The 56,416-nt window shown below is 46.3% G+C and carries 58 protein-coding genes (2 of these 58 only partly in view); 39 read left to right on the top strand and 19 right to left on the bottom strand.

Annotation, left to right across the window (positions count from 1 at the left end):
- The 3 genes in view from ACQQ6X_RS14400 to ACQQ6X_RS14390 are tightly spaced (at most 16 nt apart) and all read left to right on the top strand, a layout consistent with a single transcriptional unit that may run on beyond the window.
- Nucleotides 1–214 carry the end of an ABC transporter substrate-binding protein gene (locus ACQQ6X_RS14400; protein WP_305166130.1) on the top strand. The gene continues 1,019 nt to the left of window position 1, outside the view, so the window shows 214 of its 1,233 coding nt (coding positions 1,020–1,233); its start codon lies beyond the left edge, outside the window; the stop codon is at nucleotides 212–214.
- Nucleotides 215–230: 16 nt separating this feature from the next.
- Entirely contained in the window at nucleotides 231–1,097 is an 867-nt protein-coding gene (locus ACQQ6X_RS14395) for a carbohydrate ABC transporter permease (protein WP_149034673.1), read from the top strand.
- Nucleotides 1,097–1,921: a carbohydrate ABC transporter permease gene (locus tag ACQQ6X_RS14390; protein WP_305165887.1), complete on the top strand. Its 825-nt coding sequence runs from the start codon at nucleotides 1,097–1,099 to the stop codon at nucleotides 1,919–1,921. The genes ACQQ6X_RS14395 and ACQQ6X_RS14390 overlap by 1 nt, the downstream gene beginning before the upstream one ends.
- Before the next feature lie 111 nt (nucleotides 1,922–2,032).
- Here the strand turns inward: ACQQ6X_RS14390 and ACQQ6X_RS14385 are convergent, their stop codons facing one another.
- The 3 genes from ACQQ6X_RS14385 to ACQQ6X_RS14375 form a co-directional block, all read right to left on the bottom strand.
- Nucleotides 2,033–3,718, bottom strand: coding sequence for a DUF4179 domain-containing protein (locus ACQQ6X_RS14385; protein ID WP_305165886.1), 1,686 nt, complete (start codon nucleotides 3,716–3,718; stop codon nucleotides 2,033–2,035).
- Nucleotides 3,678–4,238, bottom strand: coding sequence for an RNA polymerase sigma factor (locus ACQQ6X_RS14380; RefSeq protein ID WP_305165885.1), 561 nt, complete (start codon nucleotides 4,236–4,238; stop codon nucleotides 3,678–3,680). Before ACQQ6X_RS14380 ends, ACQQ6X_RS14385 begins: the two co-directional genes overlap by 41 nt.
- A gap of 279 nt (nucleotides 4,239–4,517) precedes the next feature.
- On the bottom strand, nucleotides 4,518–5,525 hold the full coding sequence (locus ACQQ6X_RS14375; RefSeq protein WP_305165884.1) for an acryloyl-CoA reductase: 1,008 nt from the start codon (nucleotides 5,523–5,525) through the stop codon (nucleotides 4,518–4,520).
- 356 nt (nucleotides 5,526–5,881) lie between these two features.
- Between ACQQ6X_RS14375 and ACQQ6X_RS14370 the strand changes: the two genes are divergently transcribed.
- The 3 genes from ACQQ6X_RS14370 (at nucleotide 5,882) to ACQQ6X_RS14360 (ending at nucleotide 8,776) form a co-directional block, all read left to right on the top strand.
- Nucleotides 5,882–7,291 (top strand): MATE family efflux transporter, encoded by a 1,410-nt coding sequence (locus ACQQ6X_RS14370; RefSeq protein ID WP_305165883.1) that lies wholly within the window; start codon nucleotides 5,882–5,884, stop codon nucleotides 7,289–7,291.
- Nucleotides 7,292–7,576: 285 nt separating this feature from the next.
- Nucleotides 7,577–8,590 carry a LacI family DNA-binding transcriptional regulator gene (locus tag ACQQ6X_RS14365; protein ID WP_305165882.1) on the top strand — a complete coding sequence of 338 codons (1,014 nt, stop codon included), beginning with the start codon at nucleotides 7,577–7,579 and terminating at the stop codon, nucleotides 8,588–8,590.
- Complete coding sequence (locus ACQQ6X_RS14360) at nucleotides 8,591–8,776, top strand: hypothetical protein (protein WP_430493454.1); 186 nt, start codon at nucleotides 8,591–8,593, stop codon at nucleotides 8,774–8,776. It begins immediately after the preceding gene.
- Here ACQQ6X_RS14360 and ACQQ6X_RS14355 read toward each other — a convergent pair.
- The gene (locus ACQQ6X_RS14355; RefSeq protein ID WP_305165881.1) at nucleotides 8,773–9,729 is read right to left on the bottom strand and encodes a sugar kinase; all 957 of its coding nucleotides are present in this window, start codon (nucleotides 9,727–9,729) and stop codon (nucleotides 8,773–8,775) included. The two genes, ACQQ6X_RS14360 and ACQQ6X_RS14355, sit on opposite strands and share 4 nt — an antisense overlap.
- A 340-nt stretch (nucleotides 9,730–10,069) precedes the next feature.
- On the opposite strand from ACQQ6X_RS14355, the gene kduI reads away from it, so the two are divergent.
- From kduI to ACQQ6X_RS14315, 8 genes are all read left to right on the top strand, one after another.
- Nucleotides 10,070–10,900 (top strand): 5-dehydro-4-deoxy-D-glucuronate isomerase, encoded by an 831-nt coding sequence (kduI, locus tag ACQQ6X_RS14350; RefSeq protein ID WP_305165880.1) that lies wholly within the window; start codon nucleotides 10,070–10,072, stop codon nucleotides 10,898–10,900.
- A gap of 79 nt (nucleotides 10,901–10,979) precedes the next feature.
- Nucleotides 10,980–11,624, top strand: a complete 645-nt coding sequence (locus ACQQ6X_RS14345) for a bifunctional 2-keto-4-hydroxyglutarate aldolase/2-keto-3-deoxy-6-phosphogluconate aldolase (protein ID WP_305165879.1) — start codon at nucleotides 10,980–10,982, stop codon at nucleotides 11,622–11,624.
- A gap of 49 nt (nucleotides 11,625–11,673) precedes the next feature.
- Complete coding sequence (gene kduD / locus ACQQ6X_RS14340) at nucleotides 11,674–12,450, top strand: 2-dehydro-3-deoxy-D-gluconate 5-dehydrogenase KduD (protein ID WP_305165878.1); 777 nt, start codon at nucleotides 11,674–11,676, stop codon at nucleotides 12,448–12,450.
- 247 nt (nucleotides 12,451–12,697) lie between these two features.
- Nucleotides 12,698–13,936 (top strand): CynX/NimT family MFS transporter, encoded by a 1,239-nt coding sequence (locus ACQQ6X_RS14335; protein ID WP_305165877.1) that lies wholly within the window; start codon nucleotides 12,698–12,700, stop codon nucleotides 13,934–13,936.
- Complete coding sequence (locus ACQQ6X_RS14330; RefSeq protein ID WP_305165876.1) at nucleotides 13,917–15,068, top strand: winged helix-turn-helix domain-containing protein; 1,152 nt, start codon at nucleotides 13,917–13,919, stop codon at nucleotides 15,066–15,068. Before ACQQ6X_RS14335 ends, ACQQ6X_RS14330 begins: the two co-directional genes overlap by 20 nt.
- 91 nt (nucleotides 15,069–15,159) lie before the next feature.
- A complete protein-coding gene (locus tag ACQQ6X_RS14325) occupies nucleotides 15,160–16,521 on the top strand; it encodes an MFS transporter (RefSeq protein ID WP_305165875.1) in 1,362 nt (453 codons plus the stop codon).
- Nucleotides 16,522–16,579: 58 nt separating this feature from the next.
- On the top strand, nucleotides 16,580–17,167 hold the full coding sequence (locus ACQQ6X_RS14320; RefSeq protein WP_305165874.1) for a GNAT family N-acetyltransferase: 588 nt from the start codon (nucleotides 16,580–16,582) through the stop codon (nucleotides 17,165–17,167).
- 309 nt (nucleotides 17,168–17,476) lie between these two features.
- A complete protein-coding gene (locus ACQQ6X_RS14315) occupies nucleotides 17,477–18,637 on the top strand; it encodes a cation:proton antiporter (RefSeq protein WP_305165873.1) in 1,161 nt (386 codons plus the stop codon).
- A gap of 113 nt (nucleotides 18,638–18,750) precedes the next feature.
- Here ACQQ6X_RS14315 and ACQQ6X_RS14310 read toward each other — a convergent pair whose 3' ends face one another.
- Nucleotides 18,751–19,386 carry an NAD(P)-dependent oxidoreductase gene (locus ACQQ6X_RS14310; protein WP_305165872.1) on the bottom strand — a complete coding sequence of 212 codons (636 nt, stop codon included), beginning with the start codon at nucleotides 19,384–19,386 and terminating at the stop codon, nucleotides 18,751–18,753.
- A gap of 250 nt (nucleotides 19,387–19,636) precedes the next feature.
- Between ACQQ6X_RS14310 and ACQQ6X_RS14305 the strand changes: the two genes are divergently transcribed.
- The 3 genes from ACQQ6X_RS14305 to ACQQ6X_RS14295 all read left to right on the top strand — a co-directional run bounded on the left by ACQQ6X_RS14305 (nucleotide 19,637) and on the right by ACQQ6X_RS14295 (nucleotide 23,334).
- Complete coding sequence (locus ACQQ6X_RS14305; protein ID WP_305165871.1) at nucleotides 19,637–20,590, top strand: alpha/beta hydrolase; 954 nt, start codon at nucleotides 19,637–19,639, stop codon at nucleotides 20,588–20,590.
- A 205-nt stretch (nucleotides 20,591–20,795) separates the two neighbouring features.
- Nucleotides 20,796–21,353 carry a glycerol-3-phosphate responsive antiterminator gene (locus tag ACQQ6X_RS14300; RefSeq protein ID WP_305165870.1) on the top strand — a complete coding sequence of 186 codons (558 nt, stop codon included), beginning with the start codon at nucleotides 20,796–20,798 and terminating at the stop codon, nucleotides 21,351–21,353.
- Between the two features lie 277 nt (nucleotides 21,354–21,630).
- Nucleotides 21,631–23,334 (top strand): glycerol-3-phosphate dehydrogenase/oxidase, encoded by a 1,704-nt coding sequence (locus ACQQ6X_RS14295; protein WP_305166129.1) that lies wholly within the window; start codon nucleotides 21,631–21,633, stop codon nucleotides 23,332–23,334.
- 149 nt (nucleotides 23,335–23,483) lie between these two features.
- Here ACQQ6X_RS14295 and ACQQ6X_RS14290 read toward each other — a convergent pair whose 3' ends face one another.
- Both ACQQ6X_RS14290 and ACQQ6X_RS14285 read right to left on the bottom strand, forming a co-directional pair.
- Complete coding sequence (locus ACQQ6X_RS14290; protein WP_063207107.1) at nucleotides 23,484–24,161, bottom strand: CidB/LrgB family autolysis modulator; 678 nt, start codon at nucleotides 24,159–24,161, stop codon at nucleotides 23,484–23,486.
- Complete coding sequence (locus tag ACQQ6X_RS14285; RefSeq protein ID WP_063207104.1) at nucleotides 24,158–24,529, bottom strand: CidA/LrgA family protein; 372 nt, start codon at nucleotides 24,527–24,529, stop codon at nucleotides 24,158–24,160. The genes ACQQ6X_RS14290 and ACQQ6X_RS14285 overlap by 4 nt, the downstream gene beginning before the upstream one ends.
- Before the next feature lie 131 nt (nucleotides 24,530–24,660).
- On the opposite strand from ACQQ6X_RS14285, the gene cidR reads away from it, so the two are divergent.
- Nucleotides 24,661–25,566, top strand: coding sequence for a cidABC operon transcriptional activator CidR (gene cidR / locus ACQQ6X_RS14280; RefSeq protein WP_331709494.1), 906 nt, complete (start codon nucleotides 24,661–24,663; stop codon nucleotides 25,564–25,566).
- A gap of 63 nt (nucleotides 25,567–25,629) precedes the next feature.
- Here cidR and ACQQ6X_RS14275 read toward each other — a convergent pair whose 3' ends face one another.
- On the bottom strand, nucleotides 25,630–25,803 hold the full coding sequence (locus ACQQ6X_RS14275) for an aspartyl-phosphate phosphatase Spo0E family protein (RefSeq protein ID WP_013312483.1): 174 nt from the start codon (nucleotides 25,801–25,803) through the stop codon (nucleotides 25,630–25,632).
- 133 nt (nucleotides 25,804–25,936) lie between these two features.
- The gene (locus tag ACQQ6X_RS14270) at nucleotides 25,937–27,013 is read right to left on the bottom strand and encodes a diguanylate cyclase (protein ID WP_305165869.1); all 1,077 of its coding nucleotides are present in this window, start codon (nucleotides 27,011–27,013) and stop codon (nucleotides 25,937–25,939) included.
- Between the two features lie 168 nt (nucleotides 27,014–27,181).
- Between ACQQ6X_RS14270 and ACQQ6X_RS14265 the strand changes: the two genes are divergently transcribed.
- From ACQQ6X_RS14265 to ACQQ6X_RS14255, 3 genes are read left to right on the top strand one after another with little or no spacing between them, the layout of a single operon-like run.
- Nucleotides 27,182–29,554, top strand: a complete 2,373-nt coding sequence (locus ACQQ6X_RS14265; protein WP_305165868.1) for an ATP-dependent DNA helicase — start codon at nucleotides 27,182–27,184, stop codon at nucleotides 29,552–29,554.
- Nucleotides 29,544–30,053, top strand: coding sequence for a MarR family winged helix-turn-helix transcriptional regulator (locus ACQQ6X_RS14260; RefSeq protein WP_305165867.1), 510 nt, complete (start codon nucleotides 29,544–29,546; stop codon nucleotides 30,051–30,053). Before ACQQ6X_RS14265 ends, ACQQ6X_RS14260 begins: the two co-directional genes overlap by 11 nt.
- A 37-nt stretch (nucleotides 30,054–30,090) precedes the next feature.
- A complete protein-coding gene (locus ACQQ6X_RS14255) occupies nucleotides 30,091–30,699 on the top strand; it encodes a pentapeptide repeat-containing protein (protein ID WP_305165866.1) in 609 nt (202 codons plus the stop codon).
- A gap of 75 nt (nucleotides 30,700–30,774) precedes the next feature.
- Here ACQQ6X_RS14255 and ACQQ6X_RS14250 read toward each other — a convergent pair whose 3' ends face one another.
- Nucleotides 30,775–31,368, bottom strand: coding sequence for a hypothetical protein (locus ACQQ6X_RS14250; RefSeq protein ID WP_305165865.1), 594 nt, complete (start codon nucleotides 31,366–31,368; stop codon nucleotides 30,775–30,777).
- A gap of 212 nt (nucleotides 31,369–31,580) precedes the next feature.
- On the opposite strand from ACQQ6X_RS14250, the gene ACQQ6X_RS14245 reads away from it, so the two are divergent.
- Nucleotides 31,581–32,537, top strand: coding sequence for a nucleoside hydrolase (locus ACQQ6X_RS14245; protein WP_063207086.1), 957 nt, complete (start codon nucleotides 31,581–31,583; stop codon nucleotides 32,535–32,537).
- Between the two features lie 138 nt (nucleotides 32,538–32,675).
- Here ACQQ6X_RS14245 and ACQQ6X_RS14240 read toward each other — a convergent pair whose 3' ends face one another.
- Nucleotides 32,676–33,860: a sensor histidine kinase gene (locus ACQQ6X_RS14240; RefSeq protein WP_305165864.1), complete on the bottom strand. Its 1,185-nt coding sequence runs from the start codon at nucleotides 33,858–33,860 to the stop codon at nucleotides 32,676–32,678.
- A gap of 609 nt (nucleotides 33,861–34,469) precedes the next feature.
- On the opposite strand from ACQQ6X_RS14240, the gene ACQQ6X_RS14235 reads away from it, so the two are divergent.
- The 4 genes from ACQQ6X_RS14235 to ACQQ6X_RS14220 are packed head-to-tail and all read left to right on the top strand — an operon-like array spanning nucleotide 34,470 to nucleotide 39,095.
- The gene (locus ACQQ6X_RS14235) at nucleotides 34,470–35,663 is read left to right on the top strand and encodes a hypothetical protein (RefSeq protein WP_305165863.1); all 1,194 of its coding nucleotides are present in this window, start codon (nucleotides 34,470–34,472) and stop codon (nucleotides 35,661–35,663) included.
- A gap of 28 nt (nucleotides 35,664–35,691) precedes the next feature.
- Nucleotides 35,692–36,810 (top strand): hypothetical protein, encoded by a 1,119-nt coding sequence (locus ACQQ6X_RS14230; protein ID WP_305165862.1) that lies wholly within the window; start codon nucleotides 35,692–35,694, stop codon nucleotides 36,808–36,810.
- A gap of 17 nt (nucleotides 36,811–36,827) precedes the next feature.
- Nucleotides 36,828–38,846 (top strand): DUF4163 domain-containing protein, encoded by a 2,019-nt coding sequence (locus tag ACQQ6X_RS14225; RefSeq protein WP_326401188.1) that lies wholly within the window; start codon nucleotides 36,828–36,830, stop codon nucleotides 38,844–38,846.
- A gap of 21 nt (nucleotides 38,847–38,867) precedes the next feature.
- The gene (locus tag ACQQ6X_RS14220; protein ID WP_305165860.1) at nucleotides 38,868–39,095 is read left to right on the top strand and encodes a hypothetical protein; all 228 of its coding nucleotides are present in this window, start codon (nucleotides 38,868–38,870) and stop codon (nucleotides 39,093–39,095) included.
- A gap of 343 nt (nucleotides 39,096–39,438) precedes the next feature.
- Here ACQQ6X_RS14220 and ACQQ6X_RS14215 read toward each other — a convergent pair whose 3' ends face one another.
- On the bottom strand, nucleotides 39,439–39,786 hold the full coding sequence (locus ACQQ6X_RS14215; protein ID WP_305165859.1) for a hypothetical protein: 348 nt from the start codon (nucleotides 39,784–39,786) through the stop codon (nucleotides 39,439–39,441).
- An 80-nt stretch (nucleotides 39,787–39,866) separates the two neighbouring features.
- Here ACQQ6X_RS14215 and ACQQ6X_RS14210 point away from each other — a divergent pair, with 80 nt between their 5' ends.
- The 11 genes from ACQQ6X_RS14210 to ACQQ6X_RS14160 all read left to right on the top strand — a co-directional run bounded on the left by ACQQ6X_RS14210 (nucleotide 39,867) and on the right by ACQQ6X_RS14160 (nucleotide 51,269).
- Nucleotides 39,867–41,327 (top strand): lipase family protein, encoded by a 1,461-nt coding sequence (locus ACQQ6X_RS14210; protein WP_305165858.1) that lies wholly within the window; start codon nucleotides 39,867–39,869, stop codon nucleotides 41,325–41,327.
- 38 nt (nucleotides 41,328–41,365) lie between these two features.
- Nucleotides 41,366–41,662 carry a WXG100 family type VII secretion target gene (locus tag ACQQ6X_RS14205; RefSeq protein ID WP_063207044.1) on the top strand — a complete coding sequence of 99 codons (297 nt, stop codon included), beginning with the start codon at nucleotides 41,366–41,368 and terminating at the stop codon, nucleotides 41,660–41,662.
- 509 nt (nucleotides 41,663–42,171) lie between these two features.
- Complete coding sequence (locus ACQQ6X_RS14200; RefSeq protein WP_013373571.1) at nucleotides 42,172–42,516, top strand: hypothetical protein; 345 nt, start codon at nucleotides 42,172–42,174, stop codon at nucleotides 42,514–42,516.
- Between the two features lie 174 nt (nucleotides 42,517–42,690).
- Nucleotides 42,691–43,764 (top strand): ABC transporter substrate-binding protein, encoded by a 1,074-nt coding sequence (locus ACQQ6X_RS14195; RefSeq protein WP_149034642.1) that lies wholly within the window; start codon nucleotides 42,691–42,693, stop codon nucleotides 43,762–43,764.
- Complete coding sequence (locus tag ACQQ6X_RS14190; protein ID WP_305165857.1) at nucleotides 43,764–44,693, top strand: nucleoside hydrolase; 930 nt, start codon at nucleotides 43,764–43,766, stop codon at nucleotides 44,691–44,693. Before ACQQ6X_RS14195 ends, ACQQ6X_RS14190 begins: the two co-directional genes overlap by 1 nt.
- Before the next feature lie 27 nt (nucleotides 44,694–44,720).
- Nucleotides 44,721–45,542: an ABC transporter permease gene (locus tag ACQQ6X_RS14185; protein WP_305165856.1), complete on the top strand. Its 822-nt coding sequence runs from the start codon at nucleotides 44,721–44,723 to the stop codon at nucleotides 45,540–45,542.
- A 6-nt stretch (nucleotides 45,543–45,548) separates the two neighbouring features.
- Nucleotides 45,549–46,337 (top strand): ABC transporter permease, encoded by a 789-nt coding sequence (locus ACQQ6X_RS14180; RefSeq protein WP_013312456.1) that lies wholly within the window; start codon nucleotides 45,549–45,551, stop codon nucleotides 46,335–46,337.
- 16 nt (nucleotides 46,338–46,353) lie between these two features.
- Nucleotides 46,354–47,412 carry an ABC transporter ATP-binding protein gene (locus ACQQ6X_RS14175; RefSeq protein WP_305165855.1) on the top strand — a complete coding sequence of 353 codons (1,059 nt, stop codon included), beginning with the start codon at nucleotides 46,354–46,356 and terminating at the stop codon, nucleotides 47,410–47,412.
- A 28-nt stretch (nucleotides 47,413–47,440) separates the two neighbouring features.
- Entirely contained in the window at nucleotides 47,441–49,168 is a 1,728-nt protein-coding gene (locus ACQQ6X_RS14170) for an adenine deaminase C-terminal domain-containing protein (protein WP_305165854.1), read from the top strand.
- 310 nt (nucleotides 49,169–49,478) lie between these two features.
- Nucleotides 49,479–49,955, top strand: coding sequence for a Dps family protein (locus tag ACQQ6X_RS14165; protein ID WP_305165853.1), 477 nt, complete (start codon nucleotides 49,479–49,481; stop codon nucleotides 49,953–49,955).
- 150 nt (nucleotides 49,956–50,105) lie between these two features.
- Complete coding sequence (locus tag ACQQ6X_RS14160; RefSeq protein ID WP_305165852.1) at nucleotides 50,106–51,269, top strand: nitric oxide synthase oxygenase; 1,164 nt, start codon at nucleotides 50,106–50,108, stop codon at nucleotides 51,267–51,269.
- Between the two features lie 24 nt (nucleotides 51,270–51,293).
- On the opposite strand, the gene ACQQ6X_RS14155 is transcribed toward ACQQ6X_RS14160, so the two are convergent.
- A complete protein-coding gene (locus tag ACQQ6X_RS14155; RefSeq protein ID WP_167669717.1) occupies nucleotides 51,294–51,455 on the bottom strand; it encodes a hypothetical protein in 162 nt (53 codons plus the stop codon).
- 121 nt (nucleotides 51,456–51,576) lie between these two features.
- On the opposite strand from ACQQ6X_RS14155, the gene ACQQ6X_RS14150 reads away from it, so the two are divergent.
- On the top strand, nucleotides 51,577–52,035 hold the full coding sequence (locus tag ACQQ6X_RS14150; protein ID WP_305165851.1) for a hypothetical protein: 459 nt from the start codon (nucleotides 51,577–51,579) through the stop codon (nucleotides 52,033–52,035).
- A gap of 67 nt (nucleotides 52,036–52,102) precedes the next feature.
- Here ACQQ6X_RS14150 and ACQQ6X_RS14145 read toward each other — a convergent pair whose 3' ends face one another.
- The 5 genes from ACQQ6X_RS14145 to ACQQ6X_RS14125 form a co-directional block, all read right to left on the bottom strand.
- Complete coding sequence (locus ACQQ6X_RS14145; RefSeq protein ID WP_063213749.1) at nucleotides 52,103–52,540, bottom strand: AbrB/MazE/SpoVT family DNA-binding domain-containing protein; 438 nt, start codon at nucleotides 52,538–52,540, stop codon at nucleotides 52,103–52,105.
- Nucleotides 52,541–52,726: 186 nt separating this feature from the next.
- A complete protein-coding gene (locus ACQQ6X_RS14140; protein WP_305165850.1) occupies nucleotides 52,727–53,446 on the bottom strand; it encodes a 3-ketoacyl-ACP reductase in 720 nt (239 codons plus the stop codon).
- A gap of 117 nt (nucleotides 53,447–53,563) precedes the next feature.
- On the bottom strand, nucleotides 53,564–54,403 hold the full coding sequence (locus ACQQ6X_RS14135; RefSeq protein ID WP_305165849.1) for a DUF4097 family beta strand repeat-containing protein: 840 nt from the start codon (nucleotides 54,401–54,403) through the stop codon (nucleotides 53,564–53,566).
- 4 nt (nucleotides 54,404–54,407) lie between these two features.
- On the bottom strand, nucleotides 54,408–54,962 hold the full coding sequence (locus ACQQ6X_RS14130; RefSeq protein WP_305165848.1) for a DUF1700 domain-containing protein: 555 nt from the start codon (nucleotides 54,960–54,962) through the stop codon (nucleotides 54,408–54,410).
- Nucleotides 54,955–55,284, bottom strand: a complete 330-nt coding sequence (locus ACQQ6X_RS14125; protein ID WP_149034633.1) for a PadR family transcriptional regulator — start codon at nucleotides 55,282–55,284, stop codon at nucleotides 54,955–54,957. Before ACQQ6X_RS14125 ends, ACQQ6X_RS14130 begins: the two co-directional genes overlap by 8 nt.
- A 379-nt stretch (nucleotides 55,285–55,663) precedes the next feature.
- Between ACQQ6X_RS14125 and ACQQ6X_RS14120 the strand changes: the two genes are divergently transcribed.
- Nucleotides 55,664–56,197 carry a DUF6985 domain-containing protein gene (locus tag ACQQ6X_RS14120; protein WP_305165847.1) on the top strand — a complete coding sequence of 178 codons (534 nt, stop codon included), beginning with the start codon at nucleotides 55,664–55,666 and terminating at the stop codon, nucleotides 56,195–56,197.
- Nucleotides 56,198–56,288: 91 nt separating this feature from the next.
- Here the strand turns inward: ACQQ6X_RS14120 and metE are convergent, their stop codons facing one another.
- Nucleotides 56,289–56,416: the end of a 5-methyltetrahydropteroyltriglutamate--homocysteine S-methyltransferase gene (metE, locus tag ACQQ6X_RS14115; protein ID WP_305165846.1), read on the bottom strand. It continues 2,191 nt past the right edge of the window; 128 of the gene's 2,319 nt are visible here — the last part of the coding sequence; its start codon lies beyond the right edge, outside the window; its stop codon occupies nucleotides 56,289–56,291.

The following is a 56,416-nucleotide window of genomic DNA, read 5'->3' as shown; positions in this document are numbered from 1 at the left end:
TTCAGCGGTGAAGGGGGTCACGCAGGATGACCCGAGTGTGGCAGAGCTGTTGCCGTATTTTAAGTCAGGCCGTGTCATTGATTTCGCCGATCACTATATTCCCAAAGCGGTCCAATTGAATTCTATTGTGCAGGCCTTCCTGCAAAACGGAGACATCGACGCCTATCTGGCTAAGCTCGACCGGGAATGGAACAAGGTAGCTAACCGCCGATAGGGGAGGAGGATGAGACATGAATAAGCGACTAACGACTTTTTACTGGATGACGGTGCCGGCGGTGCTATTGTTTTTTCTGTTTTTAACCTTGCCTGCCCTGCAGGGATTGTATTATTCGCTCACTAATTGGAATGGGTTTGGCCATCAGTACCACTTTGTGGGGTTAAAGAACTACATTAATTTGTTTCAGGATGACAATGTGGGTAACGCATACTGGTTTACTTTCAAATTTGCGATTGTGGTTACCATTGCAATTAATATCCTCAGCTTGCTGATAGCCATGGGGCTGAACGCTAAAATACGTTTTCGTAATTTTTTTCGCGGGATTTATTTCTTGCCTAATATTTTGAGCGTGTTGATCGTAGGTTACATATTTAATTACCTGTTCTCGAACGTGTTTACGATTTGGGGACAGAATTTGGGCATTGGTTCATTATCGACAAACATCCTGGGAAGTGAGCAGTTGGCTTGGGTGGGGGTGGTCATCGTAGCCGTATGGCAGGGCATTGCCTTTAATACGATTCTCTATCTGGCAGGGCTGCAAACGATCCCGACCAGTTTGTATGAAGCATCCAATCTGGACGGTGCAGGTAAATGGCGTGAATTCTGGAGCATTACCTTTCCGTTGATTGCTCCGTTTTTTACGATCAATATGGTATTGGCGATGAAAAATTCCCTCATGGTATTCGACCAAATCGTGGCTTTGACGAACGGCGGACCGGGGCGGGCTACGCAGTCGATTTCCCATTTGATATACACTGGAGGCTTTAGAGGCGGAGAATTTGCCTATCAATCGGCTAACTCAGTGATTTACTTTATTGTGATCGCGATCATTTCCATCTTACAGCTGCGATTCCTCCAGAGAAGGGAGATGGATAACTGATGAAAACAAGCAGACGCACTAACTGGCCGGTGCTGATTCTGGTTGCGCTGGGGACAATATTTATCCTGTTTCCCCTCTATATGACGGTGACGATTGCACTTAAAAATCCTGAGCAGATGGCGCATTCCGCCTTTGCCTTTCCAACAAAGCTGCATTGGGAGAATTTTAGTCGTGCAGTGGAAATGACTCATTTCTTCAGCGCTTTTCAGAACAGTGTGATGGTGACGACATCGACGGTCGTACTCACTTTGCTCACCAATTCCATGGTTGCTTATGCCATTGCCCGCAATATGCAGCGGCGTTTCTTCAAGGGATTATATTTTTACTTTGTGAGCGCTATGTTTATTCCGTTTCCGATCATCATGCTGCCGATTGTGAAGCTGGCCTCGGGACTTCATATGACCAATCTGGTGGGCCTCATTGTGCTGCATACGGTATATGGCTTGGCGTTTAATGTCTTCGTGTATGTGGGTTATATTCGCTCCATTCCGGTAGCCTTGGAAGAGGCGGCCACGGTAGATGGTGCGACGACATGGGGGACATTTTGGCGCATTATATTCCCGCTGATGGCGCCGATTAGTGCTACGGTGGGGATTCTCACTTGTCTGTCCACCTATAATGACTTTTTACTGCCGCTCATTATTATTAGCGATGCGGAGCAATATACACTGCCGCTCGTTCAGTATGTATTTCAGGGCCAATTCAATACCGACTTTAATCTGGCCTTTGCCTCGTACCTGATGGCCCTGCTGCCGATGATTATTGTCTACCTGATTGCACAAAAATGGATTATCAATGGTGTTACGCAAGGCTCCGTGAAGTAGGCGGGGATATCACAGCTTCGCCGCAGACCGTGGTTCATTAGACCAATAAAAAGGGGTTCCCTATACCGCGAATCATACAGGTATAGAGAGCCCTCTTTTTTATAGTGTTGGCTATTTGGATACTTTGCTGTTGCTTGTCAGTGGCTGCAAGGATACGGTCGTCTCGGCTTCCGGGTCGTCCGTTGTATAGTAGAACATATAGATAGAAGCTTCCTTCCCTTTGAAGTTCTTGTAGACATCCACCGCCTTGTTATTGCCATCTCCGGCGAAATTGGCTGTGATCGGCTTGCCGATAATCCGTTCTTTACCCAGGCCAATATGTGTCTGGTTAATCCCTCCAAAGTGAGCGTCCTCACTTTCGGTTTCTACGAATAAGTCGGATCCCTGTTTGTAGTAGGTCCACTTCACAGGATAGCCACCGATTTGCGTCGTTAGCGTCTGCTTTTGCTCAGAAATATCAGTTAAATGCTGAGGTGCTTTGTCATCCGAATGGGTCGTGACCTTGTATTTGCCTGTAAAAGTAATGGGAGTATCCCGGGTAATCACAAGATTGGACGGCCTTTCAAAACGGATTGTGTACAGATCGCGTTCCTGATTAGGTGAAGACCAACGGTTACCCTCTAACGTTGTACTGTTCACAGAAAGAAAGTACTTTTGATAAGGTATCATGGCGAATTTCTCCTTGCTTCTGAGCGTGACACGGATTTGTGTAGGTGTGACAATCATTTGTTCTAGCAAAACATTCCGATTGCCTTTTTCCAGTGGGATATTCAGCACACTTTTAATCGTCCCGCTTTCCATCTTCTTCTTGCTTAGCTGCAGGTCAAATTTTATAGGTTCATTTATACTTTTCTCGGTTTGCGCATATTGAAGTTTGAAGGTAGTCTGTCCTTCCGGCATATCCGCTTTGGAAAAATATTGCTGTGCTGTATACTCCCCGTTATCACCGGGTTTACCAAAAGCCCCTCCAGGCTGCGACATCACAGGCTCGTCGCCTTTGTAGGCAATAATTTGTGGATTGTCCCATTTCTTTGGTATGGGCGAATCGAAGGTAATCGCTGAGGACAGCATTAGTTTATCCTTCCCTTGTTCGAATACCTGTACCTTCATATCTTGTAAGCCGCTACGATCCAGCTTGAACGTCTGTATTTGAGGCGACCGAATATCGAGCGGCAAATCCAGTTCCTGAACGCTGGTGAGCTCTATATGATCTATGGTCAGCTGCACGTTCTCTGTTTCTTGCTGCGGTGTCCAGTCACTTTCAAAGTACCCGTTGTACCGCTGATTTTTCGGGTCCCATTGCTGGAAGTTATATTCCCCTGCACTGCTTTCCCCCGCAGCACTTTTTAGCGATACGCCTTTGACATTCCAAAACTCGTTCTCTGCTCGTTTTCCGACCTCCAAGCTATACAGAATCACGGTCCGGTTCTCATCGACAATAGCGGTATGCAGCGTCAGCTTCACTCCGTCTCTGGTTACGGATTGCTCCAAGGTCTGTCCAAGGTCTTGATTTAGTGCCGTCTGAATGCCGCTTCTTCCGTGCAGCAGATTGTCCCAATTATAATGGATGGTGGCATAGACGGGAACGGCAACGAGAAGTGCACTCAGAGAGGCGGCGATAGCTATTTTGCGCCAATTTCTATGTCGGTGCGGAGTGAATGAATCGAAAGTGTCGGTTAGCGTAGGGGCAGTATGCCCTGTCTGTTCCATCTGGTTCCACATCTCATCGAAGTCAGGATAGGCCATTTCCGAATCATCATTTAACTTGCGCTTCAATGCCTTTTCTACGTTGTTCATAGTTCTCTCCTTCCATCGTGGGAATCTGTGCGCCAGCCTCCCGCAGTATTTGCTCCATTAACTTTAGCCCTTTGTGTGTCCTGGATTTGACGGTTCCCAGCGGAATTTCCAGCAATTTGGATATTTCCGCCAGTGTGAAATCGTGCATATAGCGAAGTGTCAGTACAGCGCGGATTTTGGCTGGAAGGCGATTCATATAAACGGCCCATTCCTCTGCCGATTCGCGTTCTTCCACCTGCCTGTCCACAGGCTTGCTTTCGGTTCCGGTAAAGAGATGGGGATTAGCCGATACCTTTAAATGTAGGCTTTTTCGGCGTTTAAGATAGTTCAGACAATGATTGACCGTAATTTTCATAATCCAGGCTTTCAGTTGCTCGATGTGCTCACGATTGCTGCGAAACAGGGTGATAAACACTTCCTGTGTTAAATCCTCTGCATCCGAGGCGTTATGGACCATGTAGTAGCAGGTTCGATATACATCCCGCTGATACAGATCAAACAGTTCTCGATTACTCTCCAAAGACGGTTCTCCTTTCTCGTGCAGTTTACCTATATAACAACTGGAGTCCCCAAAAGGTTCATTCGGCTGTGAAAAAGAGATCGCTCGCACCTGAATGTGTTTCACTTTTTCTCCAATGTACCACACGTAAAAAAGAAGCGTATCACACAAAAAAAGAAGCCTGTAAATCTCATAACTACAGATTTACAGGCTTCTTATAGGTTTTATTGCTAGATCCTATGGGGAGTACACTTCTTTGCGCAAACACACGTCAACGGATAGCTTGCGGACATACTCTCCCTAATCAGCTAGCCGTACAATCGTTCTACCCTGCGAACGGGCGGCGAGGATGTCTTCGAGCGCGCTTGGCAGATCAGCCAAGCCGATTTCGCGCTCAACGAGCCGCTCCAGCTGTTCCGGCTTCCAGTCACTGCCAAGGTGCTTCCAAATCGCTACGCGGGTGTCACGGGGGCAGAAGACGGAGTCTATACCCAGCAGATTTACGCCGCGCAAAATAAACGGCAGCACCGTCGTAGGCAGCTTGGTGCCTGCTGTCAGGCCGCTCACGGCAACCGAGCCATTGTAGGCGATCTGGCTGAGCAGCGAAGCGAGCGGCTTTCCGCCTACAGGATCAACAGCCGCTTGCCACAGCTGCTTGCCTAGCGGACGGATGCTCTCAGCACCGTCGTAAACCTCCTCACGCGAAATAACCTCGGCTGCCCCAAACGCCTTGAGGTAATCATGCGATTCGGCCTTGCCGCTGCTGGCCACGACATGATAGCCCCGCTTGTGCAGCAAAGCAATGGCTGCACCGCCTACGCCACCCGTCGCACCGGTGACGAGTACCTTGCCCTTATCCGGCGCAACGCCGTTTTGCTCCAGCCGATATAACGACAGGGCTGCGGTGAATCCGGCTGTCCCGAAAATCATCGCCTCTCTCAGCGTGAGTCCGTCTGGAAGCGGAACTACCCAGTCCGCAGGCACCCGAGCATATTGGCTGAATCCTCCGAATTGAGACACACCCAGCCCGTAGCCGGTAACGAGCACCGCTTGTCCCTCGCTAAAGCGGCTATCCTCCGAAGAGACGACGGTTCCCGAGCAATCTATGCCGGGTACAAATGGATAGGCTTTGACAATATTGCCATCCTTGCGGGCGGCAAGCCCGTCTTTATAATTGATGCTGGAATAAGCAACACGAATCAATACCTCTCCAGCAGGTAAACTGCCAGCTTCCAAAGAGCGTACCTCTGCTTGAACTTCACCGTCCTGCGTCTGATCGACGACAAGGGCTTGAAATGACTGAGTCATCTATAAAAGCCTCCTTTATTACCGTTTAAGCCTATGAATGGCCTATATGTTCCATCTCTAATTTACAAATGATGCTTAGAAAGCATACAACAATCTGCATAGCCTGTCAGCGGCAATGCTCACAAGCTCGTATTCTATTATAACCTTAAGCTCATCAAGACATCGAGCAGACCAGATTATGGCTATATTCTTGCAACAGCTTGTTTCAATAAAGTTCGATAATCAAATATAAAGAAGGTGATAAATGAATTCTTACGTATTTTTCAAATCATTTTACGTAAACAGGATGTATTTTCAGAATGACTGTGCTAACATACCCTTTGATCATTAAATAATCTATGAAGAAAGGTGAATGAATGACAACTAGAGCACTAAAAAATGGTTCGGTATTGTCCGAAGCCAAGGAACTCAATTTGTTCCGTTTGACATGGCCTATTTTCCTTGAATTGTTCCTGTTTATGCTAATGGGAAGCGTCGATACATTCATGCTCAGCTCTGTATCTGATAATGCAGTGTCGGGTGTGGGCGCATCCAATCAAATTATTTCAATTGCCATCCTTGTATTAGAGGTTATCGGCAACGGCGCTGCTATCGTCGTAGCTCAATATATCGGTTCTAAGAAACTAGTCGAAGCGGCCCAGGTGACGGGTACGGCCATTACTTTGAATTTAATGGTAGGTCTTTTGCTAAGTGTGATTTTCCTTGTGTTTGGTACTCATATGTTGCAATGGCTGAATGTCCAGGGGGATATTCTGACTTACGCAGAATCCTATATGAGTATCGTCGGGGGGGCCATTTTCCTTCAGGCATTGATTAACTCGCTGGCGGCGACCATTCGTACGCACGGTTTTACCAAAGAAACGATGTATGTATCGGTTTTTATGAACGTGATCCACGTGGTCGGCAACTATGTTTTGATTTTGGGGCATTGGGGCATGCCTGCACTTGGTGTAGAAGGTGCTGCTATTTCTACAGTCGGTAGCCGCTTTATTTGCCTCTTGATTTTCTTTTGGCTGATGTACCGGGTCACTGAAGTGCGTGTCGAGTGGAAATATTACGTTCACTTGTCCAAAAAGTTCATTTCCAAAATATTGCGCATCGGTGTACCATCCGCACTGGAGTCTATTATGTATCAGTCATGTCAGCTCATATTCACACTGTACGTGACTTATCTGGGTGCAGAAGCGATGGCAACACGCCAGTATGCGAATAATATTTCGAGCTATATCTACTTGTTCAGTATGGCCGTTGGTATGGGTACGGCTATTGTGGTAGGAAGGCTCGTGGGAGCCAGACAGAAGGATACTGCTTACAAACGTGTATTGACCAGTGTGAAATGGGCACTGCTCGTGACTGTGATTATTGATGCGGTGGTTATCTTTTTCCGTGTTCCCTTGCTCGGTTTGTTTACGGAGAACCCTGAAATTATTCGTTTGGGTGCACAGGTTATTTTACTTAGCATTCTGCTGGAAACTGGACGGACGACGAATATCGTCATCATTAACTCATTGCGTGCTGCTGGAGATGCCAAGTTCCCGGTCTTTATGGGGTTGATCTCCATGGTCTGCATGAGCTTGCCGCTGGGCTATCTGCTGGTGTTCAAGCTGGATATGGGACTCGCTGGCGTGTGGCTGGCGATTGCTGCTGATGAGTGGACTCGTGCTGTCATCATGTATGCCCGCTGGAGAAGCCGGTTATGGGAAAAGCATTCACTGGTCGAGCACGATACACCAGATCAGTCTGCAACACCTGTTCCGGCACACTAATCCAAGCAGTTATTTAGCGTTAGCTGGAACCTGGTCTTTCGATAGAGTTATATACGTGGAGGCAGTTCAAGAGAACATCTTGAGCTGCCTCTTTTTGCTGCATAGAGAGGAAATACAGAAAACCAAAAATGATATATGGAAAACGGAATAGGCGGAAATGTTGCTGTACAAGTAGCTCAGAACATATCATAATGGCATTCATAAATAGAAGTATGGTAAATTTACTAAAAAAAAGATATACTTTTGTTGCACTAACGCAGTACATGAAAGACAAGGAGTGTACCGATGAAGAAGCCGACGATTGAAGATGTTGCCCAGAGGGCGGGAGTGTCTAAAAGCACGGTCTCGCAATTTCTGAACAAACGATATAAATATATGAGTGACCAGACCAAAGACCGAATTGCCGAAGTTATTCAAGAGCTGAACTATCAGCCTAACGGGCTGGCCCGCAGCTTGAAGCAAAACCGGACATTTATGGTGGGAGTTATTGTAGCCAACATTGATTATACGCTGTCGATCCAATCTATCCGTGCGATTGAGGAGGAATTGCAGCGCTTTGGCATTCAGGTGATCATTTGCAACGCCGATGAAAATCCCGATAAGGAAAGCCAGTATATTGAGATGCTCAAGGCCCGTCAAGTGGACGGCTTGATCATCTTCCCGACAGGCAAGCATGCAGACATTTACAACCAGCTCATTCGTGAGAAATATCCATTGGTGTTTTTGGACCGTTTGGTGGACGGTGTCAATACGCGCAGTCTGCTGCTGGATAACGAAATGGCGGTTAAGCTGGCGATTCAGGAGCTTGTGGCTCACAAGCATGAGCGAATTGCGCTGATTACCTTGCCCCTTGGCCTGAATCGGATTACTCCCCGAGTGGAGCGGCTCAGCGGATACAAAAAGGTGCTGGAGGAGCATGGCTTGCCATCTCGCGAAGAATATATGCATAGTGTGCCGAGAGAAGAAATCCAGCAGACGCTGAAGGAGCTGTTCCAACTGCCAGAGCCGCCGACTGCGCTGTTGGCCGGGAATGATATCGTGTTGGCTGAGGTGTTGAAGTATGTGAATGCCCGCCGCATACGTATTCCAGCAGAGCTGTCCGTTATCGGGATTGACGACGCGGAGTTTGCCCATATTTACAATCCCCCGATTACGACCATTACACAACCGATTGCGGATATGGGGAGGCAGGCGGCAAAAACGCTGCTGTCCAGCATTGAGGAAGGCGGCGAATCGGTCCCGATTATTTATCGATTTGTGCCGGATATCCATCGGGGAGAATCCGTCAAGACGCTGTAGATGAGTATTCTGACATATACTACAAAAAATAGCCCGTATTCCATTGTGCGATCTGAGTATGCATATGCTGCTCAGGTACACAAATGCGAACACGGGCTATTGGAAGTTAAGGCTGACTTTGGATTCGGCCTTGTTGACCTTGCGCTAATAGCGGTGAAGGTTATGCGGGGAATAAACCCGGACTAATTCGTGCTGGCGCTGAGCAAAAAGGATTCCAGTTCGGCTCGCGTCGGATAGCCGTCCATATCTCCGGCTGACATGACAGCCAGCGCACCAAGTGCATTCCCGCGCTTGACCGCTTCAGCCAGAGGTAAGCCCTCCAGCAGCGCACTAATCACACCTGCGGCAAAGCCGTCACCTGCGCCAACGGTATCTACGACATGATCAACCCGGAAACGTTTGACATATCCCTCCGCATCTGCGGACTTGTAATAGGCGCCTTCAGTTCCCAGCTTGATGGTCACCAGCGAGGTGCCGCGATCGAGGTAGAACGAAGCGATATCTTCAGGCGAAGTATAGCCTGTTAATATTTTACCTTCATGGATGCCTGGCAGCAGCCAGTCACAACCCTCGGACGCTTCGTTAATTGCCTTCACCATCGTTTGCGTGTCAGCCCATAATTTAGGTCTGAGGTTAGGATCAAAGGATACGGTTTTGCCTGCCTTTTTCATAAACTGCTTTGCATGTCGGGCGAAGTCGCGGCATTCAGGGGAAAGTGCGACAGAAATACCTGTAAAGTGCAGGTGGCGAGCCTCGGCAAAGTAAGCTTCGTTAAAATCAGCGATGCTCAGTGTGGAGGCGGCGGAATGCTTGCGAAAATATTCGACCTCAGGATCGCCGCTGGTAACTTTAGACTTAATCAGCATTCCGGTAGAGCGGTCTTTGGTAAACATGACATTTTGAGTGTCAATCTTCTCCTGACGCAGTGCATCGGCAATGAACCTGCCGAATGTATCCTCCCCTAGTTTGGTCACGAGTCCTGCTCTTAGTCCCAAACGCGACAAACCAGCCGAAACATTCGTCTCCGCTCCAGCCAGCGCTTTGGTAAATGAACGCACCTCATCCAGAGAGCCTGCTTCATTGGCGTAAAACATGGCCATAGGTTCTCCAAAGGTAACAGCATCCAATGTTGCGGTCATTTGAATTCCTCCTTATGTTTAGTAAACTAAATCTGTAAGCGTATGCACCGCCTGAATAAAATGAAATTATCACATAAATCGGTTTTTCACAATGAGTAAGTTGATATATTTGCTAAAAACTTTTTGGGTAAAAAAGATAAAAAAATGTGTCCTTGTTTATCAAAAGGTAAAAAACATGTAAAAATTTGCGAATATTAAGGCTTTTTCTAGGAATGATGAAGTTTTGGGTTGACACCCTCTTAGATAATTATTACAATTCTAGCTAAGAAGTAGAGTTAGAAACCGCTTTTATAACAATTCCGTTGATAAAAAAGTTTATCTAAACAGGAGGAATGTTTTTATGGAAATGCGTTATTCAACTCACCCCGAACATGCCAAGCATTTTACAACTGAAGAGTTGCGTCAGCACTATCTGATCCAGGAGCTTTTTGTACCTGAGGAAGTAAAGCTGGTCTATACGCATGAAGATCGTGTTATTATCGGGGGCATTCATCCCGTGAATAAATCTGTTGCACTGGAAGGCAGCGATCAAATCAAAGCGGAAACTTTCTTGGAGCGCCGTGAACTGGGTGTTTTTAATGTCGGCGGCAGCGGTACGGTCAAGGTGGATGGTGAAACTTACGAGCTGGCCACAAAAGACTGTCTCTACGTAGGTAAAGGTGCCAAGGAGTTAATCTTTGAAAGCGATTCCAGCGGAAAGCCGGCGAAATTTTATATCGTTTCAGCCTTGGCCCATACCACGTATCCGACGACAAAGCAGTCTTTTGTTGATGTGCCGTCTGAAAGTCTGGGTTCGCAAGAAACAGCCAATAACCGTACGCTACGTCGCTTTATCCATGATGAAGGCATTCAAAGCTGCCAACTGGTTATGGGTATGACCACGCTAGAGAACGGCAGTGTGTGGAACTCCATGCCGACCCATGTTCATGACCGTCGCATGGAAGTGTATTTCTACTTTGAGCTGGATGAAAACGCCAGAATGTTCCACCTAATGGGTGAGCCGAACGAAACGCGCCATCTGGTCATGAAAAATGATGAAGCTGTTATTTCTCCGCCTTGGTCTATCCACTGCGGTGCGGCTACAGGCAGCTATACCTTCATTTGGGGCATGGCCGGTGAAAATAAAACATATAAAGACATGGATCAGGTAGCCATGAGCGAGCTGCGTTAATCCGATCCTTGCATTGGAACGTAGACCTGCAAGCGGCTGAGGAACCATGGTCATCCCATTCGTGGAAAGGATCAGGAACATGACGAAAAAGAAAGTTTTGGAGCATATCACTTCGGTTGGTGTTGTTGCAGTCATTCGGGGAAATACGGCAGAGGAAGCGTATCAAATGTCCAAAGCCTGTATTGAAGGCGGCTTGGATAATATTGAGCTTACGTTCACTACACCGGATGCGGATCAGGTCATTCGAAGATTGAAAGACGAATTTAAGGATCGGGCAGTTATTGGTGCAGGAACTGTACTGGAGGCACTGACGGCGAGAATTGCTATTCTGGCCGGAGCAGAGTTTGTTGTGAGTCCTTCTTTTGAAGAGGAAACAGCGAAGCTATGCAATTTGTACGCGATTCCTTATATGCCTGGCTGTATGACGCTGAACGAGATCAAGGAAGCCATGAAATTGGGTAGTGATGTCGTGAAGTTGTTCCCGGGCAATACGATGGGTGCGGACTTTGTTAAGGCAGTCAGAGGGCCAATGCCTCACGTACAGATTATGCCAACCGGTGGTGTTGATCTGGACAATATGGAAACCTGGCTGCGTAACGGATGTGTGGCCGTGGGAATTGGAGGCAATTTGACGGCTCCAGCCAAGGAAGGTCGCTACGACTTGATCACTGAAAATGCAGCCCGTTATGTAGCTAAATATAAAGAAGTACGTGCAGCGTTGTAGGCTTCAGAAAATATAGGTTTTTATACTAATGTGTGATGGAGGCGTAGGCATGGGTCTGGACCATTTTTCATTGGATTTTTTCAGTCTTAAAGGTAAAACGGCGATTGTAACAGGAGGCAACACTGGTTTGGGTCAAGGATACTCCGTAGCTTTGGCCAAAGCAGGTGCAAACCTGTTCATTGTAGCTAACAATGATGATTATGAAGAAACAAGACGTCTGCTGGAGCCGACGGGTGTGAAGTTTGTCTTTTACCAAGCAGATCTGACTGAAAAAGCATCCCTTAAAAAGCTTGTAGAAGAGTGCATCAAGGAATTTGGCAAAATTGATATCCTTGTCAATAATGCGGGCACGATTCGCCGTGCTCCTTTGCTGGAGTATAAGGACGAAGATTGGGACGCTGTTATGGAAATCAACCTGAATGCTGTATACCATTTGAGCCAGGAAGTGGCGAAGATAATGGTAGAGCAAAAAAGCGGGAAGATTATCAATGTCGCTTCTATGCTTGCTTTCCAGGGCGGCAAGTTCGTTCCGCCTTATACAGCAAGCAAGCATGCAGTAGCTGGCTTGACCAAGGCATTCGCAAACGAGCTGGCGGTTCATAACATTCAGATTAACGCGATTGCTCCTGGTTACATTGCTACGGCGAATACCGCTCCAATTCGTGCGGATGAAAATCGCAATCGAGAGATCCTGTCACGTATTCCTGCTGGCCGTTGGGGCGATCCGTCTGATCTGATGGGGGTTGTTGTTTTCCTAGCCAGTCAAGGCTCGGACTACATGAACGGTCATATCTTGGCGGTGGATGGCGGCTGGCTGGTACGTTAAGCAGCGCTGACCGCATATAAGTCATGAACTGAAAGCTGCCTGAACAGGAATCCGTCCTTTCAGCCAGCTTTTTTGCATGATGAAGCGATAAGCTGAACATGAAGATTTGGGACGCTGTATCGATTCCGTCCTATGCATATGGCACGAATGCCTTTATAATTTAATGAGATAAAAAAATGCCTAGGCTCCAGCCGTTCACTTGGTTGGAGCCTTTGAGCATAACACAGATAGATTGGAGAATGGAGAGATGAGTTCACAGCAACACCAACGAGCTTTGGTATACAAATCTTTGTGGCATGCCGGTCCTTGGGTGCTAGCCGTAGGGATCATCCTGGTAGGTGCCAATCTGCGCGCCTCGATTACTTCCGTAGGGCCTCTTATCGGTTTGATTAAGGATTCTTTGCATATTTCAAATACACTAAGTGGTCTGTTAACGACATTACCGCTGCTTGCTTTTGCGCTGTTGTCGCCTTTTGTAGCCCAACTGTCGCGGCGCTTCGGGTCGCCGCTTGTTATTTTTGCAGCCTTGCTGCTGTTGACCGCAGGTATTGTAGTGCGCTCGACGCTGGGGGTGACTGCATTATTTGTCGGGACTGCGATGCTGGGACTGGCTATTGCTGTATGCAATGTTTTGCTGCCTAGCCTGATCAAAGAGGAGTTCCCTCGCAACAGCGGACTGATGACCGGCGTATATTCCGTATCCATGAATGTGGTCGCTGCAACAGCATCCGGTCTGAGTATACCGCTGGCTCTGAATGGAGGAATGGGCTGGCGTGGTGCTTTAGGGATCTGGGCGATTATTGGCGTCGTAGGTATTTTACTCTGGGTGCCCCAGCTTCTTAAGGTGCGCCGAACGGCTAATCAAGCGGTAGTATCCGCCCGAACGGTGAATGTGTATAAATCGTCTTTGGCTTGGAAGGTGACGCTGTTCATGGGGCTGCAATCTGCCCTTTTCTATGTTCCTGCTGCCTGGTTTCCCGAAATGATGAGCGGACAGGGAATGGACTCAGAAACTGCGGGATGGATGCTGTCTGTGCTGCAATTTTCACAAATGCCATTTACTTTTATTGTGCCTATTTGGGCGGCGCGAGTGAAGGATCAGCGGCTATTGGTTCTGATTATGGCAGTACTCTATTTTATCGGTCTGGGTGGATTTCTGCTCGGGGCTACACAGTGGAGTGTGGTTTGGGTTATTTGTATTGGAATAGCAGGTGGTTTTGCTTTCCCGCTAGTCATGATGTTCTTTAATTTGCGGACCCGGACACCGCAGCAGGCAGCAGAGCTGTCAGGTATGGCGCAATCCTTTGGTTATTTGCTGGCAGCGACAGGACCGACACTATTCGGTTATTTGCATGATGCGACACAAGGCTGGACAATTCCGCTGCTTTTACTCTTGTGCCTGAGTGTGCTGCTCATGTTTACAGGCCTGGGTGCAGCCAAGAAACGATATGTCGGAGGCGAGGTGGATGATCAGACTGCAATTTGATGCAGATGGCTATAGCGTGGTCTATAATGCAAATCGTGTTATGTTGTTGGCTAAAGAGTTTGCGTTGCTGCGCTTCCTATACGATAACCGGAATCAGGTGTTCACCCGGGAACAACTGCTGGATCGTGTGTGGCTGCTGGAATATCCAGTGGAGCGTACAGTGGATGATCATATCTACAGATTGCGCAAAAAACTGAAGGCATGGACTGGACTTCGTATCCATACGGTTAGAGGGTATGGATACAGCTTGACCCTGACTGACATACAACCACGGAATCATCCTTCTTTGCACGATCAGGAAGTGCAGGACGCCGTTCATGGACTTTTCCGAAAGTATCACCTGCTGGGGCAGGGCGATTCCATCGTAGCACTGGCTGAACAGCAGGAGCAACTGGGTTTCCAAATGTCTGCCTATTATCAAATGTATATCCGTTTTGTGCAGGCGGATGTGTCTTGGTTCTTAAAGCGGGAGGATTTTGCACCCGCAGACCGTTTGTATTGGATGCTGCTGCTATATACAGGCACAGCAGGGGTGACGGATCACGGGCTTGCCCTATGTGAACGTGCGCTCGCCAGCGGATTGCTGTCCAGTGACCAAGAGCGGGAGTTACGCATCCTCAATATCATGGAGGCTTATGTGGAACTTGGACAACCAGAACGCGCACAGGAAGGCCTGCCATTGACCTTCATGATCATGGAGCGGGATGATCTCGACAAATTTGTGATGCCGGTTGCGCTCATGGAGATGTACATGCATCTGGTTGCCAATCGTATAAAAAAGGCTGCTGAGCTGTCTGATCGCCTGGAAGGCATGCTGTCGGAGGCTCCGTATTTGCGCGAACTGGGCCGTTATCGCATGCTGCGCGGACTTATGCTGTTGCGTACTGGAGATGTGGACAACGCTGAGCGGCTCATGGATGAGGGACTGGACACCCTTGATATGGCGAAACAGGAACTGCTAAAAATCAAAGCGGTTAGTCAAATTCGCAGTTTCTTAAAGCTTTGCGGCCCATATCCCATGCTGGAAGAGAAGTATGCGGCTCAATACGATCAGCTTGACCGGGACAATCGTTTGACACTGCATCGTTCGGTGCTGAAGCGCTGGCTGGAGCAGATCCTTTCTGTGGCCTGACTTTTTTAGCTGTCTGATTTTCCTCTGATAAAGACCCGCTAGAATGTTCTTATTGCTAATGAAGCAGAAAATGAGAGCAGGGTGAATAGAAATGAAGGAAGAGAAAGAGTTGCAATCCACGTCCAGTATTTGGCGTAATGGTCGTTTTCGGCGGATGTTTGCGGCACATACGGCTGCTTCCTTTGGCGATTGGTTTGATGCTATCGCCATTCAGGTGCTTGTTGCTTACCGCTGGGAAGCCGACCCCATGCTGATTGCGCTGATACCGGTAGTCATGGCACTGCCGGGTCTGCTGCTCGGTTCTATTGCAGGTACGTTAGCCGACCGGGTACACAAGGCGCGGCTGATGATCATCTGCGATGCAGCTATTGCCTTACTGACGCTGGCGATTCTCGCCGTCCCAGGTCCGGCGTGGCTGTTGCCTTTGCTCGGTTTGCGCGCGGCGGCTGGCGTATTCCAAATGCCGTCACAGCAAGGCTTGACCCGTACAGTAGTCGCCAGTAGCGACCTTTTCCGCGCAACCTCACTAAACGGACTGGTCAATCAGGCCTCCAAAGTCGCGGGACCCTTGCTGGGCGCCGTGACCTTGACTGTGCTGTCCCCGCAAGCATGCATCATCCTGAATGCACTGCTGCGCCTCTGCTCCGGCCTGCTGCTCTGGCCGCTGCGTGGCATCGGTCCGGCGCTGGCCAGCACAGACTCGCAAGCGGTTGCTGACGAGCAGCCAGGAAAGTCGGCATCGCTTACAGCGCATGAGGCTGATGGGGCCAAGATGCAGACAGAGGCTGCTCGCGCATCTCGTTTTATCAGTCAGTGGCGGGAAGGCTGGGCATTCCTCTGGCGCAGTCGAATGCTGTTGCACACGCTCATATTCGGACTGTTCGGCTTGATCGCCATTCTTATGATCGACTACCAGTTTCCTACGTTGCTGCGAGTGCTCGCCCCGGGCAACGAATCGCTGCTCGGTTGGCTGGTTTCAGCTATAGGTGCTGGCGCTGTTGGCTGTATGCTTGTGCTGAATCGCTTGAATCGTGTAAGCGCAGGCTGGGGGCTTGGCGGAGGGTATGTGCTGGTTGGCGGAGCGATTGCCGCTTTAGGCTGGGCGCAACCGGGGACAGGACTCCCCGTACTGCTTGCGATCGGGGCTATGTTAGGTGTGGGGAACGGGCTGTACATTATCACCCAGAATTACATATTACAAGCCAAAACCCCTGCTGATATGGTGGGGCGCGTCTTCGGTATCCAAAGTACCGTCATTGGAGCGATCATGGTTATTTCGCCGCTTGCCGGGGGAGTATTGATCCGAATAGCAGGGGCGGGGGCGGCTTTTGTCTGGATCGGCATGACCGTAGGAATCCTGGGCTTAGCAGGACTACTGCTTCAATCCGTAATTTGGCGGGAGTCTCTCGCTGATCCTATCCCTTCTGCTGAACAAAATGTCGACCTGGCGTAATCGTTTGCTTCCATTATAGAAATTTAAATTTTTATATTTTAGCATAGGAGTGATCGAGTTGACTCAAAATTCTTCGTCCGTAACGCCTGTGGCACGATTGCTTGAAGGATCACGGGTATACCTCCGTCCCATTAACGTGGAGGACACCGAGTTATACTACAATACATTGTTCCATCAGGAAGTGCGGAGGCTGACAGGTACACAGCGAAGCTTTACCAAGGAGCAGATTGCCCGTTATATTGAAGCTAAAGGGCAGGATACCTCAAGCCTGCTGTTGCTCATTGCACTTCAGGAGGATGATCGTGTCATCGGCGATATTGCGCTGCAAGATATGGACAGCCTGAATCGCAGCGCCAACATCCGTATTGCGATCAATGAGCAAGGAAATCAGGGGAAAGGCTATGGCACCGAAGCACTTGTACTCATGCTGGGCTATGGGTTCGGTGTTTGTAACCTGCATCGGATTGAGCTGAATGTATTTGATTTTAATGAGCGAGCCATTCGCTGCTATGAAAAAGTAGGCTTTAAGCGTGAAGGAGTGCAGCGGGATGCTTTATTCTACAATCATGAATATCATGATTCGATTTTGATGAGTATGCTGCATCATGAATACTGTGCCCGGTATGTAAAAAAAGCAGAGAGTTGACACCATACGTTTACATGGGCTTGCAGAAAAGATATAATTAAAAGATAAAATTACTTGTTTGTGCAAGTATGACCGACAACATCAAATGAATAGATGAACTATCGGAGGAGCCTGTCACCAAGGCTCCTTTATGTCTTTTTAGGGGAACCTGTGCTGTATTTCGGGTTCCCCTTTTTATTTGCTTGTTGTTCTTTAAGGCCAGACACATAGTTTGCCTGCTTGTTTTACACTTTATTACGATCTGTTTCCTTTAATATCGTGAGTTTGCACAAACAAGTTCGAGGATAAACCAAAGGAGGTTATCAGACTATGCAATTTATATTGTATCTTCTATTGATTCTGTTGTTTACAAAAATAGCCGGTCATCTATCGGTTAAGCTTGGTCAACCAGCAGTATTAGGAAAGCTGATCGCTGGTATTGTACTGGGCCCGGCAGTTCTGGGATGGGTGCAAAATGATTCGCTGATTCATGATATGTCTGAAATCGGCGTGTTGCTGTTGATGTTCATTGCCGGGCTGGAGACGGATCTGGATCAGCTTCGGCGCAACTGGAAACCTGCGGTTGCAGTGGCGGTCGGGGGGATTATGTTGCCGTTGTTCTGTGGTTTTGGAGTTGGTGAAGCCTTTGGATTTTCAGTGCATGAAGGATGGTTTCTGGGGATTGTCTTGAGTGCTACTTCCGTAAGCATTACGGTGCAGGTGCTCAAGGATATGAACAAGCTGAATACCCGGGAAGGCTCGACCATTTTGGGCGCAGCCGTACTGGACGATGTGCTCGTCGTAGTCCTGCTTGCGGTAATGATGAGTATATTCGGTATGGGTGGACAAACCTCGCTGGGACTTCTTGTTGGCAAGAAGCTGATCTTTTTCGTGGTAGCTATTCTGGGGGGCTGGTTCGTTGTTCCATGGATTATGAAAATACTTGCCCCCCTCAAAGTGACAGAAGCTGTGATTACTGCTGCTTTGGTTATTTGCTTCGGTTTTGCGTACTTCGCAGATTTGATGGGTATGGCGGGCATTATCGGAGCTTTTGCTGCCGGGATTGCCATTTCGCAAACAAGCTTTAAGCAGGTCGTAGAAGAAAAGGTGGAGCCTATCGCTTATTCCATCTTTGTTCCTGTGTTTTTTGTCAGCATTGGCTTAAATGTATCTTTTGAGGGAGTGGGGCAGCAGCTTGGGTTTGTTGTTGTTTTGACACTGATAGCGCTGGTGACGAAGTTAGTCGGAGGAGGCATCGGCGCGCGGCTGACAGGTTTTAATACCCGTTCCTCGCTTGCGATTGGTTCTGGCATGATATCTCGTGGCGAAGTTGCACTTATTATCGCAGCCACCGGGTTGCAGACGGGTCTGCTGGTACAGCAGTATTTTACCTCAGTTATCATTGCCGTTATTTTGACGACGTTGGCCGCACCTCCAATTCTTAAGCTATGCTTTAGTGATCGGAAGACTGTAAGCCAAGTTGAAAAGTAGAGGATTGGACGGACTAGACCTACAGTAAGACCCTTCTGGATCATTTTCCAAGCAGGATGGAAAGTGAACCAGAAGGGTCTTTTTATGTTGGAATGTTCGGTTCAGCTACAGAATTAGGATTCGGATACAACAGTGAAACGTTGATTCAGATGTTGTGGTTTTTCAATTTCGTCTACTACGGCAACAGCATAATCCTCATAGCTGACATAGCTTGCACCTTTGGAATTAACCAGCAGTGTGTCCTTGCCCACTTGGTAAGAGCCTGTACGTTTGCCGAGGGCGAATTCCGCGGAAGGACTAATGAACGTCCAGTTCAGGTCGCTGGTACCGCGTAGAATGTCCAGATTTTTTCCTTGGTTATGAGCCGTTGGATATACAAAATCAGGGAAATCAGGAGTATCCTTGACCAAGAGTGTCTGGGATTCATCCGTAAACAAGCTGCCTGCACCACCTACGATAATCAGACGAGTACCGGATACATGGCGGAGAGCCTCAATCAGTACATTACCTGCATCTACATGCAGATGCTCTTGTCCGAATGGAGCGGCAAAAGCATTAACAACAACATCAAAACCCTTCAGATCATCTGTTTTCAGATCAAAGACGTCCTTTTGTACTACAGCAGCACGCTTGTCCGTTACCTTAGCCGGGTCACGTACAATGGCGGTGACTTCATGACCTCTGTCTAATGCTTCTTTTGCGATATTACTTCCCGCTTTACCACCTGCACCAATAACTGCAATTTTCATAATAGTATATCCTCCTATAAATATGATTTGGAAATTCATTTCTTTAACTGCGTGTTCATCCTTGAACTTAAATATGTAACTATTATAGTTACAATATAAAATAAAAGTCAAGCTCTTCTGTTAGGCAAAATAAATTCCTCCGATTGGACAGAGAGGAACTCGTTTAAATATAAGGTGATACGTAAATGAGTACATTTAAAGCATATTGGAACCATATAGGACGCAGATAAGAAAGGAAGAGTGAAACGATATGAGTAAAAAAGTACAGCTGGAGCCCGCAGCGCAAAAATTCGCAGACGATAATGCCAAGCCTCCGTTTTTGTATGATTTGGGACCTGAAAAAGGACGGGAAACGGTCAACGAGGTTCAATCTGGTCCAGCAGATAAACCTGCGGCAGACCTGGAGGATCTGTCGATTCCAGGTGGTCCTGGCGGTGAGGTGAAGGTCAGAATTGTTCGTCCGCAACAGGTGACAGGTGATCTCCCGGTCATCGTCTATATCCATGGAGCAGGCTGGGTATTTGGTAACGCTCATACGCATGACCGACTGATTCGTGAACTAGCGGTGGACTCACAGGCAGCTGTTGTATTCCCGGAATACAGCTTGTCGCCTGAAGCCAAATATCCGACGGCGATTGAGGAGATTTATGCGGTCGTTCAATGGGTGGCACAGCATGGGCACGAGCATGGGCTGAAGCCAGATACGCTGACGATCGCCGGAGATAGTGTCGGTGGCAACATGACCGCAGCTGTCACTTTGCTGGCCAAAGAACGCAGTGGCCCTGCTATTCGGCAGCAGTTGCTATTCTATCCGGTGACGGATGCTTCCTTTGATACGGAATCATATCATGAGTTCGCCACAGGGTATTTCCTGAGCCGTGAAGGGATGCAATGGTTCTGGGATCAATATACGACGGATCCCAACGAACGAGCACAAATCACAGCGTCCCCGTTACGTGCCACTATAGACCAGCTCAAAGGGCTACCACGTGCGCTGGTTATTACAGGCGAGGCCGATGTGTTGCGGGATGAAGGTGAAGCCTATGCGAACAAGCTACGTGAAGCGGGGGTAGATGTGACCGCTGTACGCTTTCAGGGTATCATCCATGACTTTGTGATGCTGAACCCATTGTCGGAAACCGCAGCCAAGCGCGGCGCGATCATGCTGGCTACCTCGTGGCTGCGCCAAGGGTTTGAGGGCTAGTCTCCTATAAAACAATTCAAGGGTCCCACCTTGTAATCTGATCGAGTCCTATGACGGATAAGGCTGTCTTCTCCCGCAGATGCTAAAAGCAGGGAGGACAGCCTTTATACATATCCTCATTGAAACCGCTTCACGTTCGTCGAACAAAATGATAATATAAAATTTGAACGAGTTTTAAACGACATTCGGCCCAAGGGGGATATCCATGCCATTTCAGGGACAACGCATTTTACCTGCAGCTAAGCATATGAGGCAGTTGGAGGATATTTTGGACAGCTCTTATGAGTATGCTGTTTTCCTGGATACGCATGTCGCGCAGCTGCGCAACCTGTATCAGATGGCAAGGAGCCGCAACAAGCAGATGCTTCTACATGCCGATCTGGTGCAAGGCTTGAAAAATGATGAGTATGCCGCTGAGTATTTGTGTCAGGAGATTAAGCCATTTGGGATTATCTCAACCCGTTCGGGGGTGATTGCAACCGCTAAAAAAAAGGGAATTCTGGCTGTACAACGAGTGTTCCTGCTGGATACGATTGCGCTGGAAAAAAGCTACGCACTGGTGGAAAAAACGCGTCCTGATTATATTGAGGTGCTGCCCGGTGTTGTACCGCCGATGATCGCAGAGGTCAGTGAACGCACGGGTATTCCTATTTTGGCTGGTGGACTTATTCGTACCCCTGAGGATGTGGAGGCAGCGTTGGCAGCGGGTGCTGCAGCAGTTACGACCTCCAATAAACAACTGTTTGAGCACTATAAGCGATAGCTTTTTTTGAACAAGTGGGCTACCTACATAATAAGCAAGGAGGGCGACCTTTGGCTTGGCGCGGGGAACGACCTGCTGTGAATGCAGGCAGATTTCCCTTTTCATCGTGTACTGTGTGTGCTACGATATAAATAAGTTAATACTCGTCAGGAGACTTGGAGAGACCATGGACCGCTCGGCATCCGCCGCAGCGATGTTCGTGGTCTTTTTTTGTACCTTTTGATGATTCCCGGTGTCAGATTGCATAGCAGACATGTACAAATTGGAGGGATAGATGATGGGAGAACAAGGATTTGCTGCACAGGAGAGAACGGCTGTTTTAGAACGTATGGGGCGTGAGCATTTTGATATTTTAATTATTGGCGGCGGCATTACAGGGGCGGGAATTGCGCTGGATGCGGCGGATCGTGGTTTGAAGACTGCGCTGGTGGAAATGCAGGATTTTGCAGCAGGCACATCCAGTCGTTCTACCAAGCTGGTGCATGGCGGTCTTCGTTATTTGAAGCAATTTGAAGTGAAGATGGTAGCCGAGGTTGGGAAGGAGCGAGCTATCGTATTTGAAAATGGTCCTCATGTGACCATTCCGGAGCGTATGCTGCTTCCTTTTCACCAGGGGGGCACATTTAATGCGTTTACCACTTCTGTCGGGTTGCTAGTGTATGATTTTCTCGCTGGCGTGAAGCGTAGTGAGCGCCGCCGCATGCTGGACATTCAAGCTACGCTGGAGCGCGAGCCTTTGCTGAAGAGAGAAGGGCTGAAGGGAAGCGGCAGCTATGTGGAGTACCGCACAGACGATGCTCGCCTGACGATTGAGGTGATGAAGGAAGCCGTTACACGAGGGGCCCTGGCTGTGAACTATGCCAAGGCTGACAAGCTGCTGTATGACAGCGGACGAATAAGCGGTGCCAGTGTAACCGATCGGGTAACGGGGAAGTCATACGAAATCAGGGCTTCGCTGGTCATTAACGCTGCCGGGCCTTGGGTAGATACGTTGCGGGAAATGGATCGCTCCAAAGAAGGAAAGGTGCTTCGCCTGACAAAGGGGATCCACCTGGTATTCGATGGTGAGCGCTTCCCGCTTCAACAGGCAGTGTACTTCGATACACCGGATGGACGCATGGTATTCGCGATCCCGCGTGACGGCAAAACCTATGCAGGTACAACCGACACGGTGTATGAGGGAGATACGGCGCATCCTCGGATGACTGCCGAAGACCGGGCGTATGTGCTTCAGGCGATCAACGGGATGTTCCCGGATGTGAAACTGAAGGTTACAGACGTGGAATCCAGTTGGGCAGGGGTACGCCCGCTTATTTATGAAGACGGTAAAAGCCCTTCAGAGATTTCACGCAAGGACGAAATTTGGGAATCCCGTTCAGGGCTGATCACGATTGCAGGCGGCAAGCTGACGGGCTACCGGAAAATGTCCGAACTCGTCGTGGATCGTGCGGTACGGGAGCTGGGCCGCTTGCATGGGCAGAGCTTTCGGGCATGCCGCACGAGGCAGATCCCGATTTCGGGCGGCAGCGTAGGCGGCTCGGCAGGCTGGGACGCTTTCGTGAGCAAGCAAGCCGCAGCGGGCGCCGCGCTCGGCCTATCGCCGGAAACCGCGAGAGCCTGGGCTGTTCGCTATGGTTCTAACGTGGAGCGACTGTTTGCCATAGCGACACGGAGCATGAAGAACGCCACCGAGACGGAAGCGGCGCTGCCTGTGGAAGTACGTGTTCCGCTTCTGTACGCGATGGAACAGGAAATGACGGTGACACCGTCTGATTTTTTTATACGCCGAACCGGGGCGCTGTTCTTTCAGATTGACGAAGTGAAGCGCTGGAAGCAGGCTGCCATTGCATTGATGGCCGAACATGCAGGCTGGAGCCCCGAGCAAGAACGCCAATATATGACTGAGCTGGATGCTTACCTCTATGAAGCGGTGACACCTGTAGAGGTAGAGGCAGAACCTGGCGCCGTTAAAGCCATCTGATACAGCTTGAAGGATGCATATCCTTGATCGCTCCGCTTCTCTACAATCATTCCGTTCTCACCATTGCTTTAAATGAAAAGGGCATACAAAACAAAAGCAGCGATTCTCTATTCATAAGAGAATCGCTGCTTCTTTGTTTTACAGATGGCTTATAGCATCAAGTGGAACAGGAACGGCGCAGCCGCTAAGGTAAAGAGAGCGGCGAGCACCATCGAGATGCTGGAGATGGTACCTGTCAGCGAACTGAACTCGAATGCTTTGGAGGTACCTGTACCATGAGCGCCGGTGCCGAGCAATACCCCGCGTGAAACTTCATTTTCGATACGGAACAGCTTGACGGTCATCGGACCGATAATAAGACCGCTCAATCCGGTCAGAATAACGAATACAGCCGTGACTGTCGGATTACCGCCAATCGTTTGCGATACATTCATCGCAATAGGCGTCGTAATGGAGCGAGGAATCAGGCTGCTCAGCAGCGAGGAATCCAGGTGCATCCACTTGGCGAGCGCCATGGAGGACAGCACGGCTACGACAGATCCAGACAATACGCTAAGTACAATTTGAGCGGCGTGTTTCTTTAACACAGGGAAATATCGGTATAAAGGGACAGCAAATGCAATCGTAGCTGGCTGTAGCAGCATGGATAGCAACTGAGCGCCTGAATTATAAGAACGGTAATTCACACCCGTCAGTGTCAAAATCAAAATAATAACAACAGGTGTAATGAGCAATGGGGACATATACACCTTGGGCAGTGTGCGGTACATGCGTTTGGCCATCCAGTAAATAGCAAGTGTCAATACAATACATAGAAGACCGGTCATGATGATTTATGCTCCTTTCGTTTACCAAGCAGACTGGCGATCATACCTGTGCAGGCCATCACCAGGAAGGTGCCGAGCAGTACGACCAGCATAATGCTCATGCCATCGTGTTCCAGCATCGGCCAATAATTCATAACACCAACAGCGGAGGGAATAAAGAATAATAGCAGTTCGGCCAGCAACCAGTTTGCGCCGACCTCGATCCAGCTTAGTCGAACCACACCCGTTTGCAGCAGAACAAAGAGAATCAGCATACCGACGATACTACCAGGTATAGGCAAGTGGAGCCAGGAGACCAGCGCGTTCAGGATGAGCGAAAAGGCCATCAGGACGGCGATCTGAAGGACACCGCGTATGAAGCTTTTCATATATAAAGTCTCCTATCTTTGAGATCTGTTATTTTCAAACTGTAATGAAATTTTACATCACAAGCTTTCATGAGTAAAATGCATATAAAGAATGAAGTCTATTCCGTTTATCTATGGAAGAAGGTGTAGCTTTGGATATCCGACATTTGCAATATTTTCTGGAAGTCGCGCGGTTGCGCAGCTTTACGAAGGCAGCCCAGAGCATGTTCATTACTCAGCCGACGATTAGTAAGACGATTAAAAGCCTGGAAGAAGAATTGGGAGTTACTTTGTTTGATCGCATTGGCAAAAGAATCGTACTGACGGATGCGGGCAAGGTCATTGAGCTTCAGGCACAAGCGATTGTAAAGTCCTTTCAGAGCCTGTCCTCGGAGCTGAGTGATTTGATGAACCTGAAAAAGGGACATATTCGCATCGGCTTGCCTCCTATGGTCGGGTCTAGCTTTTTTCCGCGTGTCATTGGTGAATTTCATAAGGCTTTTCCCGATGTAACTATTCAATTGTTCGAGGATGGGGCTAAAAAAGTGGAGCAAGACGTAGAAGCTGGAGCACTGGACATCGGCGTAATTGTGCTGCCTCCGGTTGGAGATATGTTCGAGACATTTCTATTTGTGGAGGAAAAGCTGAATTTGCTCGTTCATCCCACGCATGCACTGGCCGAGTGCAAGGAGGTGCCGTTATCTGCGTTAGCAGAGGAGGCATTTGTGCTGTTCCGTGAGGATTTTACGCTGCATGACCGTATCATTGCCGAATGTGTTCGTGCCGGCTTTCAACCGCGTGTAGTCTACGAAAGTTCTCAATGGGATTTGATCAGCGAGATGGTTGCTGCCAACCTGGGAGTAGCGTTATTACCTGAGGCGATATGCCGAGATCTGGATTCCGAACGTTTGCGTATTCTTCCGCTCGTTGACCCTGTCATTCCTTGGCATTTGGGGATGATCTGGCGGAACGATCGATATCTGTCCTTTGCTGCCCGAGAGTGGATATCCTTCACACAGCGATTGTTGCGGACAGAATATGGCGGGAGTCGCCGATGAGAAGGACGGATGCAGCTTAGATCATAAAAAAGCTGCCCTGAGGGGCAGCGATGTAGCTTGCTTTTAGGAGTGTGTTTGGTTTATTGCGCGCTTGGTGTGAAGGTACTTGTCCATAATACGGTCAAGCCTGGAGGATTTGTCCAATACACGTTCATCTTTTAATCCGTGTAAGTCAGCCATGCGATTCAGTTCACGACGCTCTTTTTCCATGAGTTTTTCCAATTGTTCGAGGTTCACAAAGCCCACCCCCCATGTCGATTGTAAGGCATGTCTCCACTAGCGGCAGAAGTTTTTTGATAACGATGTTATTTCCATTTTACCACTTTTTATTAACATTAATCCAGCTTTCCTGACATTTAGCGACTAATAATTATGGTTTTGCCAACTTTACCCGATTGCGTCCTGATCGTTTGGCTTCATATAACGCTTCGTCTGCCTTTTCCAATAAACGCCTCGATGCAATAGCAGGAGAGCTGCCTGCTCCGATGGATACGGTTAAGGAGATTATGGTCCCGTCATTCAAGAGAAAACATTCATTTTCCACAGCTTTTCGAATCTTCTCGGCAAAGCTTGCCGCCTTTTCGGTATCACAATCTCCGAGTAGAATTGCGAATTCCTCTCCGCCTTTACGGGAGGGGTATGCTCTCGTTGTAGATTCCCGATTTAACAAAATTCCCAGTTGGCTTAAGACGGCGTCTCCGTTCAAATGGCCATACGTATCATTAATTTCTTTAAAGTGGTCAATATCTAGCATCACAAGTCCAAAGGGTTTTTTTGTAGCCTTGGAAGCATGAAGTACCTCTTCGAACAGCGCATCAAAAGCACGCGGACTGTATAGTCCGGTTAAATGATCGCGGTTCGCAGCTTCTTCCAGCAGGTGAATAGCCCGTTCTGTTTTTTTGATATGGGACATCATAAAATAAGTGAACAAGCCGCCAAGAATCTTTACGGTTGTGATTATTATGATAGATTCTAGGTTAGGGGGATTATCCACAAAAAAGGCGGATAACAGCGACACAACAACAGCCCCAAGCACGGCTGACATCCATTTGCCGAGTGCTAGCTTTTTTTCCCGAATAAAGATAAGTGAAAGGACTAGTGTCATGAAGCAATTAACCGTAACAGTCAGAGTAATATCCGTCCATCCCCCTGTGATGTAAATACGATACAGGATGACGATCAGGGTGGTCAGCAGACCGGATACCGATCCTCCTATATAAACAGATATGATAATTGCCAATTGGCGCAGATCAACCACAAAGTATCCACGGATCCATAAACCGGTCATCATTAACAGAATGCCAAACACGCCCAGCATTAAACCGTTTAATATCTGATGAATGAGTGCATGATTTGTCAGGTAACGTTCATATTTCCGGGAAAATAAATTTCCGAAGAATAAGAAGCTCGTTAATAACGCAAAATTGTTAATTAATTCTTTTAACATATCCCTGTCCTTTATGCTGTAATGTGAGTTGTAGTATCGTTGGGAATAAAGTAAAAGGCCTCGTTTCTATATTTCGGTAAAAAGTAGATATGAATGAATACCCATCGACCACAAACGATTCTTATGTCCCTTACGTTTCGTTGATCTACGTGGTACAGTGTAAGGACTATGACCGGAACGGGTGATCGTATGAAGGAACCAATTCACATTTCGGTGCGTCCACTTGTGGAATATGTGCATCGGAGTGGCAGCATTCAGAGCGGTTTTCGCTCGAATAGCAGTATGCAGGAAGGAACTCGCGTGCATCAGGCTATCCAGAAGAGTTACAAGGAGCATGATCGCAAAGAGGTACATTTGCGTACAGAAATTTCATATGAAGGTGAATTATTTGTCATTGAGGGCCGCTGTGACGGATGGATTGAGCTGGATGGCGTATGGACGGTGGATGAAATTAAATCGATCTCTCAGCCCCTCGAAGATATTCAGGGAGACGGCCAGCCTGTGCACTGGGCGCAAGCATTTCTGTATGCCTATATGATTGCTCGTGAGGAGCAGCATCATTCCATGCAGGTTCAACTTACTTATGTACAGGCACACAGTGAACATATTCGTCGCTTTAGACGGATACTATCCTTTGCGGAGTTGGAAGCTTATGCTCAGGAAATGATTGCTAGTTATGCACCATATGCATTCCTGCTGAGAGCACATGCGGAGAAGAGGGATGCCAGTATTGCTAGGTTGAATTTTCCCTTTGACACGTATCGTTCGGGTCAGCGAACTTTAGCGGGCTCGGTGTATAAGACGATTGCCGAAGGAGTCAACTTATTTGCCAAAGCGCCCACCGGTATCGGTAAAACGGTATCCACCTTATTTCCTGCGATTAAGGCGATTGGCGAAGGGCTGGCTAGGCGAGTATATTATGTAACGGCTCGTACCACGACTCGCGCAGCAGCTGAAGAGGCATATGCCCGAATGCAGGCCCAGGGGCTGCATATGCATGTGGTAACGCTGACGGCCAAGGATAAAATTTGCTTCAAGGATGAGCATGATTGTGATGCTGGGGCATGCAGCATGTGCGAGGGTTACTACGACCGGATCAACGGTGCGGTGTCCGATATTTTGGCGAATGAGACGTTAATGACGCGGACGGTGATTGAGCATTATGCGCGCAAGCATAAGGTATGTCCCTTCGAGTTTTCGCTAGATGTGGCGTATGCCTCGGATGGTATAATCAGTGATTATAATTATGTTTTTGATCCACGGATTTCTCTGAAAAGATTGCTGGAGGAGCACAAACGAAAAGGTGTTGTACTGGTGGATGAGGCACACAATCTGGTGGAACGCGGACGGGACATGTTTTCGGCGGAAATCCTGAAATCTTCTTTTTTGGAACTGAAAAGAGAATTTAAGTCGATAAACACGGAGATTGCTGCAGCTGCGAGTGCAGTGAACGCACAGATGATTACGCTGCGCAAGCTGCATGCAGATACAGGGAAAGCAGTGGAATCAACAGCGCCGCAAGAGGTGCTGGAACTGTTGGTGCCTTTTGTGGAAGCCGCTGAACGCGAGCTGGTGACAGGGAGCAATACAAGCCGTGCAAGCAGTGAGGGGGCGGCTTACGCATTGCTTCTGGATACGTATTTCACCGCTCAAAATATGCTGCGAATGGCTGCTTTATATGATGAACGTTACGTTACTTATATTGAAGCAGGTCGCAGTGAGGTGAGGGTCAAACTGTTCTGCCTCGATCCTTCACACCTGCTGGGACAAGCTGTAAAGAATTACCGCTCGGCTATTTACTTTTCCGCAACGTTGACACCGCTTGCTTATTATCGGGACATGCTCGGAGCAAGCGAGGAAGACTATACATTACAGGTCCCTTCCCCTTTTCATCAGGAGCAATGGGATGTACGTCTGCTGCCGCTCTCCATCCGTTATCGGGATCGTGAGCGTTCCAAAGGGGCGATTGCGGATATGCTGGCTGGATTGGTGGCGGAGCGGAAAGGGAACGTCCTTGTGTTTTTTCCGTCTTATCCGTATTTGCGAGAGGTATATGAGGAGTTCATGCTTCGGGGCGTGTCTGCAGATACGCTGGTACAAAATCCAGGTATGACCGAACCGGAGCGGGATCAGTTCCTAGAAGCTTTCCAGCCTGGGCAGGAGCGCACTCTGCTTGGCTTTGCCGTATTGGGTGGTGTGTTTGCTGAAGGTGTCGATTTACCAGGTGATCGCCTAAATGGGGTAGTAGTCGTCGGCGTCGGCTTGCCGCAAATTGGAGCGGAGCGGGATGTGCTGCGGGATTATTTTTCGGAACAGGGACGGAATGGTTTTAACTATGCGTATGTATATCCGGGGATGAATAAGGTTCTTCAGGCTGGTGGCAGACTTATTCGCACAGAGCATGACGAAGGGCTGCTGGTGCTGGTAGACGATCGTTTTGCCAAGGAACCCTATGCTTCTTTGTTGCCAGATGAATGGAAAAGCTACCGTTTGATGGAACAAGCGGGATTAAGGAAGGAATGGATGGACTATGAATTTTAATTTTCATAATGACTCCATACGCGGGGTGCTGCGTAGCTTTGGACATGAGGATGCCGAAGTAGATAATATAGAGACTTTTGTGACATTTGCGCGCTTGGCTAACGGTATTTTCAGAGAGATGGATACAGATTTGACCAAGTTAGGGGCTTCTCAGGGCCGGATTATCGTTCTTAGCCTGTTGCATTGCCATGCACCGCATCGCATGACACCATCGGAGTTAGCGGAAAAAGCGGATGTCACGCGCGGGACCATGACGGGGCTGATCGACGGTCTAGAGCGAGATGGAATGATAGAGCGCGTGGCCCACGAGAGTGACGGACGGATGGTAACTGTTGGATTAAAAGCGGCAGGACGAGAACTGTTAAGCAAAATAGTCCCTTATTATACGAAGCTCATCCAGTCGTGTATGTCCGAGTTTACGCCACAGGATCATAAGATGATGAAGAGTTTGCTTGGAAAAATGAAAAACGGTTTTGAGCGTTCGTTGCCGAAATGCTGAATTCCTGGTGTCGGGAATAAGGAATAGGAGAGGGAATATGTTCTTTTATACAGATGAGGTCTATGAAGCCCGTGATTTTGGCTCGATGGATGCCAGAGAAGGCGAGTGGAGAAATTGCGAGTTTACCCGATGTCGCTTTCGGGGTGTAGAGATGAATGAGTCTCTTGTAGAAGGCTGCACCTTTGTGGACTGTGATTTTACCGGGGCTATCCTGAATGCATCTCACTACAAGGAGTCGGCGTTTACCAATTGTCTATTCACTAGCGCGAACCTGTTTGTGGTTCGGTTTGATAACTGCAAGCTGGTAGGTTCAGATTTTGCGGGGGCCAATATGGATGGTATTACGATTACGGGCGGAGACTGGTCTTATACGAACTTACGTCATGCAGATTTAAGGAAACAGGATTTGCGAAAAATACGATTCAAAGAAGCGGACTTATCCGAATGTAATCTGGAAAAGGCAGATTTGCGGGAGGCGGATCTTACCCGGGTAAGGCTGCACAAAGCCCATCTTCAAGGAACAGACCTGCGCGGTGCAAAGATGGATGGCGTGAATTTTAAAGATCTGAACATCACCGGAGCCAAGCTGGATATCGAGCAGGCCGTAGCAGTGGCACGTTCTTATGGAGCCAAGGTAGATGGCTAAAAGCACGGAGATACAGGAGCGTTCTGACCTGTGTTACCCCGTGCTGAGAAGTGGAAGAATACTAAATCTGAAAGTTTAATCTTTATGGGAAGCTGGTAGTAGCGGGATCGCTGCGTCCGGATTCTGATTTGGCAAATGGTTAACTCCTACGGGTTCTAGAGGTTGCTGTGGTACCGTCCAGTTACGTGCCGTATCTGCGGTCGTTTGCTGCTCCAGCAGACGTTTGGCCACTTCGTAGCAATCATCGACATGCCGATTGCCAATAGTCCTCATCGCAGTAAAACCAATCGCTGCGGCTAGTCCTTGCCCCAGTAAAGGGACAAATTTGCTAACCTGCTTGGTGGCGATCCGAATGCCCATTTTCTGTAAAATCTTCACGATCGCTTCTCGGGTGATGAGTCGCCCGATCAGCTTGCTGCCGATTGAAGTGATAAAGCCATACACCATCGACTTGGTTTCCGCATCCAGACCATCCAGCTGCTGCTCGGATAATCCGAATTTTTCATTAATGGCAGGCAGCAGCTGCATCAAAATGCCGACATCAGCAAGAACGTCAGCCCCCGGAATCGGCACCAATACAGCTCCTCCCGAAGCTGCCGCTCTTTTCATTACCATGGATTTGCACTCTTTGCGGATCTGTTCCAACTCTTCTAGGGTTCGGGCTGTCATATGCATCTCTCCTTCATACGATTCCGATTATGACCTATGATTCTACCCTGTTATTACACACATTTCTACCTTTATTAAGCATGGAGCCAACAAAAAAATCCCTCATCCAGGCGCTATCGCACATTTACTCCTGTGTAGCGATCAGGCATAATGAAGGATGGTTGCCGATAAGAACAAGCCTGTTTTACGGGGATAAAGGAAGGAAGAGACAGATGAGTCAGACAAACGTTTATTTTAATCATGATGGTGGAGTGGATGATCTAGTATCCCTGTTTATGCTGCTTCAGATGGAGCAGGTTCATTTGACTGGAGTGTCCGTTATCCCAGCAGATGGTTACCTGGAGCCAGCGACGGATGCCAGCCGCAAAATTATTGATCGTTTTGGACAATCTAAAGGCCCTGTTGAAGTCGCCAAGTCTAATTCACGCGGTAAAAATCCGTTTCCTGCCGCTTGGCGTTTACACTCCTTCTATGTAGATGCATTACCCGTGCTGAATGAATCAGGACGAATGGAAGCGCCGCTTTCATCTCTGCCAGCTCATCAGCATCTGATCGAAAAGGTACGCGGAGCTGAAGGCAAAACGTTGTTGCTATTCACTGGACCGCTAACCGACCTGGCTCGTGCGCTGGATGAAGCACCGGATATTGAAGCCAAGATTGAAAAGCTGGTATGGATGGGCGGCACCTTTGAAAAAGGGAATGTAGAGGAGCCGGAGCATGACGGTACCGCAGAGTGGAATGTGTTCTGGGACCCGGAAGCGGCCTATCGGGTATGGCAAAGCGGCATCACCATTGATCTGGTTGCGTTGGAAAGCACAAGCAAAGTGCCTTTAACCCCAGCGGTACGCAATCGTTGGGCTGCCGAGCGCCGATATGAGGGCATTGATTTCCTGGGCAATTGCTATGCAGGATGTCCTCCGCTCGTGTATAGCGAGACAAATTCAACCTATTACCTGTGGGATGTGCTGACCACTGCATCTGTAGGACGCCCGGACATTGTCAAGAAAAAGACGGTGCATTGCAGCGTTATCGCAGAAGGCCCAAGTCAGGGCAGAACGGTGGAACAGGCAGATGGACGCCCCGTGAACCTGGTATATGATACAGACCCGGAAGCCTTCTTTACGTATATGGCCGATTTGGCCAAGCTGGCTGCTCCCAAACGTTACTAAGCCTAACGCTTTACAGGCGTGCGGCCTAAAGTGATCATACTGTCTAGTGTGTATTCATAGCTAAAACCCGTGACGTTATCCGTCACGGGTTTATTACTATAATTTGCGGTCCCATATGATTGCAAACCTACTGCTGTTTCAGGCTGACTCCTGGTATATTTTCAGGGTGAACTGGAGCTTGATCTCCGTCCCGCTACCAGGCTCGCTAACCCCTGTCATTGTACCATTCATTCGTTTCAACAACTGTTTGGTAATCTGCCAACCCAAGCCGGGATTGCCATATGAGGGAGAGGGCCCGAGGTCATGCTCCAGCCACATTTTTAGTTTATTTGGAGATATACCAATCCCCGTATCCTTTACTCTTACTTCCAATTTAGCCTCAGGCACATCGGTCACGGACTGGGTATTTGCAGATAAGGTGACTGATCCCGTGCTTGTAAATTTCACTGCATTATCTACCAAATTAATCAGCATACGGCGAATTTTAGCCTCATCCCCGATAAAAATAGGCGAGCTGGCAAGATTCCAATCCAACCTCAATTCCAGATTCCGTTGCGCAGCTACCTCTGTGTACAAGCTCAACACATTTTCCATCATCGTTCTCAGATCAAATGGATCTTCAATATCATCGACTTGCCCGGATTCAATTTTGCTGTAATCCAAAATATTATTCAACAGCATCATAAGCGAGCGACTGCTAGCTTCCATAATGCTCATATATTGCTGTTGCTCCTCTGTTAACTCCGTGGTCATCATCAGATCCGTAGCTCCCCATATTTCAGTGAGCGAAAAACGAATTTTGTTACTCAGGGAAGAAATCAAATCCAGCTTGCTCATGGAAGAAGCTTCTGCATCGATCTTGTCTTTTTCCAGTTCAACCACATAACCCAGAAATACAGCCATAGCCTTGAGAACTTTCATTTGTGTTTCAGTCAATTGTGCAGACGGCGCATCCAAAATACAAATGGTTCCATACCCCTGGCCATTTTTCATACGTATGGGTATTCCCGTAAATGAGTGATTTCCAATGGTTTTAGTCACATCTAAATCACATGTATGCGGATGAGTAGACGTTTCCGAAATGGTGAGGTGATCCTCAGAATGGTTCAGCACCAGACTGCAATAGCTAAGCTCAAAAGGAAGCTCCTCTCCATTACGAACCAGCACTTCTTCCCGGTTAAATGAATCTACAATTACATTTGTAACCCCGTCATTAGAGGCAATAAAAATGGTATTAACATGTAAAACATCACTCAACACATCAATGACATGCGCGGTAGCCTCTTGAATACTATTATAAAAACCTGTAGGTGAAGTAGTCATATGTCTCCAATCTTGATGCAAAGTGGTGGTTATCAAAACTCTAATAGTTTGTGTACCCCATTCCTGTTCCTCGAATGTTTCGTTGGAGCGTATCCTTAATTATACATCATTATTTCGTTATAAACCTGAGTCTTACTGCTTCCAATTACCTATTCGTTTGCACAAAACTTCATGTCGTAGGCCGAATGCTAGCCTTTCTGGGAAGATTTTTGTTTGTATTATTACACATTCACGAAAAATTATGATTATTTTCATTCTGTTTTCATAAATTCATATGTAATCTCATGATATGAAAATTGTGTAATAAAATAGGAGGATGGAACCAGTAATATCATGTAAATATTCTATATAATAGGTTCAGAGGTGGGATTATGAATAGACGGGGAGCCCTAGATCACTTCCATAAGACCTATGCGGAAGAGATGTTGCATGATAAATTACGTCAGGTAGCGGTCTGTACTTGTTTAAGAATAAGCAAATGAAAGCCACTGCATCTCCTGCTATTACCTTCAAAGCACTTCAAAATGCCCAAGATAGTCATGTTAATAAGATTAAGAAATGGACAGTAATGGACGAACGATAAGCTGAAATTCGAAAAGAGGAAACGAAGTGTACAAGCTAAGTTACGGTTATTTTGTTATATTCATTTTTTTGGCTTTAGGAGTAACCGCATGTAGTCTCTCAGACATCAATACTTATAACAATGGGAAAACAGCTACTGCTAAAGCAAAGCAAGAAAGCACTAGCTACTATCCAGATAAAAAAGCAGACAAAGCCAAAAATGTTATATCTGCTGATCCTAAACCCCTTCAGGACGACGACTTTGAGGTCTCATATCGATCACATAAGATTGATAAGAATACGGATATTAAAGAACTTATCCATAAGTGGGGTTACAGTGAAGGATTTGAAGCTAACAATAGAGGATATAATAGTGGGAATGGAACATATAGAAGATGGAGTCTGTCCTATCCTAACTATGAGGAGCCAGAAATAAGATTTGTAGTTTTATCTAAGATTGAACTTGAAGGGGAGGAACTGGTGGATGGTGAAAGCTATTTAGTAGCCGTGAGTTTGGAGAATCCCAAGTTTAAAACCAAAAGAGGATTGAAGATTGGTGATACACTTGGCAAAGTACTACAACTTTACGGGCAACCAAGTATTGTGAAAAATGGTAATGTGATGTACTCCAAAGATGGCCAACATTTGAGTATTAATTGGGATACTAAAACAAAGAAAGTAAATAATATTTTTATTGAATATAATATGGAGAAATCTGTAAAGCAGCAACGTAGTGCTGATTATGTAGAAGAGGATGCTCAGCCCGACCCTGATCTAGAACCATATACTATTCAGAGAGAACAATCATTTACCACCACTCTTAATGGATGGGGAGAAGTAAAGTTTATATCCACTTTAAAAGATGAGGATACGAGTGATCTGATTCAAGCAAAGTTTTTTTTGGAAGTTAACAGTGACAAATACGTGGAAAACAAGATTCTGTACGAATTCCCCGAATTTTATGGTAACAACGGTAAAATGATTGATAGGATCAAAGCAGTAAGTTTTAAGGATTTGAATCAGGATGGACGTACGGATATTGTTATTATTGCTGATTATATCACCGGAGTTAATGCACACGGAATAGAGACACTGCCTGTCGCAGGGATTTACTTTCAGAAAAAAGATAACACATACACTACCCTCCCTGAATTGGATAAGAGAATCAATCAAACTGGACATAACCGAACACTTCAAAATGTCATTCAATACGTAAGAAAACAACGGATAAACGTGCAATAGGTAATGCGAAAAGGGAGCTTTTTTTGAAATGAACTTTATAAAGCAAAATACAATACTACTTTTAATCATGTTAATTGCCCTGCTTCTGAATGGATGTTCCGAAAAATCTACGAATGAGAAGCAGCAGGCAGTTGCCCCCACCAAACCAAGCACTCAAGTGATAGGGTCAAAATCTGTGACTGAGCCAGAGTCTGCTGCTCAAAAACAAGATCGAAATAGCAATAATGTAAATCCGAAAAATAAAAGAAATGGAAATTACGTCGCAGATTCTAACACATTAGATCAGTTTATAAAGAAAATCCAACCACAGAATGAGTATCTTCAGAAAATATTAAAAGCAGACTTAGACCTTGATGGAAAGGTGGAATACGTGCTTGCTTTTGGATTAGAAAAAGGGGTGATTGACAACGTATTTGTAGTCCGGGAGGATGCTGGCTATCACATCATTGGTAAATTAGAGGACCCAATTGTAGTTGCACATCTTAATACAGATATGAAGATCATGAAGCTGGGTCAAACAGAACAAAAGTTTATCGTAGTATATTCCACTAGCGAAGTGAGTGAGACAGAAGGTTTCTCTATTTTTGCTTTGGATCATAATCGAATTAACAATCTGAATTACAATTATCCAGAAGCAACAGGGCAAGGAAGCAGGAAGCTAGAGGACATTAATAAAGATGGTGTTTTTGAGGATGTGAGTTATTACCGTTTTCAGGATACTCAGCAACATACGATAATAACATATCAAAAATTCGACAGCACCGGACCCGAAAAAACAAAAGTCCTATATGAAAATAAGAATAAAAAATTTGTATACCCTACGGTTCCTAAAGATATTCTCCAAAATTATTTGGAGGATCATTATCTTATGAATCGCTTCTTGATACACTTGCCTGAAATGGCGGAATTCACTGCGTTGTCAGCAAGCCCGAAAAATCATTTTGAAGATATCATTGATTTTTCCGCTATGGACTATACGGGATTAGATCTGAACATAAAAGAGATTGCTAATGAGGCTAATCAGCGGATCTTTTTAGTAAGAAGTAATTCAAGTGAAGAGAAAAAAGATAAGGGACTTCTATTTACATTAGAAAAGCAATCAGGCAAGTGGAAGATTATGAGTATAGAAATGAACGATAAATTGTAGAAAGTGTGATATCCAGCATGAATTACTTGAAGTACTGCCGAACTTGTTGCGTCCTGTTACTACTCATTTCCTGTGTAGCGCTGAATGGGTGCATAAAGGAACAGGATTCTCCAGCAACTGAAACAAATCATGCGCTTTCTCTCCAAAATGACGATAAAACAATTTCCTATTCGAAAAAGCTGGATACGTTAGTGAAAAAACTTCATATAGTCAACGATGAAAATAAGGATTCTGATACCAGACAGAATAAGCTTGAGGAGTTCACACAGGAACTTAATTCGTTGTTAAACGATCCTGAAAGTGTAGAGATGAAGGATGAAGAATTAGTAGAAAAGTTCGAGAATAATCTCACTATTTTAACAAAATCGTTTCCGTTAAAAAGCGGGCAGCTCAGCGTTAGGGTTATGAATTATAGAGCACCTAAAACGGTGACAGGTACGATTGGAGATAAATACACATTTATTCAGTGGTGGAGTACGAAGCAACTTGTACATGCTCAGATGATTGAGGATGGCGGGCCAGAATTGACTATAGACTTTGTGGTTCGGGATTCAGACAAGGGAATACAGCTGTTGTTAGGGGGATATGTTTCAATATACCATCCAGATCCCGTATTTGTTGCGTTGTGGGAATTCTCCGGAGAAAAATGGACACAGAAAGAATTAGTAACAGATAAGAAAAAGCTTCCGGATGCGTGGGAATTGAACGAGGATACAGATGAGTTTATTTTAGAGAATCGACAACATGATAGCATGAGTATCGGAGTTTTAGACCACGGCGATGGTTTCTTAATAAACAGTGATGATTCTGAACAAAACCTTATCATTGAGTTCTCCAAAAGTGGAGAAGTCCGTATTGATTCCGAATATAGCACTGCCTTGAATACTTATAGTGAACGGCAAAGTTATGAACTCATTCAAAAGGAATATTCAAAAAATGGGATCGTGATTAAATACCCTCAAATTACAAAACTCAAGAATATTGCAAAGCAGAAATCTTTAAACCAAATTCTTAAGGCTGATGCTTTAGAAGGATTACAAAAATATGCAGATTCCAATGCCGGAGTCCATGTCGAAATTGATTATGAGATCAAACGACAAAGTGAACGATTCTTGAGTGTTCAATATACGGGTATTCATTATATGAAAGACGTAGCCTATCCTACTCATATGTTTTATACAACGAACCTGGATATGAAGCAGGTTTCAAGAATAAGATTGAGAGATCTGATAAAAGTCGAGAAACCTTTTATTGAGCTTATAAAAAGCGGAAAGATTACAGCTGTTCAGCCGGAGCAACAAGGGTTAATTGGTGATTTCACAAAAGATGATTTGATTCAATTGTTAACAAATGCGGATGTAACCAAAGGTTCGCTTGCGGAAGTAGAAATGGAATCGTTTAGTTATTTCACAAATGATTCATTGGGGATGAGTGTGCCTATGGCACATGTGGTAGGGGACCATGCGGAGTATGAAATTCCTTTGGCACAAATTCCAGAGAATATTAGGCAGAACGAGGAACTATGGAGTGAGCTAAGTTCTGTTGAGGATCAGTCTGTTTCCACAGTTGGCGGTGAAAAGTTGAATACCGACCAATATGAAATTGAAGAGTCGCAGTCTTTTCAAACCACTTTCGAAGGCTTTGGGAAAGTACGGTTTGTATCGACTCAAGCAAAGAAAGATGAAATCCCCAAAAACTACTTTTTTCTATTAGATGACCAGGAGCGAGTTGTATATTCATTTCCAGATATGTATGGAAATGAATGGTGGTATGCTGATGAGGGCATAGAAGCGGTAGCCTTTAGGGATGTAAATAAGGATGGTTTAAAAGACATTATCATTATTGCTTATTATGAAACGGGCACTGGACCAGATGGTGCAAAACCATTCCCTATAGCGGACATTTATTTTCAGAAAAAAAATAAAACTTTTACCACAATTCCTGCATTAGATGAGGCTCTTAACGATCAGGGACATAATCCAACCATTAAAGATGTCATTCAATACGTAAGCAAACAACGGATAAACGTAAACTAACCGACATAGAGGAGCGGTAACATGGGATATCCAATCATCAAGTATAATGGAACAGTTTTATCTCTTAAAAATCCGAAAGTTAAAGTTGTACAGAAAATGAATGAGCCTAGCATAGCTCTATCCTATACAATCCAGCTGGATGAAGTGCTGCCTCATAGACAATTGCTTCAAAATGTAAAGATGGAGCTGCAAGAATTGCTTGAACATGTGTTCAAATCCTATCCAGAGTCAATTGTACAAGCCGCTTAAAAAGTCAGCTTTTACAGGACTTTACGATGCAATTCGAAAGGCGAATATCCCTTTATTTATGTAAATCAGCCTATCACCCAAAGTGAAAAACGTTAAATAAGTCAGGCAACGAGTGAATAAGGCTCCTTAGGAGCCTTATTTGTTCATCTGCGCAATTTTCTCCTAACATACAGTTACAAAGACCTACTCCGCCTAAGCTATGTACTATGACCAGAATTACTGAATCCAATGACTTTATACTTATTTTTCCTCTCGGCTATATCACTCGTAAATAGGATGCACTATAATTATACTACTTCTTAATTTGGGAAAATTTAGACGTTAACATTTATAATAGTCCTTCTCAGGAAGAAGGGGTCTTATATTTGGGAACTTCGCTATCGATAAACCAATCTGGCCCAGAGACGTCGATTACTTCTTTGGTTTTATAACTATAGTAGATGGTAATTTTACTGTCTTCGTGACCCTTGATGTACCCATACAGATATATTCTAGAGTGGACAGCAGGATCATCTACAACATAATCCTTTAATATGAAATCGGCATTATAGTGTTCTTTAATGAACTCCACACCGATAGGGGTGGCAACGTCTACTAATTCTTTTTTATCTTTGTCCGACAAGCTGGAACAACCTCCTAAATACATAACAATTAAAATAAGCGCCAGAATCAGTGGGATTTTTCTATTCAAGTTACAATTCTCCTTTTCTGGTAATCACCTTTTTTCATAACTCTATAATATATTTTCACAATAGACAAGGTGGGAATAACTTGACCTACATTAACGACAAAACATATTGGACCATTGCAGATAAAGTGTATGACCGGGATTTGACTGCTAAAGATTCTAAAAGCAGAATTCTTCCTGACTGGAAGATTGTTGAACCTGAAGGAGCTATGCTACATGACACAAACGGTTCTGGATTCGATGCGACTGTGTTCCATAACGAAAAAACCAATCAGGTGATCATCGGTTATAGGGGAACAGAACCTCCGGATCGGCCCAAGTGGAGCGTAGCGATGGACTGGGGAACGGATTTCAGCGATGTTGTCGGAGGACGCGCAAAAACGTTGGAAGAAGTCCATCATTATTATGAAAATAATAAGGCAGAGGTGGCTAAACTCCCACCACAAGTACAAAGTGCATTTCTTCAATATGAGGAAAAGTACCAGAATAATCAATTCACACAAGCCCAAAATCTATATGATGCCGTAAAAAAGGAATACCCCTCTGCTGAAATATCTACCACAGGCCATTCTCTGGGAGGAGCGGAGGCAGAATATGTGGCGGTACGGAACGGGCTGTCTTCGGTCAGTTATAATGCACCAAGCATTGTCCATCTTTTATCGGATGATCTTCAAAAGAAGGTGGAAAACGGCGATTTTCAAAAGACGAATGTTGCCTATGTCAATCCGAAGGATACCATCGGTTCAGGGGTTAAAGATGCAAAACCACATGTGGGTACAACCTACTTTATAAATAAGGATTATAAGACCGCAAACGAAGCCAAAATCACTGTTCCTGTTTCATTACCAGTCGAAAGAGAAAATAAATGGGCCAACTTTTTTTTGGGACCCAAATGGACTCCCATTGTTTATGTCCCAATTACGTTGCCTATGATGCAGCAAGATGCAATTACCAAGTTCTATAATTCGGTATTGGGTGAAGCGACGCATAGCATGGATCATTTCACATTTGATGAAAACGGCAATATCAGCAATCCGCTGTACACCATGGACGGACAGTTGGTAGAAGGTAATCCGCGGGTGGAGGCGTACGAGCAGATGCTGGCTGCGCAGGCAGAGCTCAAGCAAGTCATGGGCGATTTGGTCGAACGCTACGGTGGACAATGGGGTGCCCTTGGACAGTTTGCTGCTCATGGGCTAGGTGTGAATTTGATGGGAGCAGGCCAACAAAATGGCCGCGTACATGGTGGGGCTTATTTTGTGGGCAACAAAAATGGGGGCACAATTCAATTAACACCCGAGGAGCTAAAGCATGCGGCTAATCAGATGCGCTCTAGCTTGCATGGATTTTCTAGTGATACCCGAGCGTCCATTCAGTTATTTCAGGCTCATATCGGAACAAGTGAGAGTCAGTCCTTGACCCCGCTTGCGCATAGTGCAACGGCGACACTGGATCGAATTAATCGCTGGTATCAGGAATCGATTACAGAAATAGCCGAGTATATTGATCGCAAGGGCCAGGAATTTACGATGGCCGATCAATAATAAGAGCAGCTGGAAGAACACAACGGGAGGCGAAAGAGATGAGCAGAATATCTTTGAGCCTGGGGGATCTGCGGAGGGCTGTACAGCAGTGCGAGCAGCTAAAGCAAAGACTTCAGCATCAGGAGCAGCAGATGAAAAACATATATGGTCGTCTGCAAGACTGGCGAGGCGAATCGGCTGCTGAATTAACACGTAAAATGGAGGCGTTTCTCCAAGGAACCACTGTACGCTTACAAGAATTGGACGATCATAAAGAGCAGTTGAAGCGTTATATTCGCAAAATGGAAGAAGCTGATCGGCGTGAGGAGAGACGCAAACGGGCAGCACAATGGTGACAGGCATATATCATAGCTAACTTTATGCTGCTGTGGCCAGCTACATAACTTAAATGAACCGTACAACCGCCAGGAGAGTTCTGCGGGGTACGGTTTAATGTGTTTACATTAAACCTACATATTATAGTAGAAAAAATATATAGTAGAGAAAATTATCTCCCCCGAAATGGCAATGATAGCATCCTTCGGGGCTGCAGTTTGAGGTTGCTGAATATTTTGGAGCATTGTTGTACGGTCTACAGTTAATGTAAGTTTAATCTGATCAATGGTAATAGTGATTTGTTTCCTTTCGTTGTTATCGGCTCTTTGGTAGGATGGATCTAAACCGGGATTTTTGAGATCAGTGAGTATAAAAATGCCGCAAAGCTACAAACTTCGACATATTGTTCGTTTTTTCGCGACATATGTTATTGAATTAGGGATTTTTGTTTGCTATTTATCATATATTTATGTATAATCTATCGTGTTAAAAGATTGATTGTACGTAATATGCTGATGAGGGTGGGTTCATGACGCTGCTCGACAGTAACGAAAGCAAAAAGCGGATGTGCCAGATTTACAATGAAGTTTCAAAGGAACTGTTCGGCTTCGGGACCACGCTGTTGCGGGCCACCGTTGAGAACAACATTGTTACCTTTGTAGCGAAGCACCGGCGTTCTCCACGCTCGGCGGCATTGGAAGTGGAAGCCCCTGGCTTGAAGCTGGAAGTGGATTTCCGAATGTCCATGCTGTATAAGAAGAGACTTCGCGAGAAGCTGATTGAGGATATGGAGCTCGATATAGAAGCTTTACTGCGCGACTATGATTCAGCAACGCAGTGGGCCATTACGAACATCATACTGAAAGAATCCTAATAAAATTGGATATTCGGCTTTTCGCTTCGGATCTATCTGAGGGGAGAACCTGTTATAACGCACAGCGGGATCAACTTATTCTTTGTTTACGAAGAAAAGTATTCTTGTTTTACAAGAGTACTTTTCTTTTTTGTGTCATAAGGTGTGCATAATAAAAAATAGGGGGAGTTTCATATGAAAAAGTGGTTTAAAGGATTTATGGCTGTGACCTTGGCATCTGTGGTACTGGCAGGTTGCGGCAGCAATGCTACTGGTGGTCAGACAGCTGGAAAAGATGGCTCAGCTGATGGGAAAAAGAAACTGGTTATTTCTACATGGGGCTTCTCCGAGGACTTCTTTAATAAAGAAGTGTACGAGCCATTTGAAAAGGCACATAACGTTGATATTGTTGTAGAAATCGGAAATAATGCGGAACGGTTGAACAAAATCAGCCAAGGCAGCACGGACGTCGATCTGATCTATCTGTCTGATTATTATGCCCAACAGGGAATTCAACAAGGGTTATTTGAGAAATTGGATCGCAGTAAGGTGCCGAACCTGAACCAAATTTACGATATTGCCAAAGCACCGCTGGGTGAGGAATATGGCCCTGCTTATACAGTCGGACGTCTCGGTATTGCCTATAATCCGGAGCTGGTGAAAAAGAACGTGACCTCCTGGGCCGACCTGTGGGGTCCTGAATTCAAAGGAAATGTGACTCTGCCGAATATTACGGCAACTGCTGGACCGATGATGGTAGATGCGGCTTCCAAAGTAGCAGGTAGCAAGGAATTTAATGAAGACCAAGCCTTCGGAAAACTGAAAGAGCTGAGCCCAAATATCGTTAAGTTTTATAGTAAAACGTCCGAATTTGTGAACATGTTTAGTCAGCAGGAAATTGCAGGCGGTCCGATTATGGAAATGTATTTCAAAGATTTACAGGCTGCCGTGCCAGGGGCGAAATTCGTAGCTCCTAGTGAGGGTGCTTATGCAGTCATGAACACGATTAATGTAGTCAAAGGGTCAGACCAAAAGGAGCTGGCTGAGGAATTTATCAACTGGCAGCTGAGCAAGGAAGTTCAAGAAAAATCCGCCAAGGCAAAGGTTGATTCTCCAGTGAACACGCAGGTAGTACTATCCGGTGCGGATACTCAAGGAATTACGTACGGTGCAGATGTAGTGAACAAGCTGAACAAGTTGGATATGAAATTCGTTAATGATCATATCAAGGCATGGACAGATCGCTGGAACCGGGAAGTTACACAATAATGAAAAAGGTCATATTAGATGTAGATACAGGCATTGATGATGCGTTGGGTATTTTACTTGCGGCCAAAAGTGGTCAGCTGGATATCCAGGCGATTACTACGGTATGCGGTAATGTTTCACTTAAACAAGCAACATTAAATACTTGCAAAATCCTCAACCTGCTGGATAGACCGGATATCCCGGTCTACCCGGGGGCAGAGGCTCCATTAATACGTAAAGGATTGCACGAGCACCGTGTTCATGGAGAAGACGGTATTGGAGGCGCATTGAATGGAGTAATCCCAGCCATCTCTGCATCCGAAGGTTTTGCACCGGATATCATCATTGATACCGTGATGGCTCATCCTGGAGAAGTGACGCTCATTTGCACCGGGCCGCTCACCAATCTGGCGTTGGCGCTGCTTAAGCGTCCTGATCTGACGGATCACGTCCATGAGGTTATTTTTATGGGCGGTGTTATTCGCGGGTGCGGCAATATTACGCCTGTAGCGGAGTACAACATGTATGCTGATCCTGAAGCCGCACGGATCGTATTTCACGCGGGGTTTGGCCGATTGATACAGGTCGGTCTGGATGTAACGCGCAAGGCGCTGCTGACTGCCGATCATATTGCTCGTCTGACCCGTCCAGAGATTCGCGATTATGTAGCTGAAAGTACGGCTGTTTATACCAAGCGTTATGAAGAACGGAACGGAGTAAAAGCGTGTGCGCTTCATGATCCGCTTGCCGTAGGGGTCGCGCTGAATTCGAGATTAGTAGATACCTCGCTGTTATATGTCGATGTGGAAACCTCCAGTCGCATATGTGACGGACAAACGGTAGGCGATGTGCAGAACCGCCTCAATCATAGTCCTAATATGAATGTGTGCGAACAGGTGGACAGCGAAGCTTTTCTGGAGCTGTTTATCCAGGTGCTGAACAAGGAATAACATTTTGATAACCGCAAGGAGCTACCCATGAAGAAAACATACTTGTATTGGCTGCTGCTGCCAGGTCTGCTCTTTCTGGCGGTGTTCATGGTCATTCCGATTGTGTTGACGATCGGTTCGACCTTCGTACAGAACAGCTCATTCACCTTAGAAGGCTATCTCCATTTCTTCAAGGACCCTTATTTTCTGAAAATATTGCTGACTACGCTGGAGGTCAGTGTCGTAACGACCCTCGTATGCGTATTGCTCGGTTTTCCGACGGCTTATTATATTTCGCAAAAGGCCCCGCGTCGTAAAGGGATTTTGCTCGCGCTGGCTATCTTTCCCTTGTTGACGAGTCCTGTAGTCCGGTCATTCAGCTGGATGGTCATTTTGGGTCGCAAGGGGTTATTAAACAACGTGTTAATCAGCTTAGGACTCGTGGATGAGCCGCTGAATATTTTGTACACTCCGGCAGCGATGATTATTGGTCTAGTTCATTTGTTTTTACCGCTGATGATTATTTCACTGATTGGTGTGCTTGAAAATATCGACGGTGATCTTGTCCATGCTGCTCAGAGTCTTGGAGCCTCCAAATTCAGCGCATTCCGTAAAATTGTATTCCCGCTGTCTGTTCCAGGTCTGATCATTGGAAGCATTCTTGTTTTCGTGGGCAGCCTGACAGCATATACGACCCCAGCATTGCTGGGAGGAAAACAGCGGGTTATCGCCACATTTTTGTATCAAAATGCAATGACGCTTAACGATTGGTTTTTAGCTTCTGTTATCGCAACAATTATGATTGCTATTACATTTATCGTGGTCGGTCTCTTAAATAAGGCGGCCCATAAACTCAATCCGAAGGGGTAGGTGGATATGCGGGAGAAACATTATGGACTAGGCTTCTTTAGCCTGCTGGTCTTCATCTTTCTGCTCGGTCCGCTGTTGATCATATCGGTCACTTCTTTCGAGCCGGGCACGGTATTAAAATTTCCTCCGCAGGGCTTTTCCTTGCGCTGGTATGAAAATATTTTTGAAGTAGATTTGTTTATGTCCACGTTTAAAACGTCGATTGTCGTCTCTCTGCTGGGCAATATCTTGGCGCTGCTCATCGGTATGCCAGCCGCTTATGCGCTTAGCCGGTTTTCGTTTCGCGGAAAGGATGCACTGAATGCCTTGTTCCTTTCCCCGTTGCTTATACCAGGTATTGTGCTTGGTTTTACACTGCTGCGCTATCTGATCATTGTGTATCATTTGCCAGTATACGCTGGACTTTTGATCGGACATACGGTGATTATGTTGCCGTTCATTATAAGGGTCATTGCATCCAGCTTGTCTAACTTTGATTTTGCGATTGAGGAGGCAGCGCTTAGTCTGGGAGCTGGACGGTTGGAGACCTTTTTCAAGGTGGTCCTACCCAACATCCGCTCAGGTATTATTGCGGCTATCCTGATTGCCTTTCTGGAATCATTCAACAATGTCGACATTTCCGTCTTCATGACAGGACCGGGCTTCAGCACCCTGCCTATTCAAATGCTGACTTACGTCGAAAATTATTTTGATCCGACGATTGCAGCGATTTCGGTTATGCTGATGATTTTAACGGGTATCCTGATGTTCTTGATTGAACGACTGATGGGATTGTCTTACTTCACTAAAAGGTAATGGAGGCTTCAACCTTATGGCACTGCTTACTCTGGATCGCGTTTCGGTCGCTTATGACAATCAACTGATCTTGCAGGATTTCGATTTGCAGCTCGAACGAGGGCAATTGCTCTCGTTGCTCGGACCGAGTGGTTGTGGCAAAACGACTACGCTTCGTCTTATTGCAGGATTTCTCGAAGCTAAACAGGGAACATTTTTGTTTGGTGATAAGGATTATACCCGGGTTCCAGTGAACAAACGGAACTTCGGTTTTGTATTTCAAAGTTATGCGCTTTTCCCGCATTTGTCGGTTTTTGATAATGTCGCCTTTGGTTTGCGGTTGCGTAAAGTAAAAGAAGATGATGTAAAACGACGCGTTATGACTATGCTGGATACGGTTAGCTTGGGGGGATTCGAAAAGCGTTTCCCCGGCGAATTATCTGGCGGGCAGCGTCAACGTGTCGCGATTGCGCGAGCGCTTGTAATTGAGCCTGATCTGCTGTTGTTTGATGAACCTCTGAGTAACTTGGATGCTAACCTGCGTGTGAATATGCGCGTAGAAATCCGCCGTATTCAACAGGAGCTGGGCATCACCACCGTGTATGTATCGCACGATCAGGAGGAATGTTTTTCGATTTCTGACCAGGTTGCGATTATGAATAAGGGGAACATCGAGCAATTAGATGCTCCATCGACCATTTTTAAATATCCGACGACCGAATTTGTTGCCCGTTTTATTGGGTTTAATAATTTTCTAAGCTTTGACGAGCGTACGGAAGAAGGAGAACGTATTCGACTGAATACAGGCGACCTTTCGTTCAGTGTAGTGCGTAATCAGGGCACAGTCCAAGCGGGTGCTCGCCAAGGGGCTATTCGCCCGGATGATTTGGTCATTCGAACAGAAGGCAACGAGACAGGGGAAAATGAGCTTCCCGGTATTATTAAGGTAAGTACTTACCTGGGACGTAGCTATCAGTATGTGGTAGAGACGGCGAAGGGGAACTTTACGGCTAATCAGGAAATGGATACGCCTTACTTGAGTGGTCAACGGGTTACCTTGCATTTTCCGGCAGATAAAATGGTGCTGGTCCAATAATCAGCGGGTTCGATGAAGGAGATACATCATGCGTGCAGACAAAATGATTTTACAAGTTAAGGTGTACAACAGTTACTACAAGACGTTCGAGGAAGGCAATGTGGCTATACTTGACGGCAAGTTTATGTATATCGGTCAGCGTGGTCTGGAATCTTTTGAGGCTGCTGAAATTGTCGAAGGGCACGGGAAATATATGATTCCGGGCCTGATCGACATCCATTTGCATATCGAAAGCACAATGGTGACCCCAGCAACCTTTTCCTATGGACTTATTCGCAATGGGGTCACGACCATTGTACCGGAACCGCATGAAATGGCGAATGTGTTCGGATTGGAAGGCATTCAGGAAATGATGGAGGCCAGCAAAGACTGCGTGGCTGATATGTTTTACGGGATTCCTAGCTCTGTTCCGGCAACACCTTTGGAAACCTCAGGGGGCGAGATTGATATCCCCGAAATTGATGCTTTGTTGCAGACGGGTGAGATGATCTGCCTGGGTGAAATTATGAACTATGTGGATGTCATTCGTGATCCGGAAAGCAAGACGAACCGCATCTTGCGCCATGTTCGTGAGCACTACCCGGAACTGATCATTGAAGGCCATACGCCGCAGCTGCTTGATCTGGATCTGCATCAGTTGATCTATGCAGGAATAGGCTCAGACCATACCCACCAGAGTATTGAAGGTATGAAGGCAAGGATGGCCGCCGGGATGTTTATTGAAATCCAGGAAAAATCCATGACTCCTGAGGTAATGGACTATCTCATTCAGGAGGAAGTGGCACAACATTTTTGCTTCGTAACGGATGATGTAATGCCGGATTCCTTCGTAGAGCGAGGACATCTAAACCATATTGTAAGTAAAGCGATCGGAATGGGTATGAAGCCTGAGGATGCGATTTATGCAGCTACATTTACTCCTGCCGCACGGATGCGCATGCATGACCGCGGGACAATCGCGCCAGGGAAAATAGCCGACTTTGTACTGTTATCGGATCTGGAGCAGTTTGAGGTAGAGCAGGTCTATAAGGATGGTCATAAGGTATTTGATAAATTTGAGGAGTACCATCAGGCACAGGTAAAATGCCGCTTCCCCGAACACTTTTATCAAAGTGTAAAGCTCAATCCGCTTACAGAGCAGGATTTTTCGGTAAAGCTGGATGTAGCTGATGGCACACATCAATGCCGTATTATGATGGTCAAGGATGGGTCTACTTTTACAAGCGAACGAATCGCACCTGCCCAAGTAGAGCAGGGTGAACTGGTGTGGGAACATGGTGAACATGGACTTATTGCTACGTTCGAGCGGTATGGCAAGAATGGCAACCGTGCTTACGGTTTGATCGGCGGAGATACGATTAAACGCGGGGCAGTGGCCACCACCTATTCGCACGATAATCATAACCTGTTGGTCGTGGGGCATAACAAGCAAGATATGATATTGGCCGCGAATACGGTTCTATCCAGCCAAGGGGGCTTTTGCGTAGTTGAAAATGGCAAGGTGCTGTCCCATTTACCGTTAACGGTTGGTGGAATTTTGACAGAGGGACCGTTGGAAATGGTGGCTGCCCATGTGAAGGAACTGCGTTCAGCCTTGCTGTCGCTGGGGTATCGCCATTACAATCCGATCATGTCGCTGAGTACTCATTCTTTGCCAGTTAGCCCGGCTTTGAAAATTACCGATCACGGCTTGATTGATGTAAACGCAGGCAAGGTTGTATCCTTGATTGTGAACCCTTCGGAAATACAAGAGTAATAGAAGAGCCATCCCTCTGTGGGGTGACTCTTTTTTGTTGTGGTTAGACCATTGAGTTCAGCTCCGATTGGTATAGAGCATTGCCTGACAATCAATTCATGCAATCTTCATAATTTAACCATAATAAAGCCTTGCAAAACAGATAGATAGTGTTATAATTAAAACAGGATTTAGATTAAGTCTAAATTAATTGCTAAATATTTTTTAGGTTCACGCATGGGATTTGGAAGAAAATCAGACACTACGGCTAGCGAGTATCCAAGCATCACTCCAACTATATTATGAATAATAACGAGAGGGGATTTTACACATGAGTACATTAAATCATACGAACGCACCTACACAAGAGGCTATTCAAGAACTGCACAAGGCTTTGAACCGTCACGTGGCCACCTGGTCTGTACTGTACACGAAGCTGCATTATTTTCATTGGTATGTGAAAGGACCTAATTTCTTCACACTGCATGCCAAATTCGAGGAGCTTTATAATGAAGCAACAGCTAATCTGGATACCATTGCAGAGCGCTTGTTGGCGATCGGTGGTCGCCCTGCTGCAACCCTGAAAGAGCATTTGCAACTGTCAGCTATTCAGGAGTCCGCAGGCGAGCAGACAGCTAATGATATGGTGAAGTCCGTTATAGCCGATTTTAAAACAATTACTGTTGAACTGGCGAATGGTATGGAAGCAGCAGAAGCAGCACAGGATAAAGCAACAGAGGATCTTTTGAATGGCTTGAGAGAAGAGGTCGATAAACATATCTGGATGCTTACTGCATATTTGGGATAAGAGTATTTGGGATTGATTTCCACGGATATGGAGATCAGGTGAACAAGATATACATCCCGTTGGTTCCAGCCTGCTACTGGAGTATAATGACGAAGAAGCATGGAAGCCACAGGCTCATGAGCAAGTGAGCTACCGGGATGGGGTGTAGTTATGGAAGTGAAACAACAGCTTTTGCAAGAAGCAGAGCAGTTTATATATACATGTTATGAGGAGCTGGGTCGAAGCCGCAATGATGCGGAAGCCCGGCTCCTTGATATTCGTCATGACATAGAGACTACTGGAACGTACGATCATACTTACGAAGAGTTGAAGCATGGGGCACTTATGGCTTGGCGGAATAGTAATCGTTGTATCGGTCGCTTGTTTTGGGACAAGCTCTTAGTTAGGGATGCACGTGCAGCATCAGACGCGACGCAAGTCGTTCACGAGCTATTGGAGCATATCCGCATAGGGACGAACGGCGGTAAAATTAAGCCCACGCTTACTGTATTTCGCGCCTCTCAGCCAGGACAGCCGAATATTCGTATTTGGAACCATCAGCTTATTCGCTACGCTGGCTATGAAACGGATCAAGGGATCATCGGAGATCCAATATCAGTCGATTTTACCAATGCTTGTAGGGAAATGGGATGGCAAGGAGCGATGACTGCTTTCGATGTATTGCCACTGGTTGTCGAAGTGGGGGGGCAACCTCCTGAGCTCTTTGATATTCCTGAGCATTTGGTGATGGAGGTGCCTATTGAGCATCCGGAACTCTCAAGTATAACCTCTCTGGGATTACGTTGGTATGCTGTGCCTATGATTTCGGATATGACGCTGGAGATTGGCGGTATCGTCTATACAGCAGCTCCATTTAACGGCTGGTATATGGAAACAGAAATCGGGGCCCGTAATTTTGCGGATCCCTTCCGATATAACATGCTGCCACAAGTGGCAAAACTGATGGGGCTGGATACGACGAGCGAAACAACCCTATGGCGTGATCGGGCGCTGGTGGAGTTGAATATTGCTGTGCTGCATTCTTTTAAAAAGGCGGGGGTCAGCATGGTTGACCATCATACCGCAGCAGCACAATTCAAATTATTTGAGGAACGGGAAGCCGAGGCTGGCCGTGCGCTGACAGGTAATTGGACGTGGCTGATCCCACCATTATCCCCAGCAACCACGCATATTTTTCATAGTTCTTACGATAATCGGCTTGTGAAGCCGAATTTCGGAGTTCAGGAAAAGCCGTATATGACAAGACAGGCTCATACATCAATAGATTCAGCGCTGGCACAAAAGCCGCAAGGATGCCCTTTTCATTCTTCATAACCTAACGGGGGACTGATTGTTGCATCAGGACTCCGGTTTATCCCATACAACGATCAATAGGGTCGCGATCGGTCCTATCAGTAGTGAGAGCGCAAACCAGTTAATCCCGCTCCGATTTTTGGTCTGTGCCAAGCCGGCATTAATCAGGGCAAGCGTTCCCCAACCTATATAGTAATCTTCTGGCATGGTATTCTCCTTTGTAAAAAGGTATAATATCGTACTGTGTATTGTATGAGCACATTCATAAGTTCATAAGTCTTATCGTAAATATAACTTTATATATCTTGGTTTGAGGAGCGAAGCTAAGTTGGAGAGAGATCAGGCAGAGCGCATTGTCGCTGAGCTTTTGGAACGAGCTGCTATAGGCGTAACAGTCAAGCTGGAGAAACGTTTTCCTGGTGGACGGCTGATTGGGGGCAAATATGCCATGCATGCTCACACCATTACCATGTATACGGATGTTATTGAAACACAATGCTTACAGATGTTCGGCAGCGCGGATCGAGTTGAGGAGTATTTTACGGTTGTGCTTGCGCATGAGATCGGGCACGCCGCCGATACTGAATTAGAGGGTCTCTCCGATGCGATGGAGCAAGAGAACAGAATCGGGACCCGGCAACGGCTGGCGCTGCAAATTGAGGAAAACGCATGGAACTATGCGCTTCGACTGGTGCCTGAAATAGAAGCAACGTTTATTTCTGCCGTAATAGACGAGTCACTGCTTGCCTATCGAGTCCCGGTTATGGAGCAGTCTGACATTGCATAATATGAATGATCCCAGAGCCGTCAGGCTCTTTTTTATTATTTAGAACAAACGAGATGGACAGAATAATTTAAAGAAGCAGCTTTTTAAGCTGTGACACGCGCCCTTGAGACAATTCCAGCATTTCAGCTAAGTCTTTTTGGGATACATTAGGGTGCTCCTCCATGAGCTGCTTTAGTTTATTCAGGAGCTCATTCTGGTTTCTGTAGCTCCTTCTTTTCTTCGGCTGGGCAGGGTGTTCTTCACTCAAATGGCTGGAAGGATTGTCGCTCTTCAGGTTTTCAATACAACTCTTGCAGATCAGATGGTCTCTGAAATAGCTTAAATGGTCTACGGCACCACAAAAATAACAAGAAACCCCCGTATACTTGCGAATCATCAGTCCCTCTGGTGTAATAAAAAAATCGAGGGCATCTCCAATATTAATATTCATAGATGTGCGCAGTTCTTTGGGTAGCACAATGCGTCCCAAATGGTCTAATGGTCGTGTCATTCCTGTGTTCTTCATCATTTTTCCCCTTTCTTGGAATGCGCTTATGGTTGCAAGAAATGTATGTTATGTATGCTGGAAGTACAAAGCGCTTATATTACAGTTTGTTTTGGTATAGCTATGCTAAAACAAAGCTCCGGCATGACGAACAGTTACGTCTGCCGGAGCCTGATACAGCCAATGGATCTAAGATGTCATGTCGAATTACTGCGGGTTGGTTGTCCAAATACCGGCTACTTTTAATTGAACTCGTGGGGGCAACTTCAATGCAGCTAAGGTCAGGTCGGCCAAATCCTGCGGCTGAAGCATGCGATCCTCGTCACCAATAGGCAATCCCGCGTTTGCCGCCAACTCTGTATTGACCGTGCTTGGTGTCAGCGCAGTGACACGAATGTTGGATTTGCGAACTTCCTGCATCAGTGCTTCCGTGAAGCCCATCAAAGCAAATTTGGATGCGCAATAGGCCGAGCCTGTTGGAAACCCTCGTTCCCCTGCTGTGGAGGAAATGTTAATAATGTTTCCGCTCTGTTGCGCCAGCATGCTCGGAAGAGCAGCGTGTGTAACATAATAGGTTCCCATCAAGTTTACACGTATAATACGTTCCCACTCTTCGGGGTCCATATCTGCGACTGTGCCGAAGGTAGCGATGCCAGCATTGTTGATCAAAATATCAACGGCACCCAGCTCGTGCTCCAGTGAAGCTACAGCGGCAGCAGCCTGTGCTCGATCCGATATATCCGCAACAGCACTCACCACTTTTACGCCGTATGTGCTCCCCAGTGAATCCTGCAGCTTTTGCAGGTCGCTCAATGTGCGAGAGATTAACCCCAGATTAACGCCTTCCTTGGCCAAGGTTTCGGCAATTGCCTTACCGATTCCTTTGCTGGCTCCTGTAATAATGGCTGTCTTATTCTTAAGTTCCATCCAGTCTCCTCCTTATTAAATATAATGTAGTTGTGCATCTGAGCACATGGTTTCATTATACTAGGTTGAACTCCTCGAACCAAACTTCGACCCGGTGAGGCATCATGTAACCGTCCTCTATTTGGAAATATAGATATCGCCTGAAGTGGTTTCGACCTTGATCACGTTCACGGCGCCGGGGACAGATTCGGGCGTATTTATGTTTCCAGAGTCAGAGTGAACATTATAGACACCTTTAAAATCGGGAGCCTGCTTAATATTTACGTCACCGGAATCAGAATTCACCTCTAGGTTGGATGCGGTGCTTTGTGTAATATTAGAATCGCCTGAGGTTAGGGAAAGATGGCCGTTACCGCTATAATCGCGGAGAGTGACATCTCCTGAAGTAAGCTTTAGCTCCATATCTGTTGTAAGCTGATTGGCTATAAAGTTGCCAGATGTTAGATTTGCGAGCAGATGGGAACTCCGGAGGTTTGTGATTTCGGCAGTACCTGAAGTAGCAGCAATAGAAGTATTCTTCACAGAGGCATTTTGAAGCTTTACATTTCCTGAATGTGCATCTATCTGAAGATCAGCTAGGGTTTCCCCAGAAGGCATCTCTACTGTAATCGTTTGATCCAAATCAGGAGTGACCGAAAAGAATGACAAGGAAGGGGCCGGCTCCGATTGAATGGTAAGCTTACCGTTCTCAATTTGGGCATTATGAATTTGGTTGGCGACTTTTGTCTGAACTTCTCCACTAATGCGTATTGTACCTTGGTCACCAGAGCCCGGAGTAAACAAAATAGAGACATCATCAGAACTGTCCACTATCAGGTTTTGTAGCTGACCACGTGTAAATGTCCATTCTTTGTTAATCTTCATGACTTGTTGATTCCATGGAGCACCGTAGGCCACCATGCCGGCTGTACCGATGACAATGCACAGGCCTGCTGCAATAAACCACTTTTTATTCATGCTGTTAGTAAGCTCCCCTCAGGGTAATCTGATTCCATTTCCAGTATCGAACTGTGCCTTTTACCATAAGGAGTAGGAGATAACGTACTCCAGGCAGCAGCAATAGCCCCATACCCGTTAACGTGATGGAGAAAAAGAATTTAGTCGGGTAAAAGGTACTGTTAAGCACGTAATCCATGACGGCGAGAAGAGGGGCTGCAACGAAAGTGACCGCTACTGTGGTCAGTGAAGCCCATACCACCCATAGGGTAGCCATCATCGGGATGGAGATCAACAAATTAAGCAACAGCAGTCCTAAGAAGGTAAAAAGATTGCGTGCGAAGCTACCTTGGCGAAGTGGAGGAGAAACGTTCCAGTCTACATTGGTAACTTCTTTCAATGCTTCTTGAGCAATATCCTCTGGGTTACCTAGCTGATGAGCAATCTCGGTTTCGCTTTGTCCATTGACCAAGCCGTAGTCAAAATGCTGGCTTAAATCACTAAGCAGTTCACGGCGTGCCTCTGTAGGGAGAGGAGAAAGACGCTGCTCCACCTCTGTAAGAAACTGTTTTCTATTCATCAGAATGTCCTTCCTTCAGTAGGCTTGTGACATGATGGACAAAATCATTCCATTCCCGTGTCAGCATTCTTGTATAATGGCTACCAGTATCGGTCAGCCGATAATATTTACGGGGCGGGCCCTCGGTCGATTCCTGTAAATACGTTGTGCAGTATCCTTCGGATACCAGACGGCGGAGCAGTGGGTATAGGGCTCCTTCTGCTACTTCAATATGACGAGAGACGGCTTGAGCCAACTCGTAGCCATAGCGGTCTCTACGTCCAATTAGAACTAGAACGCATAGTTCCAGTACCCCTTTTTTGAATTGGATGTTCACATTCACGAGCGATGCTCCCTTCCTGATGTAATCATAATTCATAGGTGTCGTTCGGAATAAGGGGAAGAAACGTGTGTTTGTGCATAATTTGTCACGGGTACTAATTATAGAACAATAGACAGGTATAATTTAACATCATGTACTGATTAATGCAAGGTACTAAATTTTTAATAATAAAACTTTGAGTCCAAATGGGCTGATTTTCTTTCTTGAAGGCTTACATGGATAGCGAATCTTGTAGAATAAAGCAGTATTATTTGGAAATTCCTCGATTTCTAACTGGGTCCACTAACCGGATGTTGCTTTAATTTCACTCATTAAAATGATAAATTGTATAGGATTCAATAGAGTTAAAGATTACCTATGACAAAGAGGTGGATAAAGGATGGACTGGAAACACTGGTACAGAGAACTGGAACAGGATGATGAGGCTTGGGATGTGTCGGAGGAGGTTGTACTACGTGGTATGGTACATCTTGATTTTTGCGGGCAGCCATCGGAGGTAGAAGTCGAATTTATCGTGGGAGCTGACTCTGAAGAACATGCACAGGCTATAGAAGAACCTACGGGGCTTCAGAAAAAGACATGGGAGAAGTATATGGCATGCTCGTCAGCCATTCATCCTCAAGTGTTGGAGTCCATACACCATTATTATGTAGGCATCGTGGAAAAGTATCGGAAGGCATACAGCTCATGGGGAGAGGACCCTAATGAGTATGCGCCTTATATGGAGCGACCAGAGCAATTGCTGGATCGAATACAGGCCGTATCTATATTGATTTCCGACTCATCGGAACAGGATGAACTATATTTGAATTTTAGCTGTTCCTGGGATCGAGAGCATGGCTTAGGCGTACACCTGAAACAGATGAAAATCAATCGTATTCAAGGTGCATATACATTATATGACTTGGAATAAATCCCTCTTCTGGTCTTGAGTATAAAGACCGGAAGAGGGAAGAGGATATGGTTAACAGAACAGGATGGCGTGAATAGATACAAAAAGAATACTAGTTGGATACAGACAGCGTGGCCCGGGCTGTTTGAGCGGCCTGTACCATTTGCCGCAATGCGGCAACAGACTCTTCTTTGGTGCGGGTTTTCAGACCACAGTCTGGATTAACCCAGAACAAATCCG

It is taken from the genome of Paenibacillus ottowii (assembly GCF_050516475.1).
Classification (GTDB): Bacteria; Bacillota; Bacilli; order Paenibacillales; family Paenibacillaceae; genus Paenibacillus; species Paenibacillus ottowii.
This window is presented reverse-complemented; position numbering and strand designations above follow the sequence as displayed.

Bases quoted from the DNA above. Each gene is read 5' to 3' on its own strand.
- ACQQ6X_RS14330 (WP_305165876.1), top strand. From the start codon at position 13,917: ATGATCAGACTGCAATTTGATGCAGATGGCTATAGCGTGGTCTATAAT.
- kduI (WP_305165880.1), top strand. From the start codon at position 10,070: ATGGAAATGCGTTATTCAACTCACCCCGAACATGCCAAGCATTTTACA.
- ACQQ6X_RS14285 (WP_063207104.1), bottom strand. From the start codon at position 24,529: ATGAAAAGCTTCATACGCGGTGTCCTTCAGATCGCCGTCCTGATGGCC.
- ACQQ6X_RS14265 (WP_305165868.1), top strand. From the start codon at position 27,182: ATGACCGGAACGGGTGATCGTATGAAGGAACCAATTCACATTTCGGTG.
- ACQQ6X_RS14290 (WP_063207107.1), bottom strand. From the start codon at position 24,161: ATGACCGGTCTTCTATGTATTGTATTGACACTTGCTATTTACTGGATG.
- ACQQ6X_RS14375 (WP_305165884.1), bottom strand. From the start codon at position 5,525: ATGACTCAGTCATTTCAAGCCCTTGTCGTCGATCAGACGCAGGACGGT.
- ACQQ6X_RS14190 (WP_305165857.1), top strand. From the start codon at position 43,764: ATGAAAAAGGTCATATTAGATGTAGATACAGGCATTGATGATGCGTTG.
- ACQQ6X_RS14200 (WP_013373571.1), top strand. From the start codon at position 42,172: ATGACGCTGCTCGACAGTAACGAAAGCAAAAAGCGGATGTGCCAGATT.
- ACQQ6X_RS14140 (WP_305165850.1), bottom strand. From the start codon at position 53,446: ATGGAACTTAAGAATAAGACAGCCATTATTACAGGAGCCAGCAAAGGA.
- kduD (WP_305165878.1), top strand. From the start codon at position 11,674: ATGGGTCTGGACCATTTTTCATTGGATTTTTTCAGTCTTAAAGGTAAA.
- ACQQ6X_RS14305 (WP_305165871.1), top strand. From the start codon at position 19,637: ATGAGTAAAAAAGTACAGCTGGAGCCCGCAGCGCAAAAATTCGCAGAC.
- ACQQ6X_RS14395 (WP_149034673.1), top strand. From the start codon at position 231: ATGAATAAGCGACTAACGACTTTTTACTGGATGACGGTGCCGGCGGTG.
- ACQQ6X_RS14335 (WP_305165877.1), top strand. From the start codon at position 12,698: ATGAGTTCACAGCAACACCAACGAGCTTTGGTATACAAATCTTTGTGG.
- ACQQ6X_RS14370 (WP_305165883.1), top strand. From the start codon at position 5,882: ATGACAACTAGAGCACTAAAAAATGGTTCGGTATTGTCCGAAGCCAAG.
- ACQQ6X_RS14135 (WP_305165849.1), bottom strand. From the start codon at position 54,403: ATGAATAAAAAGTGGTTTATTGCAGCAGGCCTGTGCATTGTCATCGGT.
- ACQQ6X_RS14315 (WP_305165873.1), top strand. From the start codon at position 17,477: ATGCAATTTATATTGTATCTTCTATTGATTCTGTTGTTTACAAAAATA.
- ACQQ6X_RS14185 (WP_305165856.1), top strand. From the start codon at position 44,721: ATGAAGAAAACATACTTGTATTGGCTGCTGCTGCCAGGTCTGCTCTTT.
- ACQQ6X_RS14295 (WP_305166129.1), top strand. From the start codon at position 21,631: ATGGGAGAACAAGGATTTGCTGCACAGGAGAGAACGGCTGTTTTAGAA.
- ACQQ6X_RS14300 (WP_305165870.1), top strand. From the start codon at position 20,796: ATGCCATTTCAGGGACAACGCATTTTACCTGCAGCTAAGCATATGAGG.
- ACQQ6X_RS14325 (WP_305165875.1), top strand. From the start codon at position 15,160: ATGAAGGAAGAGAAAGAGTTGCAATCCACGTCCAGTATTTGGCGTAAT.
- ACQQ6X_RS14245 (WP_063207086.1), top strand. From the start codon at position 31,581: ATGAGTCAGACAAACGTTTATTTTAATCATGATGGTGGAGTGGATGAT.
- ACQQ6X_RS14120 (WP_305165847.1), top strand. From the start codon at position 55,664: ATGGACTGGAAACACTGGTACAGAGAACTGGAACAGGATGATGAGGCT.
- ACQQ6X_RS14255 (WP_305165866.1), top strand. From the start codon at position 30,091: ATGTTCTTTTATACAGATGAGGTCTATGAAGCCCGTGATTTTGGCTCG.
- ACQQ6X_RS14195 (WP_149034642.1), top strand. From the start codon at position 42,691: ATGAAAAAGTGGTTTAAAGGATTTATGGCTGTGACCTTGGCATCTGTG.
- ACQQ6X_RS14385 (WP_305165886.1), bottom strand. From the start codon at position 3,718: ATGAACAACGTAGAAAAGGCATTGAAGCGCAAGTTAAATGATGATTCG.
- ACQQ6X_RS14355 (WP_305165881.1), bottom strand. From the start codon at position 9,729: ATGACCGCAACATTGGATGCTGTTACCTTTGGAGAACCTATGGCCATG.
- ACQQ6X_RS14390 (WP_305165887.1), top strand. From the start codon at position 1,097: ATGAAAACAAGCAGACGCACTAACTGGCCGGTGCTGATTCTGGTTGCG.
- ACQQ6X_RS14130 (WP_305165848.1), bottom strand. From the start codon at position 54,962: ATGAATAGAAAACAGTTTCTTACAGAGGTGGAGCAGCGTCTTTCTCCT.
- ACQQ6X_RS14270 (WP_305165869.1), bottom strand. From the start codon at position 27,013: ATGTTAAAAGAATTAATTAACAATTTTGCGTTATTAACGAGCTTCTTA.
- ACQQ6X_RS14230 (WP_305165862.1), top strand. From the start codon at position 35,692: ATGAACTTTATAAAGCAAAATACAATACTACTTTTAATCATGTTAATT.
- ACQQ6X_RS14170 (WP_305165854.1), top strand. From the start codon at position 47,441: ATGCGTGCAGACAAAATGATTTTACAAGTTAAGGTGTACAACAGTTAC.
- ACQQ6X_RS14165 (WP_305165853.1), top strand. From the start codon at position 49,479: ATGAGTACATTAAATCATACGAACGCACCTACACAAGAGGCTATTCAA.
- ACQQ6X_RS14250 (WP_305165865.1), bottom strand. From the start codon at position 31,368: ATGACAGCCCGAACCCTAGAAGAGTTGGAACAGATCCGCAAAGAGTGC.
- ACQQ6X_RS14240 (WP_305165864.1), bottom strand. From the start codon at position 33,860: ATGACTACTTCACCTACAGGTTTTTATAATAGTATTCAAGAGGCTACC.
- ACQQ6X_RS14155 (WP_167669717.1), bottom strand. From the start codon at position 51,455: ATGCCAGAAGATTACTATATAGGTTGGGGAACGCTTGCCCTGATTAAT.
- ACQQ6X_RS14205 (WP_063207044.1), top strand. From the start codon at position 41,366: ATGAGCAGAATATCTTTGAGCCTGGGGGATCTGCGGAGGGCTGTACAG.
- ACQQ6X_RS14345 (WP_305165879.1), top strand. From the start codon at position 10,980: ATGACGAAAAAGAAAGTTTTGGAGCATATCACTTCGGTTGGTGTTGTT.
- ACQQ6X_RS14145 (WP_063213749.1), bottom strand. From the start codon at position 52,540: ATGAAGAACACAGGAATGACACGACCATTAGACCATTTGGGACGCATT.
- ACQQ6X_RS14310 (WP_305165872.1), bottom strand. From the start codon at position 19,386: ATGAAAATTGCAGTTATTGGTGCAGGTGGTAAAGCGGGAAGTAATATC.
- ACQQ6X_RS14225 (WP_326401188.1), top strand. From the start codon at position 36,828: ATGAATTACTTGAAGTACTGCCGAACTTGTTGCGTCCTGTTACTACTC.
- ACQQ6X_RS14175 (WP_305165855.1), top strand. From the start codon at position 46,354: ATGGCACTGCTTACTCTGGATCGCGTTTCGGTCGCTTATGACAATCAA.
- ACQQ6X_RS14180 (WP_013312456.1), top strand. From the start codon at position 45,549: ATGCGGGAGAAACATTATGGACTAGGCTTCTTTAGCCTGCTGGTCTTC.
- ACQQ6X_RS14365 (WP_305165882.1), top strand. From the start codon at position 7,577: ATGAAGAAGCCGACGATTGAAGATGTTGCCCAGAGGGCGGGAGTGTCT.
- ACQQ6X_RS14360 (WP_430493454.1), top strand. From the start codon at position 8,591: ATGAGTATTCTGACATATACTACAAAAAATAGCCCGTATTCCATTGTG.
- ACQQ6X_RS14260 (WP_305165867.1), top strand. From the start codon at position 29,544: ATGAATTTTAATTTTCATAATGACTCCATACGCGGGGTGCTGCGTAGC.
- ACQQ6X_RS14160 (WP_305165852.1), top strand. From the start codon at position 50,106: ATGGAAGTGAAACAACAGCTTTTGCAAGAAGCAGAGCAGTTTATATAT.
- ACQQ6X_RS14220 (WP_305165860.1), top strand. From the start codon at position 38,868: ATGGGATATCCAATCATCAAGTATAATGGAACAGTTTTATCTCTTAAA.